The organism is Tenacibaculum sp. SDUM215027 (assembly GCF_050566205.1).
Taxonomy (GTDB): domain Bacteria; phylum Bacteroidota; class Bacteroidia; order Flavobacteriales; family Flavobacteriaceae; genus Polaribacter.
The window spans coordinates 1-57,671 of the sequence record NZ_JBNXUE010000006.1 but is presented as its reverse complement, the minus strand read 5'-3'; the positions used below and the strand labels follow the sequence as shown (position 1 = coordinate 57,671).

The 57,671-nt window shown below is 31.9% G+C and carries 47 protein-coding genes, 1 other RNA gene and 1 pseudogene (1 of these 49 running past the window's edge); 32 read left to right on the top strand and 17 right to left on the bottom strand.

Annotation, left to right across the window (positions count from 1 at the left end):
* The 3 genes from ACQYZ7_RS13570 to ACQYZ7_RS13560 all read left to right on the top strand — a co-directional run.
* Positions 1–288: the 3' end of a DNA topoisomerase IV subunit B gene (locus ACQYZ7_RS13570; RefSeq protein WP_430730266.1), read on the top strand. The gene continues 1,569 nt to the left of window position 1, outside the view; only the last 288 of its 1,857 coding nucleotides appear in the window; its start codon lies off the left edge, out of view; the stop codon is at positions 286–288.
* Between the two features lie 438 nt (positions 289–726).
* The gene (locus tag ACQYZ7_RS13565; protein ID WP_430730265.1) at positions 727–3,444 is read left to right on the top strand and encodes a DNA gyrase/topoisomerase IV subunit A; all 2,718 of its coding nucleotides are present in this window, start codon (positions 727–729) and stop codon (positions 3,442–3,444) included.
* Complete coding sequence (locus ACQYZ7_RS13560; protein WP_430730264.1) at positions 3,444–4,310, top strand: mechanosensitive ion channel family protein; 867 nt, start codon at positions 3,444–3,446, stop codon at positions 4,308–4,310. The genes ACQYZ7_RS13565 and ACQYZ7_RS13560 overlap by 1 nt, the downstream gene beginning before the upstream one ends.
* A gap of 11 nt (positions 4,311–4,321) precedes the next feature.
* Here the strand turns inward: ACQYZ7_RS13560 and ACQYZ7_RS13555 are convergent, their stop codons facing one another.
* From ACQYZ7_RS13555 to ACQYZ7_RS13545, 3 genes are all read right to left on the bottom strand, one after another.
* Positions 4,322–5,284, bottom strand: coding sequence for a hypothetical protein (locus ACQYZ7_RS13555; RefSeq protein ID WP_430730263.1), 963 nt, complete (start codon positions 5,282–5,284; stop codon positions 4,322–4,324).
* A 147-nt stretch (positions 5,285–5,431) separates the two neighbouring features.
* A complete protein-coding gene (locus tag ACQYZ7_RS13550; RefSeq protein WP_430730262.1) occupies positions 5,432–5,743 on the bottom strand; it encodes a DUF6787 family protein in 312 nt (103 codons plus the stop codon).
* Between the two features lie 84 nt (positions 5,744–5,827).
* Complete coding sequence (locus ACQYZ7_RS13545; RefSeq protein ID WP_430730261.1) at positions 5,828–6,478, bottom strand: DUF937 domain-containing protein; 651 nt, start codon at positions 6,476–6,478, stop codon at positions 5,828–5,830.
* Between the two features lie 131 nt (positions 6,479–6,609).
* On the opposite strand from ACQYZ7_RS13545, the gene ACQYZ7_RS13540 reads away from it, so the two are divergent.
* Positions 6,610–7,935, top strand: coding sequence for a dicarboxylate/amino acid:cation symporter (locus ACQYZ7_RS13540; RefSeq protein WP_430730260.1), 1,326 nt, complete (start codon positions 6,610–6,612; stop codon positions 7,933–7,935).
* Between the two features lie 6 nt (positions 7,936–7,941).
* Positions 7,942–8,778, top strand: a complete 837-nt coding sequence (locus ACQYZ7_RS13535) for a sulfurtransferase (RefSeq protein WP_430730259.1) — start codon at positions 7,942–7,944, stop codon at positions 8,776–8,778.
* A 36-nt stretch (positions 8,779–8,814) separates the two neighbouring features.
* Here the strand turns inward: ACQYZ7_RS13535 and ACQYZ7_RS13530 are convergent, their stop codons facing one another.
* From ACQYZ7_RS13530 to ACQYZ7_RS13520, 3 genes are read right to left on the bottom strand one after another with little or no spacing between them, the layout of a single operon-like run.
* On the bottom strand, positions 8,815–9,327 hold the full coding sequence (locus ACQYZ7_RS13530) for a hypothetical protein (RefSeq protein WP_430730258.1): 513 nt from the start codon (positions 9,325–9,327) through the stop codon (positions 8,815–8,817).
* Entirely contained in the window at positions 9,317–10,030 is a 714-nt protein-coding gene (locus tag ACQYZ7_RS13525; RefSeq protein ID WP_430730257.1) for a DUF3307 domain-containing protein, read from the bottom strand. Before ACQYZ7_RS13525 ends, ACQYZ7_RS13530 begins: the two co-directional genes overlap by 11 nt.
* A complete protein-coding gene (locus ACQYZ7_RS13520; protein WP_430730256.1) occupies positions 10,027–10,644 on the bottom strand; it encodes a SatD family protein in 618 nt (205 codons plus the stop codon). Before ACQYZ7_RS13520 ends, ACQYZ7_RS13525 begins: the two co-directional genes overlap by 4 nt.
* A 230-nt stretch (positions 10,645–10,874) precedes the next feature.
* On the opposite strand from ACQYZ7_RS13520, the gene ACQYZ7_RS13515 reads away from it, so the two are divergent.
* From ACQYZ7_RS13515 to ACQYZ7_RS13500, 4 genes are all read left to right on the top strand, one after another.
* Positions 10,875–13,205: an ATP-dependent helicase gene (locus ACQYZ7_RS13515; protein ID WP_430730255.1), complete on the top strand. Its 2,331-nt coding sequence runs from the start codon at positions 10,875–10,877 to the stop codon at positions 13,203–13,205.
* Positions 13,206–13,251: 46 nt separating this feature from the next.
* A complete protein-coding gene (locus ACQYZ7_RS13510) occupies positions 13,252–13,893 on the top strand; it encodes a DUF4290 domain-containing protein (protein ID WP_430730254.1) in 642 nt (213 codons plus the stop codon).
* Positions 13,894–15,207, top strand: coding sequence for a UDP-N-acetylglucosamine 1-carboxyvinyltransferase (gene murA, locus ACQYZ7_RS13505; protein ID WP_430730253.1), 1,314 nt, complete (start codon positions 13,894–13,896; stop codon positions 15,205–15,207).
* Positions 15,208–15,339: 132 nt separating this feature from the next.
* Complete coding sequence (locus ACQYZ7_RS13500; RefSeq protein ID WP_430730252.1) at positions 15,340–16,104, top strand: DUF6503 family protein; 765 nt, start codon at positions 15,340–15,342, stop codon at positions 16,102–16,104.
* Between the two features lie 60 nt (positions 16,105–16,164).
* Here the strand turns inward: ACQYZ7_RS13500 and ACQYZ7_RS13495 are convergent, their stop codons facing one another.
* A complete protein-coding gene (locus ACQYZ7_RS13495; RefSeq protein ID WP_430730251.1) occupies positions 16,165–16,356 on the bottom strand; it encodes a hypothetical protein in 192 nt (63 codons plus the stop codon).
* Between the two features lie 197 nt (positions 16,357–16,553).
* Between ACQYZ7_RS13495 and ACQYZ7_RS13490 the strand changes: the two genes are divergently transcribed.
* The 9 genes from ACQYZ7_RS13490 to ACQYZ7_RS13450 all read left to right on the top strand — a co-directional run bounded on the left by ACQYZ7_RS13490 (position 16,554) and on the right by ACQYZ7_RS13450 (position 27,455).
* Positions 16,554–17,129: a nucleotide exchange factor GrpE gene (locus ACQYZ7_RS13490; RefSeq protein ID WP_430730250.1), complete on the top strand. Its 576-nt coding sequence runs from the start codon at positions 16,554–16,556 to the stop codon at positions 17,127–17,129.
* Positions 17,130–17,201: 72 nt separating this feature from the next.
* On the top strand, positions 17,202–18,326 hold the full coding sequence (dnaJ, locus tag ACQYZ7_RS13485; RefSeq protein WP_430730249.1) for a molecular chaperone DnaJ: 1,125 nt from the start codon (positions 17,202–17,204) through the stop codon (positions 18,324–18,326).
* Between the two features lie 185 nt (positions 18,327–18,511).
* An RNA gene (gene rnpB, locus ACQYZ7_RS13480) (RNase P RNA component class A) lies at positions 18,512–18,823 on the top strand.
* A gap of 290 nt (positions 18,824–19,113) precedes the next feature.
* On the top strand, positions 19,114–21,894 hold the full coding sequence (locus tag ACQYZ7_RS13475; RefSeq protein WP_430730248.1) for a bifunctional aconitate hydratase 2/2-methylisocitrate dehydratase: 2,781 nt from the start codon (positions 19,114–19,116) through the stop codon (positions 21,892–21,894).
* Between the two features lie 191 nt (positions 21,895–22,085).
* Positions 22,086–24,356 carry an aconitate hydratase gene (locus ACQYZ7_RS13470; RefSeq protein WP_430730247.1) on the top strand — a complete coding sequence of 757 codons (2,271 nt, stop codon included), beginning with the start codon at positions 22,086–22,088 and terminating at the stop codon, positions 24,354–24,356.
* Positions 24,357–24,457: 101 nt separating this feature from the next.
* Complete coding sequence (locus ACQYZ7_RS13465) at positions 24,458–25,129, top strand: Crp/Fnr family transcriptional regulator (protein ID WP_430730246.1); 672 nt, start codon at positions 24,458–24,460, stop codon at positions 25,127–25,129.
* 74 nt (positions 25,130–25,203) lie between these two features.
* Positions 25,204–26,088, top strand: a complete 885-nt coding sequence (locus tag ACQYZ7_RS13460) for a hypothetical protein (RefSeq protein WP_430730245.1) — start codon at positions 25,204–25,206, stop codon at positions 26,086–26,088.
* A 73-nt stretch (positions 26,089–26,161) separates the two neighbouring features.
* Positions 26,162–26,860 carry a peptidoglycan DD-metalloendopeptidase family protein gene (locus tag ACQYZ7_RS13455; RefSeq protein WP_430730244.1) on the top strand — a complete coding sequence of 233 codons (699 nt, stop codon included), beginning with the start codon at positions 26,162–26,164 and terminating at the stop codon, positions 26,858–26,860.
* 121 nt (positions 26,861–26,981) lie between these two features.
* Positions 26,982–27,455: a DUF6495 family protein gene (locus ACQYZ7_RS13450; RefSeq protein WP_430730243.1), complete on the top strand. Its 474-nt coding sequence runs from the start codon at positions 26,982–26,984 to the stop codon at positions 27,453–27,455.
* Positions 27,456–27,473: 18 nt separating this feature from the next.
* On the opposite strand, the pseudogene ACQYZ7_RS13445 reads toward ACQYZ7_RS13450, so the two are convergent.
* Positions 27,474–28,159: pseudogene (locus tag ACQYZ7_RS13445) on the bottom strand (SIR2 family NAD-dependent protein deacylase).
* Positions 28,160–28,557: 398 nt separating this feature from the next.
* Here ACQYZ7_RS13445 and ACQYZ7_RS13440 point away from each other — a divergent pair.
* From ACQYZ7_RS13440 to ACQYZ7_RS13430, 3 genes are all read left to right on the top strand, one after another.
* Positions 28,558–31,968 carry a VIT domain-containing protein gene (locus ACQYZ7_RS13440; protein ID WP_430730242.1) on the top strand — a complete coding sequence of 1,137 codons (3,411 nt, stop codon included), beginning with the start codon at positions 28,558–28,560 and terminating at the stop codon, positions 31,966–31,968.
* A gap of 273 nt (positions 31,969–32,241) precedes the next feature.
* The gene (locus ACQYZ7_RS13435; protein WP_430730241.1) at positions 32,242–32,913 is read left to right on the top strand and encodes a TrmH family RNA methyltransferase; all 672 of its coding nucleotides are present in this window, start codon (positions 32,242–32,244) and stop codon (positions 32,911–32,913) included.
* Positions 32,914–33,233: 320 nt separating this feature from the next.
* Positions 33,234–33,662, top strand: coding sequence for a hypothetical protein (locus ACQYZ7_RS13430; protein ID WP_430730240.1), 429 nt, complete (start codon positions 33,234–33,236; stop codon positions 33,660–33,662).
* A 191-nt stretch (positions 33,663–33,853) separates the two neighbouring features.
* Here the strand turns inward: ACQYZ7_RS13430 and ACQYZ7_RS13425 are convergent, their stop codons facing one another.
* Positions 33,854–36,175 carry a DNA topoisomerase 3 gene (locus tag ACQYZ7_RS13425; RefSeq protein WP_430730239.1) on the bottom strand — a complete coding sequence of 774 codons (2,322 nt, stop codon included), beginning with the start codon at positions 36,173–36,175 and terminating at the stop codon, positions 33,854–33,856.
* Positions 36,176–36,355: 180 nt separating this feature from the next.
* On the opposite strand from ACQYZ7_RS13425, the gene ACQYZ7_RS13420 reads away from it, so the two are divergent.
* A complete protein-coding gene (locus tag ACQYZ7_RS13420) occupies positions 36,356–37,177 on the top strand; it encodes a copper resistance protein NlpE (RefSeq protein WP_430730238.1) in 822 nt (273 codons plus the stop codon).
* Between the two features lie 726 nt (positions 37,178–37,903).
* Here ACQYZ7_RS13420 and ACQYZ7_RS13415 read toward each other — a convergent pair.
* From ACQYZ7_RS13415 to ACQYZ7_RS13405, 3 genes are all read right to left on the bottom strand, one after another.
* Positions 37,904–38,842: a hypothetical protein gene (locus tag ACQYZ7_RS13415; protein WP_430730237.1), complete on the bottom strand. Its 939-nt coding sequence runs from the start codon at positions 38,840–38,842 to the stop codon at positions 37,904–37,906.
* Between the two features lie 181 nt (positions 38,843–39,023).
* Positions 39,024–39,458 (bottom strand): hypothetical protein, encoded by a 435-nt coding sequence (locus tag ACQYZ7_RS13410; protein ID WP_430730236.1) that lies wholly within the window; start codon positions 39,456–39,458, stop codon positions 39,024–39,026.
* A 262-nt stretch (positions 39,459–39,720) separates the two neighbouring features.
* Positions 39,721–40,563 carry a DUF2911 domain-containing protein gene (locus ACQYZ7_RS13405; RefSeq protein ID WP_430730235.1) on the bottom strand — a complete coding sequence of 281 codons (843 nt, stop codon included), beginning with the start codon at positions 40,561–40,563 and terminating at the stop codon, positions 39,721–39,723.
* Positions 40,564–40,684: 121 nt separating this feature from the next.
* On the opposite strand from ACQYZ7_RS13405, the gene ACQYZ7_RS13400 reads away from it, so the two are divergent.
* Genes ACQYZ7_RS13400 through ACQYZ7_RS13390 form a run of 3 tightly spaced genes read left to right on the top strand, consistent with a single transcriptional unit; the run spans position 40,685 to position 42,600 of the window.
* Positions 40,685–41,188 (top strand): DinB family protein, encoded by a 504-nt coding sequence (locus ACQYZ7_RS13400; protein ID WP_430730234.1) that lies wholly within the window; start codon positions 40,685–40,687, stop codon positions 41,186–41,188.
* Between the two features lies 1 nt (position 41,189).
* On the top strand, positions 41,190–41,855 hold the full coding sequence (locus ACQYZ7_RS13395; protein WP_430730233.1) for an MIP/aquaporin family protein: 666 nt from the start codon (positions 41,190–41,192) through the stop codon (positions 41,853–41,855).
* Positions 41,842–42,600, top strand: coding sequence for an NAD(P)-binding domain-containing protein (locus ACQYZ7_RS13390; protein ID WP_430730232.1), 759 nt, complete (start codon positions 41,842–41,844; stop codon positions 42,598–42,600). Before ACQYZ7_RS13395 ends, ACQYZ7_RS13390 begins: the two co-directional genes overlap by 14 nt.
* Here the strand turns inward: ACQYZ7_RS13390 and gldG are convergent.
* From gldG to ACQYZ7_RS13365, 5 genes are read right to left on the bottom strand one after another with little or no spacing between them, the layout of a single operon-like run.
* Entirely contained in the window at positions 42,597–44,237 is a 1,641-nt protein-coding gene (gene gldG, locus ACQYZ7_RS13385; protein ID WP_430730231.1) for a gliding motility-associated ABC transporter substrate-binding protein GldG, read from the bottom strand. The genes ACQYZ7_RS13390 and gldG overlap by 4 nt on opposite strands.
* A complete protein-coding gene (gene gldF, locus ACQYZ7_RS13380) occupies positions 44,230–44,949 on the bottom strand; it encodes a gliding motility-associated ABC transporter permease subunit GldF (protein WP_430730230.1) in 720 nt (239 codons plus the stop codon). The genes gldG and gldF overlap by 8 nt, the downstream gene beginning before the upstream one ends.
* 6 nt (positions 44,950–44,955) lie before the next feature.
* On the bottom strand, positions 44,956–45,483 hold the full coding sequence (locus tag ACQYZ7_RS13375) for a GNAT family N-acetyltransferase (protein ID WP_430730229.1): 528 nt from the start codon (positions 45,481–45,483) through the stop codon (positions 44,956–44,958).
* Positions 45,483–45,779, bottom strand: coding sequence for a putative quinol monooxygenase (locus ACQYZ7_RS13370; RefSeq protein ID WP_430730228.1), 297 nt, complete (start codon positions 45,777–45,779; stop codon positions 45,483–45,485). The genes ACQYZ7_RS13375 and ACQYZ7_RS13370 overlap by 1 nt, the downstream gene beginning before the upstream one ends.
* A gap of 4 nt (positions 45,780–45,783) precedes the next feature.
* Positions 45,784–46,644, bottom strand: a complete 861-nt coding sequence (locus ACQYZ7_RS13365; RefSeq protein WP_430730227.1) for an SAM hydrolase/SAM-dependent halogenase family protein — start codon at positions 46,642–46,644, stop codon at positions 45,784–45,786.
* 119 nt (positions 46,645–46,763) lie between these two features.
* On the opposite strand from ACQYZ7_RS13365, the gene ACQYZ7_RS13360 reads away from it, so the two are divergent.
* From ACQYZ7_RS13360 to ACQYZ7_RS13330, 7 genes are all read left to right on the top strand, one after another.
* Positions 46,764–47,717 (top strand): PhoH family protein, encoded by a 954-nt coding sequence (locus ACQYZ7_RS13360; protein ID WP_430730226.1) that lies wholly within the window; start codon positions 46,764–46,766, stop codon positions 47,715–47,717.
* A gap of 62 nt (positions 47,718–47,779) precedes the next feature.
* A complete protein-coding gene (locus ACQYZ7_RS13355) occupies positions 47,780–48,730 on the top strand; it encodes a phosphoribosylaminoimidazolesuccinocarboxamide synthase (protein WP_430730225.1) in 951 nt (316 codons plus the stop codon).
* 116 nt (positions 48,731–48,846) lie between these two features.
* On the top strand, positions 48,847–49,308 hold the full coding sequence (locus ACQYZ7_RS13350) for a (2Fe-2S)-binding protein (protein WP_430730224.1): 462 nt from the start codon (positions 48,847–48,849) through the stop codon (positions 49,306–49,308).
* 12 nt (positions 49,309–49,320) lie between these two features.
* On the top strand, positions 49,321–51,537 hold the full coding sequence (locus ACQYZ7_RS13345) for a molybdopterin cofactor-binding domain-containing protein (RefSeq protein ID WP_430730223.1): 2,217 nt from the start codon (positions 49,321–49,323) through the stop codon (positions 51,535–51,537).
* A gap of 291 nt (positions 51,538–51,828) precedes the next feature.
* A complete protein-coding gene (locus ACQYZ7_RS13340; RefSeq protein WP_430730222.1) occupies positions 51,829–55,281 on the top strand; it encodes a pyruvate carboxylase in 3,453 nt (1,150 codons plus the stop codon).
* A 74-nt stretch (positions 55,282–55,355) separates the two neighbouring features.
* Positions 55,356–56,609, top strand: coding sequence for an aminotransferase class I/II-fold pyridoxal phosphate-dependent enzyme (locus ACQYZ7_RS13335; RefSeq protein ID WP_430730221.1), 1,254 nt, complete (start codon positions 55,356–55,358; stop codon positions 56,607–56,609).
* 110 nt (positions 56,610–56,719) lie between these two features.
* Entirely contained in the window at positions 56,720–57,445 is a 726-nt protein-coding gene (locus ACQYZ7_RS13330; protein ID WP_430730220.1) for a DUF4294 domain-containing protein, read from the top strand.
* Positions 57,446–57,671 lie beyond the last annotated feature (226 nt).

The window sequence follows — 57,671 nt, the reverse complement described above, 5'->3', positions numbered from 1 at the left end:
AATAAAAAAGAAACGATTTATTGTTATTCAGAAGAAGAAAAGAAAGCAGCAATAGATAAACTAAGAGGAAAACCAGAAATAACTCGATTTAAAGGGTTAGGGGAGATTTCTCCTAATGAATTTGTCCATTTTATTGGAGACGATATTCGTTTAGATCCAATAATGTTAGACAAAGAAATGTCGATAGAACAAATGTTAGAGTTCTATATGGGTAAAAATACTCCAGACAGACAAAAGTTTATCATCAACAATCTAAAAGTTGAATTAGATATTGTAGAAGAAGCTTAAGATGAAAGAATTAAAGAAAGTAACTATAATAGTATCATTGATAATGATCCTCGCGTGTGTCTTAATGGTTTACTTTGGTAGTCCATCAAGTCAAAATTCATATATAGGAACATTATTAATGCTGATTATGGCTTTAGTATTAGGCTTATCTATCAAAACGACTAAAGAATAAAAAACATCAGATAAATAAATTAGCTTGTAACTAAGTACAAAAAAAATAATGGATAGAAATAGAAGAGCTAGAATATATTTATTAATAGCATTTTCAATTTTTTTAGTCAACGTATTTAACGTAGATTTTGACAATTTAAGTTGGGAGGCAAATAGGTCATCCTATATTAATATGTTAGCTGCATCCTTAGTTTGGATAGCTATTTTTTTACTAATCAAAAAGAAACAAACCAACTCTTAAACGAATAAACGTTTAAACATTCATACATGAGTGAAGAAAATAACAATTACGAACACGACGAAGAATTAAATAAGCCTCTTGAAAATACAGAAACCATAACCAAGGTTACGGGAATGTATAAAGAGTGGTTTTTAGATTATGCTTCATATGTAATTTTAGAACGTGCAGTACCATCAATGGAAGATGGGTTTAAACCCGTGCAACGTCGTATTATGCATTCAATGAAAGATTTAGATGATGGTCGCTATAATAAAGTAGCAAACATTGTTGGTCATACAATGCAGTACCACCCTCACGGAGATGCTTCAATTGCTGATGCTATGGTGCAAATGGGGCAAAAAGAACTGCTAATCGACATGCAAGGTAACTGGGGGAACATTTTAACAGGAGATCGTGCAGCAGCCTCTCGTTATATTGAAGCACGATTATCAAAATTCGCACTAGATGTTGTTTTCAATGCCAAAACCACTGAATGGCAAGCCTCGTATGATGGACGTAAAAAAGAACCTGTAAACTTACCTGTAAAGTTTCCTATGTTATTAGCGCAAGGAGCGGAAGGAATTGCAGTAGGACTTTCTACAAAAATATTACCGCATAACTTTAACGAGCTAATAGATGCATCTGTAAAATACTTAAAAGGAAGAAGTTTTACAATCATACCCGATTTTTTAACAGGAGGAATAGCAGATGTTACCAATTATAATGATGGTAAACGAGGAGGAAAAGTAAGAGTAAGAGCAAAAATTTCAGCACTCGATAAAAAAACATTAGTAATTACTGAGATCCCTTTTGGTACAACCACATCTTCTTTAATTGATAGTATTTTAAAAGCTAATGATAAAGGTAAAATTAAGATAAAACGTATTGAAGATAATACGGCAGCTAATGTTGAAATTTTAGTGCATTTACCAGCAAATGTATCACCCGATAAAACGATAGACGCATTGTATGCATTTACCAGTTGCGAAAACTCAATATCTCCGTTATGTTGTATTATTGAAGACAATAAGCCAGTGTTTATTGGAGTAACAGAAGTGTTAAAAAAGTCGACAGATTTTACAGTAGAGCTGCTAAAACGCGAATTAGAAATTCAATTACACGAGTTAGAAGAACAATGGCACTTTGCTTCTTTAGAGCGTATTTTTATTGAAAATAGAATTTACCGTGATATTGAAGAAGTAGAAACTTGGGAAGGAGTAATTAAAGCAATTGATGAAGGATTAAAACCTCATACCAAGCACTTAAAACGAGAAGTAACTGAAGAGGATATTGTTCGTTTAACAGAAATAAGAATTAAGAAAATATCTAAGTTCGATATTGATAAAGCGAAACAGTTTATTGAAGGTTTAGAGGAAAAAATAACTGAAGTTAAACATCATTTAGATAACCTAATTGATTTTGCTATAGATTATTTTAAAGAGTTAAAATCAAAATACGGAAAAGGAAAAGAGCGTAAAACTGAAATCCGAATTTTTGATGATATTGTAGCTACTAAAGTTGTAATGCGTAATTCTAAACTCTATGTAAATAGAGAAGAAGGGTTTATAGGTACATCATTAAAGAAAGACGAATATGTTACCGATTGTGCTGATATTGATGATGTTATTGTATTTAGAGATAATGGTTCAATGGTAGTGACGAAGGTAGACTCTAAAACCTTTGTAGGAAAAGGAATTATTCATGTTGCGATATTTAAGAAAAAAGATAAACGTACAGTTTACAACATGATATATAGAGATGGAGCAAAAGGATCTTCGTATATGAAGCGTTTTAATGTAACATCAGTAACTCGTGATAAGGAATACAACCTAGCAAATGAAGATACTAAATCAAAAGTACTTTATTTTACAGCCAATTCTAATGGTGAAGCTGAGGTAGTAACTATTTTACTCCGAGCAGTCGGAAGCGTTAAAAAATTGAAATGGGATATTGATTTTGCTGACTTAGCTATAAAAGGACGTGGAGTTCGCGGTAATTTAGTAACCAAATATTCAGTTAAAAAAGTAGAGTTTAAAGAGGCAGGAGTATCAACTTTAAAACCTAGGAAAATTTGGTTTGACGATACGGTACAACGTTTAAATGTTGACGGTAGAGGAGAGTTGTTAGGTGAGTTCAGAGCAGAAGATAAGATATTAATAGCTACACAATCAGGAAAGATAAAAGCAGTATCGCCAGATTTAGCGATGCATTTTGATAATGATATGATTGTGCTAGAAAAGTGGAAACCAAACAAGCCAATTTCAGCAATTTATTTCGACGGTACAAAAGAGCGTTATTTTGTAAAACGATTTTTAATTGAAACAACAGATAAAGAAGAGCTTTTTATATCAGAAGAAGAGAAATCAAAATTAGAAATCATAGCTACAGATTATCGTCCTATAGCTGAGGTGATTTTCTCAAAAAGAAGTTTAGACAAAATAGAGGTGAATTTTGAAGAGTTTATAGCAATTAAAGGAATTAAAGCTCAAGGAAATCAATTAACAACTGACAAAATAAAAACAGTAAACTTGTTAGAATCGTTACCTTATGAAGAACCAGAAGAAGAAAAGGTTGAAGATATTGAGGTAAACGATGAAGAAGAAATTAAAGAAGAAGAATCATTACCTTTGGATGTAGAAGATGCAAAACCTAAAGATAAAGAATTTGTGGAGTCTAAAGAAGATAAAGCAAAGAGAGCATTAGAAAAAGCACTTCAAAAGAAGAAAAAAGATAAAGATGACGAGAGTCAAACAGCATTATTTTAATGGATAAGCTTTTACCATATCGTTTTAATTTAGATACCTTTTTTGGTGCTTTAGGATACATTATAGTTGTATTTATAGTGTCTTGGGCTATTTCAAGATTGGCAAGAGCTATTATTTGGCAACTGATTAAAAGTAAAAAAGAAGATCGTTTTGGTAGAACAAGTATCCAGTTTTTACGCAATTCAGTATCATTTGTAATAGGCCTTTTAAGTGTTGTTTATGTAATTATGATGGTGCCTGCTTTTAGAAGTAAAGCAACGTTAATTTTTTCTGGAGCCGGTATTTTAGCAGCTATTATAGGTTTTGCTGCACAAGCAGCATTATCTAACTTAATAGCAGGAGCATTTATCGTAATATTTCGTCCATTTAGGGTAGGAGATTACATTAAATTAGATGAAGCACGTGTAGGAATTGTTGAAGATATAACGCTGAGACATACTGTAATAAATAACTTCGAAAATAAGCGACTCATTATACCAAACTCGGTAATTAGTACAGATTCTATTTTAAATCATACTATAGAAGACTCTCATGTGTTAAGTTTTAACAACTTTAAAATAGGGTTAAAGGCAGATATTGATTTAGCACGAAGAATTATACAAGAAGAAGCAGTTAAGTTACCAACTGTTATTGACTATCGTACGCCAGATCAGGTAATAGGTGATGTGCATCAAGTGGATGTTCGAGTTATTGATGTGTACACAGACCATATTCACATGCGTGCCTACGTATGGTTAAACGAACCTTTTCGAGAGTTTAAAACGAAATGTGCTTTAAAAGAAGCTGTACATAAGCGTTTTCTTAAAGAAGGTGTAGATTTACCAATACCAATCAATATTAATGAATTAATTAAAAGAGTAAACTAGTTTACCTTTTTTTAATATACTTCAAAAGTTTTAAATAAGTTTTTATCAGAAGGATTGGGAACTTCTGAGATTAATCCATAAATACCTTTTTCTAGTATAGCAGTAAAGTAAGCGGTATTACCAGTTGGCATATCATTCACTCCTCCTAAAAAAGTAACATCAGAAGGAGCAGGTTCAATTAACCCTTTTGGGTCAGCCCAATTCATCCAGTTTTCTAAGTTTTCGAGGTTAGTTTTACTTTGTAGTTTTACTAGGTTAATATCATGTCCTACAAAACTCTCATATACAACTTGATCTTTGAAGTGGACAGAAAAAGTACGTTTTCCTGCAAAAACCGAATCTTTTAAAACAATACCATCAACACTAGAAATAGTTATACTAGCATCTATTTTTGGTTCAGAGTTTCCTGAGTCTTTATCAGAAACAACAACATCTTTAACCATTCCCATAGATGTATGAAATACACCGTTGCTCATTTTTACATAACACTCTAACATGTAATTTCCTGGATTCAAATAAAGAGTTGTTTCTCCTGTTTTTTCTGGAGAAAGTAAACCGCTACCTCCCAAAAAAACAACTTCACTAAACCATTCAGGTAAATTAGCAAATTCAGCATATCCTTCTTTTGCTTTCCCTTCATTAATAAGCTTCATAGCTTCATCAAAAACAGGTGCAACATACTTTTTAGCATCTTCAGAATTTTTTCCTTCTGGGTATTTGTCAATAAGGAAAAAATGAGTTTGAGGAGACTTATTTATATAACGAAATGTATTCCAACCAGAGGGTATAGTATCAGACATTTGAAAATCCATACTTTCCGTAATAATTTCAATTACTTTTTTCTTTTTAATAACTTCTTTTTTGATTTCAGTATCACTATGAGTTTGCTTTTTCTCTTTTTTGCAAGATTGAAAGATTAAAACTGAACAACAAATAATTAAGAGAGCTAGAATCTCTTTTGGTAAAGTTTTCATATAGATAGTGTTTAGTTAGTAATTCTATTTTAAAACTAGAGAAGTAAAAGAGAGGAATTATTATTCATCTAATAATAATGCAAAAATAAACAATACTTTAGAGAAAGATAAAGGTAAATCACTGATTTTTAGATGTGTGGAAAGGGGTTAATTCGCTTTTTTAAACAAAAAGCTTAATCCTAAACGACTTAAGAATTTTTTTTCGAATTCCCAAAAGAATTTAAATTGACCAAAAAGCCATCCAACTAAAGGTAAAGTAGTTTGATAAATAGGAAAGATAAGAAAAACTCTTAAAGGGTAATATAACCACGGAGTCATAGTTTCAGGAGATAGCCCCAATAGGTTGGTAATAGGTCTAGCAACCCAAGCAGCAAAAGAACCGTTTATTGCGAAAACTATAAAAATGGCAGCTAAAGCCCAATTATTTTCTATGCCCCAACGTTGTTTTAGTTTCTCCATAAATACTAATATCGGGGCAAAAGTAGTCAAAAGAAAAAGGGCAAACAAATGTTTACCCTTTGATTATACTATAAATGGATAAAGTTATTTTTTTCCAAAAACACCACCTAGAAGCCCTCCTAAAAGCCCTCCTGATTTTTGTTGACTGCTACTAGCATTTCCTAAAATCATTCCAGCTACATCATCAACAATACTACCGTCGCCATCAGCATCCAATATTTGTTCTAAGAAACTTTGTTCTTTTTGAGTAGAGTTACCACCTAATAAACTTCCTAAAAGTCCGCTTAAATCATTTGAGTTATTTATATTTTTTTGACGAGATTGTTTACCTAATAGTCCCATTAAAATAGGTGCAGCAGTTTTTAAAATATTAGCAACAGCGCCAGTATCCATCCCAGCTTTTTGACCAATAACTTGTTCTACTCCTTGTTGCTTATTTCCTAAAACATGACCTAAAATCTTACCTCCATCTTGTAAAACATTAGAGTTAACTCCACCATTAAACAAGTCTCCTAAATTATCCAAAATCCCACCATCATGTTTATCTAATGCACTTTTTAAGCTTTCTGCACCTTGAGGTGTAGTAGCATTTCGTTGCATTGCTTTCATTAAAACAGGTAATGCCATTGTTAAAACACTACTAGTTTTATTAGTGTCTTGCCCCGTTGAGCCAGCAACACCAGATATAATTGCCTTTCCTGTGTCGCTATTTAATAAATCTAAAATTCCCGTCATTTTTTTATTTTAATAAGATTAGTACTTAGTTTCTAATAATGGGACACAAGATACAAACTGAAGGTCACTTTTTTTTAAATATTTCTTTATACCTTACGGCCAGTTAAAAAACCAATAGATTTATAGATTATATGAAGAAACTTGCACTACACTGGCAAATTTTAATAGGAATGATTTTAGGTATTTTATTTGGGTTAGGAATGACCTTTATAGATAATGGAGCATCATTTGTATCGGATTGGATAAAGCCTTTTGGAACAATTTTCGTGAAATTATTAAAATTAATAGCAGTACCATTAATTATTGCTTCTCTGGTAAAAGGGATATCTGATTTAAAAGACATTTCAAAATTTAAAAACATTGGTTTACGTACCATGTTAATATATGTAGGTACTACAGTAATAGCAATAACAGTAGGACTAGTATTGGTAAATGTTGTACAACCTGGAGAAGGAATATCTGAAGACACTATAGCTAAGTTAACAGCAGATTATGCAAATAGTGAAGGTGTACAAGCTAAAATAGCAGAGGCGAGTAAGCAAAGAGAAAGTGGACCACTTCAATTTTTAGAAGATATGGTTCCTGATAATGCAATGCAGGCAATGAGTAATAATAAAGCAATGTTACAGGTGATTTTCTTTACTATTTTCTTAGGAATATCAATGTTGTTGATAGGAGAGAAAAAGGCTAAACCATTAAAAAGCTTCTTTGATTCGTTAAATGAAGTTGTATTAAAAATGGTTGACCTAATAATGCTAACAGCTCCTTTTGCAGTATTTGCATTATTAGCAAATGTTGTAGTCACTTCTAATGACCCTGATTTATTGTTAGCTTTATTAAAATATGGATTAACAGTTATTGGAGGACTATTAATATTGATAGCTTTTTATATGTTTTTAATCAGTGTATTTACAAAAAAGAACCCTTTTTGGTTTTTACAACAGATAAGTCCAGCGCAACTATTAGCATTTTCAACAAGCTCAAGTGCGGCAACTTTACCTGTTACGATGGAGAGAGTAGAAGAGCATATTGGAGTAGATAAAGAAGTATCGAGTTTTGTATTGCCTGTTGGAGCTACTATTAATATGGATGGAACTAGTTTATATCAAGCTGTAGCAGCAGTATTTATATCACAAGCTTTAGGTTTCGATCTAACTTTTGTTGATCAACTAACAATTATTTTAACAGCGTTGTTGGCTTCAATAGGTTCAGCAGCTGTACCAGGAGCAGGGATGGTAATGTTAGTAATAGTATTGGAATCAGTTGGTTTTCCAGCAGATAAATTAGCAATAGGTTTAGCTTTAATTTTTGCAGTTGATAGACCGTTAGATATGTGTAGAACAGTAATTAATGTAACAGGTGATGCAACAGTTGCTACTTTAGTAGCTAAATCTGTAGGGAAATTAGGGAAGCCTCATCCACAAAATTGGAATGACCATTACAATGAAGTAAAATAAATTATAATGCTAAAAGTAGATTCACCTATAGTTTCTGTAGATTGGTTATACGATAACATAAATGCAGATAATTTAATAATTCTTGATGCAACTATTCAGAAAGTAGGAGCTAAAGCAGATAGTAAAAAGAAAAAAAAGCAGATTAAAAATGCTGTTTTTTTTGATTTAAAGAACACTTTTTTAGATACTGAAGGGAAATATCCAAATACAATTCCGTCAGAAAATCATTTTGAGAAAGAAGTACAGCAGTTAGGAATAAATAAAGATAGTTGTATAGTGGTATATGACGACTTAGGAGTGTATTCAGCTCCAAGAGCTTGGTGGTTGTTCAGAACATTTGGTTTCATAAATATTGCAGTTTTAAACGGAGGTTTTCTTGCTTGGGAAGAAGCTGGTTATACCATTGAGTCTAAAAAAGAAAGAGAATCAACTGTAGGAAATTTTGTAGCCAACCTTAATAAGGATAAAGTAAGTGAAACAGAGGAAGTATTAATAGCCTCTCATAATAAAAAAAATATTTTAGATGCTCGTTCTAAAGGAAGGTTCTATGCGACAGAACCTGAACCTAGGAAGGATTTAAGAGTGGGGCATATTCCTAATTCTAAAAGTTTACCTTATGTAGAATTACAAGTAGATGGGAAGATGAAATCAAAGGAAGAACTTCAAAAAATGTTTTCAGAAATAAACCCTAAAGAAGAAGAAATGATTTTTTCTTGTGGATCAGGGATCACAGCATGCATACTTGCTCTAGGTGCTGAAATATCTGAGAGAATAAACTACAGTGTATACGATGGTTCTTGGACAGAGTGGGCAAGTAGATTAGAGTTACCAGTTGAGAAATAAAAAGATAAAAAAAGCCTCTAATCAGAGGCTTTTTTATTATATCAGTTTTTTTACTTCTTGTTTTAAAAAGCCAATAGCGGTATTTGCAGGACTTTCTTGTTGTGAATAATCAATCAATACATTTTCTCGTAAATCTTTAGCAGTTTCAGATTCCTCTGCCGTAGAACGAAGTTTTGCAATAATAGCTAATTTAACAGCTGTAACAGCTTTCCAACTATCATCAGAAATATATAATTGTTGCACTAAATTATGTTCAAATTCCTGTTCTATATTAGCAATTAAAAGTTGTAGGTAATTATCAGTATCATCTCCAATTGGGTTAACTCTTAAAAGTAATTTTGAAGGATTGATACGCTCACAAAATAATAACATACGTTCATAAGCTTGTAGTTTTGTAGGTAAACTTTCACGTTTTTTTTCAACTAAAGCGTTGAATGTTTTTTCTTTATTATCTTGTTCAATAAAGCGGCCTAAAATTAGATAAGCTACACCGCCAGTTACTAATGCTGGTAGGGCATAAGCTAGCCCTTCAATAATTTTATCTTCCATAATGCGAATATACGAGTCCTGTTAAAATTGCCAATCCAAAACTTAATAAAGTTCCAATCAGTACATACTCGGTAAGCTTTCTGTCTTTTGATGCAGTTAAATCCCCAAACCTAAATATAGATTTTGCAGCGAGTAAAAAACCAACACCGGCCCATTGGTTAATTGCAATAAAAACAAAAATTAATAAGCGTTCTAAGAAACCAATATACTTACCTGCATTGGCTAACGATTGTTCTGTTGATTTATTACCTTTTTCAGGGTTCCATTTAGAAATTAATATGTTAATAATGATGGAAGATGTGTAGGTAACAAAAATTAAACAAGCAAAAAGTAATAAGTTTTGTTTACTTAAAAAGGTATTTATATTAATTTTATAAGGAGTGTATATATAGGTAGCAAGACCTAGAAAAAATAGATGTAAAGCTTGGTCTAAAAAGAAAAATAAACGTTTGTTTTTCTTCTTTTGAAGATATAGTTTTCCAAGATCAACCAGATAATGAGAAACAATTATAAGTAAAAAAACATTCCAATACTTAGAGTTGAATTGTAGAATTAGGAGTAATAAAATTGCGTGAAGACCTATATGGGCATAGAGTTTTGTGGATTTTATTTTCTTTTTCTCTTTGTTTTTTACCCAATTTTTAGGTTGAAACACAAAATCACCTAATAAATGGGCGACGAGTAGTTTTAAGAAGAGTATCATAAGTTGGTTCGTTTCTGATTCATAAGTTTTCTATAGCGTCTTTCTAGTTTGATGATTTCATCAAAACCAGAGCGTTTTCTTCGTTCGCTGGCACTGCTTTCTGAAATAGCTAGTTTTTTAGCAATTACTTTTTGGGTACACTCGGGGTTTTGTAAGGACATATTTACAAAAGCGGCTGAATTAGTTGTCCAGTTGTCCATTATTAATAAACTCAAACCCAAAGAAACCTCAAACTCTTCGTTAATATCTTTCCAAGGAGTTTTCAAGGCTAAATTCTGTTTTTTTAGTAAATGATCAAATGCATATCCAGAATTAATAAAAGCTTCACCATTGGCTTCGGTAATTTTTTCAGTATCAAAATTTTTATCACCAATACCAATAGCTAAACGAATGTCTAAATCTTTTATTTTCTTGACATTAGTTTTAAGTTCAATAGCAAAAAAGAGTGCTTCAGAAATATCTTCAATTTCAATTTGAAAACTGTCTCCGCGAAAAAGTTCCCATGTTTTAGGTGTTTCTCCAATAACGTTAAAAGACTTTTTCAATAAAGAAAGCCATGTTTCAGTAGGAACGCCTCTAGAATTAATAATATCACCAGTAATTACACTTGTCATGTATCTGAAATTTTAGTAAAAATAAGTTTTTAGGTTCAAAACACCAAATAATTCGGGTTTTAAAACGAATAACAAGTAATAAGGGTTTTAAGACGAATTTTGATTAATTCGGGTTGTGGGTAGAATTAATAGTAGCTAAAATTAGTGAATAAAAAAAGGCTAAGAATCTTTAAAAAACCTAAAAGATTGGTTAATTTTCCATTTTTAAAATTCTTTCAATTTAATTTCCATTGAGTACTTACTTAGAGCAACTTAACGAACCACAGAGAGCAGCTGTTTTACAAAAAGACGGCCCAATGATAATTATAGCAGGAGCAGGATCGGGTAAAACGAGAGTGCTGACCTATAAAATTGCCTATTTGATGGAGCAAGGAGTAGATGCATTTAACATTTTATCGTTAACATTTACCAACAAAGCTGCCCGTGAAATGAAAGACCGTATTGGTAAGGTAGTAGGATACAGTGAAGCTAAAAACCTTTGGATGGGAACCTTTCACTCAGTTTTTGCGCGTATTTTACGTTCTGAAGCTGACCGATTAGGGTATCCATCTAATTTTACAATTTACGATACACAAGACTCAGTTCGATTGATAACGGCGATTATCAAAGAAATGAACTTAGATAAAGATAGATACAAGCCAAAGCAAATTTTAAGTAGAATCTCTTCTTTTAAAAACAGTTTAATTACGGTTAGGGCTTATTTTAATAATTCTGATTTACAACAAGCCGACTTAGAAGCAAGTCGTCCGAGAGTAGGAGATATCTACAAAGAGTATGTTGATAGATGCTTTAAATCTGGAGCGATGGATTTTGATGATTTGTTGTTACGAACTAACGAGTTATTAGCGCGCTTTCCTGATGTATTAGCAAAATACCAAGATCGTTTTCGTTACATTTTGGTTGATGAGTACCAGGATACCAACCATTCACAATATTTGATTGTACGTGCGTTGGCAGATCGTTTTCAGAATATTTGTGTGGTAGGAGACGATTCACAAAGTATTTACGGATTCCGTGGAGCAAATATTCAGAATATTTTGAATTTCCAAAAGGATTATCCAGACGTAAAAACATTTAAGTTAGAGCAAAACTATCGTTCAACAAGTAACATAGTTCGAGCTGCGAATAGTGTAATTGATAAGAATAAAACTAAGCTAGATAAAGAAATTTGGACAGCAAATGATGCTGGAGATAATGTGAAAATAATGCGTACTATCTCTGATGGAGAAGAAGGACGTTTTGTAGCGCAATCTATTTGGGAAAACCAAATGAATCATCAGCTAACAAGTGACCAGTTTGCTATTTTGTATCGTACCAATGCGCAATCGAGAGCGATGGAAGATGCTTTACGTAAAAAAGATATTAAGTATAAAATTTACGGAGGAATATCTTTTTATCAGCGAAAAGAGATCAAGGATTTATTATCGTATTTACGAATTTTAATAAACCCGAATGATGAGGAAGCATTGAAGCGTATCATTAATTATCCGGCGAGAGGTATAGGAGCTACAACATTAGATAAACTAACCATTGCAGCGAATCATTATAAAAAATCAATGTTTGATATTTTAAAGAATATCAATACTATAGATATCAGTATTAATTCTGGAACCAAAACAAAGTTGCAGAACTTTGTAAACATGATTCAGCGTTTTCAAATTGAAACACAAACTAAAAACGCTTTTGAAATTGCTGATTTGGTGGTGAAACAAACACAATTAGTTAAAGATTTACAAAAAGACGGAACACCAGAAGGGGTTAATAAAGTTGAAAACGTTCAGGAACTTTTAAACGGGATAAAAGATTTTATTACCGATAAAATAGAAACAGGAGAAGATGCTTCATTAACTTCATTTTTAGAAGATGTAGCATTAGCGACCGATTTTGATTCTGATAAAGAAGATGAAGATCCTCGAGTTTCATTGATGACAATTCACTTATCAAAAGGACTAGAATTTCCTTATGTATATATTGTAGGATTAGAGGAAAGTTTATTTCCTTCAGCTATGAGTATGAATACTCGTAGTGAGTTAGAAGAAGAACGTCGTTTGTTTTATGTAGCGTTAACAAGAGCCGAAAAAGGAGCTTATTTAACCTATGCACAAACACGTTATCGTTGGGGTAAATTAACCGATGGAGAGCCTAGTAGATTTTTAGAAGAAATAGACGAACAGTTTATCGAATATTTGACTCCAAAAACACCAGAACCTTCGGTTAATAGATTTATTGATGCTAGTTTGTTTGAAGATGATACTCCGAAAAAAATACGTTTTCAAAAACCAATTCAGAAAAAAAGAAAAGAGTTTTTAGCAAAGAAGGAAAAACCAAATGTGGTTCCACCAAAAAGTAAAATGAAAAAGGTTTCAGAAATGAGCCCGAAAATGAACTTATTTGATGGAGAGATTACTGTGGGAAATATAGTAGAACATAATCGCTTTGGTACAGGGAAAGTGTTAGCTTTAGAAGGGAAAGGTCCTAATAAAAAAGCAGAAATAGAATTTAGTACTGTAGGTAAAAAGAAATTATTGTTACAATTTGCAAAATTGAAAGTAATCGGGTAGTTAATTCATAATAATTACCTATTTTGCATAGATAAAATATAGAGAAATGACGTTTGATTTAGAATACAATTCGAAAAGATCCAAGTTAATTATCCCAGAATATGGGAGGCATATACAAAAATTAGTGAATCATTGTATCGCTTTAGAAGATAAAGAAGAGCGAAATACAATGGCTAAAGCTATTATTGATGTAATGGGGAACTTACAACCTCATTTACGAGATGTGCCTGACTTTAAGCATAAATTGTGGGATCAGTTACATATAATGGCAGATTTTGAGTTAGATGTAGATTCTCCATATGAAACACCTTCAAAAGAAGAGTTACAAGAAGCTCCAGATAGATTACCATATCCGAAATCAGCATCAAAGTACCGTTTTTATGGGACTAATATTCAAACCATGATCGATGTAGCATTAACATGGGAAGATGGAGAAATGAAAGAAGCATTGGTGTTTACCATTGCAAACCATATGAAAAAATGCTATTTAAACTGGAATAAAGACACAGTGGACGATAATGTGATTTTTAATCATTTATATGAGTTGTCTGATGGGAGAATTGATATTCGAGACATCGAAGAAGATTTAGCAGATAGCAAAAGTTTATTAAGAAAGCGTAGCAGTCAAGGTCAGCACAAAAGTCATTCAAAAGGAAAAGGAAGCACTAATAAATATAGAAAAAAGTAAATGGCATCATTTAAAATTGAAGGAGGTCACAAGTTAAAAGGAACAATAACACCACAAGGAGCAAAAAATGAAGCATTGCAAGTTATATGTGCAGTGTTATTAACCTCAGAAAAAGTAATTATAAATAATGTTCCTGATATTATTGATGTTAATAAGCTGATTTTTATTTTAGGGGAATTAGGAGTTAAGATAGAAAAACTATCTAAAAATTCGTATAGCTTTCAGGCAGATGATATCAATTTAAAATATCTTGAATCACCAGAATTTAAAAGAGATGGTAGCTCATTAAGAGGATCTATTATGATTGTAGGTCCATTATTAGCTCGTTTTGGAAAAGGATATATTCCACGCCCAGGAGGAGATAAAATAGGACGTCGTCGTTTAGATACCCACTTTGAAGGATTTATCAACTTAGGAGCAAAATTCCGTTACAATCGTGAAGAATACTTCTATGGAGTAGAAACCGATACTGGTTTGGTTGGTGCAGAGATGTTGTTAGATGAAGCCTCTGTAACTGGTACTGCTAACATTATTATGGCAGCGGTATTAGCTAAAGGAACCACTAAAATATATAATGCAGCATGTGAACCATATATTCAGCAATTATCAAAAATGTTGAATTCTATGGGAGCAAAAATCTCTGGAGTAGGTTCTAATTTACTTACAATTGAAGGAGTAGAATCATTAGGAGGTTGTGAGCATACCATTTTACCAGATATGATTGAAATAGGTAGTTGGATTGGTATGGCTGCTATGACACGTTCTGAATTAACAATTAAAAATGTTAGTTGGAATGATCTAGGGCAGATTCCGAATGTATTTAGAAAGTTAGGAATTCAACTAGAAAGAAAAGGAGATGATATTTATATCCCAGAACAAGTAAGTTATGAAATTCAAAGTTATATTGATGGATCAGTATTAACAGTAGCTGACGCTCCTTGGCCAGGATTTACACCAGATTTATTAAGTATTGTTTTAGTAGTAGCTACACAAGCAAAAGGAACAGTATTAGTACACCAAAAAATGTTTGAAAGCCGCTTGTTCTTTGTCGATAAATTAATCGATATGGGAGCAAAAGTGATTTTATGTGATCCACATAGAGCTACAGTAATAGGACACGATTTTAAATCGCAATTGAAGGCTACTAAAATGACTTCACCAGATATTAGAGCAGGTATTTCATTGTTAATAGCAGCACTTTCAGCAAAAGGAACAAGTATTATTAATAATATTGAACAGATAGATAGAGGTTACGAAGATATTGAAGCACGTTTAAAATCTATAGGAGCTAAGATTGAAAGAATTGAAGATTAATATAATAGTAATTATATAAAGAACAAAAATCCTGAGTTAATTTGACTCGGGATTTTTTTTGAGGATTTTTTAAAAAAAATGTAATTAAAGAATGTCCTCATCGACTAAGCGACCTAACTTAAATCAATCATTATGATAAAAAAAATAGTACTTGCTATCTTATTATTTCAAGTAACAATTTTTACAGCCCAAGAAAAATCTCAAACTTTTACATCTTCAATAGAAGAGGCACATAAAAAAGAAGCTTTTATGAGTCAAAAGTATCTTAAATATACTATTGATATAACATTTGGAGGAAAACAACGTCTAAAAGGAGAAATAACTCAAGAAACTGGAGGAGGAAAAATAAAAATAGAAAAACAAGATGGGACGCTTATTATTTTTGATGGAAAAGAAGTGTATTCACTAGGAATAAAAGAAAAAGATATGGGGGACGCTCGTTTTGATATTTTTACATGGTCATATTTTTTAGGTTTACCATATAAATTAAACGACCAAGGAACTATTTGGTCTAATTTTGATAAAAACAAATGGGGTGCCAAAGAATTTGATACAGGGAAGTTAACTTTTAAGTCAGGAACAGGTGATGCACCAGACGATTGGTATATTGTATATAGAAATACAGAAACAAATATGTTAGATGGAGCAGCGTATATTGTTACTTTTGGTAAAGGAAAAGACAAAGCAGAAAAAGAACCTCACGCTATTAAGTACAATAAAGTTAAGTTAGTTAATTCTATTCCTATTGCTACTAATTGGACGTTTCATATGTGGTCATTAAAAAAAGGTTACGAAAAAGTAATAGGAGAAGTAAAACTATCTAATATTAAATTTATTAAAGAAGCAGAATTTATTGTGCCTCAAAAAGCAAAGGAAGTTAAGGCTTTACGAAACTAGTTAAGTAAAAATAAAAAAAGCTGTTATGAATTCATAACAGCTTTTTTTATTTCTTAACTTTTACATTTCTTCTTGACAAGTATATTCTTGCGTACAAGCAAAATATTGATGACAATAAATAGGTCCTGTTACGCTACCAGAGCAATCGCATCCACATTTATTAAGATCGATTGCAGCACCACCAGTTAGGTTTTTTTGTTGGTTTTTTGAAAGAATTGTAACTCCTGAAATGTTTAAAAAATTCTGTTTCATAATGAGGGACTTTTTGTGTTATAAATTAATTAATAAAATTTCTTAAATATATAATTTTGAGATCTTTGAACAAAATATAAAATGCTTTTTTTGTGCCTTAATATTATAAGTTGTTTTTACTTAGTAATATTTGCAGTGTCATTATGACATAAATTTTTTATTGGCAGTATTCTTGTTAATCAAAAGGTGTTAAATACATGAAACGATTTACAATGAGTAAAGATCAATATACAAAAGAAGACGAAATTAACGACGCTACTAAAAATGGCGATTTAGGAGAGAATCAAGAAGAAGCTCAAGAAAATAAAGAGGTAGAAGCTAAGGGAGAACCAACAACAGAAGAGTTAATTCAAGCTGAGAAGGATAAATATTTACGATTATTCGCAGAGTTTGAAAACTATAAAAAACGTACTTCAAAAGAACGTATTGAACTTTTTAAAACAGCAAGTCAGGAATTAATGACAGCTTTACTGCCAATAATGGATGATTTTGATAGAGCTTTGGCAGAAATTAAAAAATCAGAAGATTCTGAAGTGTTAACAGGAATAGAGCTTATTAATAATAAGTTTAAAAGTACTTTAACTCAAAAAGGATTAACAGAAATAGAAGTAAAGGCTGGAGATGATTTCGATGCAGAAGTTCATGATGCAATAACACAAATACCAGCACCTACAGATGATTTAAAAGGAAAAATTATTGATTGTGTAGAGAAAGGATATAAGTTAGGAGATAAAATTATTCGTCACCCTAAAGTAGTAATGGGGCAAGTGTAAAACAATTATCATTAATACAATTATTATTAGTAGTTACGATAACTGTTTACTGATAATTGAACATTGAAAGTTATGGCAAAACAAGATTATTACGAAATATTAGGAATATCAAAATCGGCATCACAAGCTGAGATCAAAAAGGCTTATCGTAAGATGGCAATTAAGCACCATCCAGATAAAAACCCAGATGATAAAGAAGCTGAAGAGAAATTTAAATTAGCAGCTGAAGCTTATGAGATATTAAGTGACGAAAATAAGAAAGCTCGTTATGATCAGTATGGTCATGCTGCTTTTGAAGGAGGTCATGGAGGCTTCGGAGGAGGCGGTATGAATATGGATGACATATTTAGCCAGTTTGGAGATATATTCGGAGGAGCTTTTGGAGGCGGCTTCGGTGGTTTTGGTGGTGGAGGTCACCGTCAAGCACGAGTAAAAGGTAGTAACTTACGTATTCGGGTAAAACTAACCTTAGAAGATATTGCCAAAGGAGTTGAAAAGAAGGTAAAAGTTCGCAGAAAAGTTCAAGCCGAAGGAGTAACCTATAAAACATGTTCAACATGTAATGGTAGCGGACAGCAAATGCGTGTAACCAATACTATTTTAGGTAGAATGCAAACAGCTACTACTTGTAGTACTTGTCATGGTGCAGGAGAGATGCTAGACAAAAAGCCAAGTGGAGCCGATGCACAAGGAATGGTCGTAAAAGAAGAAACTGTTTCTATTAATATTCCAGAAGGTGTAACTGAAGGGGTACAATTAAAAGTAGGTGGTAAAGGAAATGAAGCTCCGGGTAAAAACTCTATCCCAGGAGATTTATTAGTGCTGATTGAAGAAGTACCACACGAAAACTTAAAACGTGAAGGAAGTAATATTCACTACGATTTATACATTAATTTTTCAGAAGCAGTTTTAGGAATATCAAAAGAAGTAGAGACAGTTACAGGAAAAGTAAAGATTAAGATTGAACCAGGAACGCAATCAGGTAAAATTTTACGTTTAAAAGGAAAAGGATTACCTAGTATTGAACGTTACGGACATGGAGATTTCTTAATTCATATAAATGTGTGGACACCACAAGAATTAACCAAAGATCAACGTAAGTTTTTTGAGGAAATGCAAGAGGATGAGAACTTTAGCCCAAACCCGCAGAAATCAGACAAATCTTTCTTCGAGAAAGTAAAAGATATGTTTTCTTAAAAATTTCTTAAAAAAGATAATTTTTTTTAAATAAAATTTTTTTTAAACGAAAAACAGTTATATATTTGCAGTGTCTAGGAGACGTTCTAGACACTTTTTCTTTTTCATAGCAATTTTCCCACTCAATTCTTTTGAGTGGGTTTTTTTATGAGTAGAGGTGCGAACTTCTATTTAACAATAATATAATAGCAGACCTATCTTATCGACTTGCAATAAAATGTAAGTAGGAAAGTCTGGACACCGTAGAGTAGCATAGCGGATAACATCCGTCCAGTGTAAACTGAGGACAAGTGCAACAGAAAGAATGTACAGGTAATGCTGTAGTGAAACCAGGTAAACTCTATGCGGTGCAATGCCATGTACATTAGAGCTCGAGCGCTACTCGCGCGATTCTAAGGGGTAGGCAGATTGATTCTGAGAGTAATTTCAGAACTAGATAAATGATAAGAGCCTTATTTTATAAGGAACAGAATCCAGCTTATGGGTCTGCTTTTTTTCCTATTTAGAATCATTTTACCATTTTTTTATGATCTCTTAAAAATGGTAAATTGTCAATTTGATAATTATTAGATGATTTTTTACTTGTTTTTTTGAGATATTTTTAAAAAGAGGCTTTTAAAATTTAATTAATACGCTTTTTTGGCTGTTTTGTTGTTTATTTTTTAAATTAAGGTTAAAATGTTACTTTTGCTAAGCAAAAAATAACAGGATAAAGCTGTAAAAAAATGAGCTTTAATATATAGTAATTTTTACTATTTCCTTTAAATATTTAAAAACAAAACTTTTTATGAACACATACTCAGATTACCTAAAGGAGATTGAAGTAAGAAAAGGGCAAGGGCTTCACCCTAAGCCAATTGATGGAAGTGAATTGTTAACAGAAATCATCTCACAAATTAAAGATGTAAACAATCCTCACAGAGAAGGTTCTCTTAATTTCTTTATTTATAATGTTTTACCTGGTACAACAAGTGCTGCTGCTGTAAAAGCTAAATTTTTAAAAGAGATTATTCTTGGTGAATCTGTAGTAGAAGAAATAACTCCTGCTTTTGCTTTAGAACAATTAGGGCACATGAAGGGAGGAGCTTCTATAGAAGTTTTACTTGATTTAGCGTTAGGTAATGATGATGCTATTGCTGAAGAAGCTGCAAAAGTTTTAAAAACACAAGTGTTCTTATATGAAGCAGATACAGAGCGTTTAGAAGAAGCTTATAAAGCAGGTAATGAAATAGCAAAAGAGCTTATAGAAAGCTATGCACAAGCGGAGTTTTTTACAAAGCTTCCTGAAGTAGAGGAGGAAATAAAGGTAGTTACTTACATTGCTGGAATTGGAGACATTTCTACAGATTTATTATCACCAGGTGCTGATGCACACTCAAGATCAGATCGTGAATTACACGGACAGTCTATTTTTGAGCATAATAAAGATATGCAAAAAGAGCTTTTAGCACTTAAAGAACAACATTCAGACAAACGAGTGATGTTAGTAGCTGAAAAAGGGACGATGGGAGTTGGATCTTCAAGAATGTCAGGTGTAAATAACGTGGCTTTATGGACAGGTGTTGAATCAAGTCCGTACGTTCCATTTATCAACATTGCACCAGTAATTGCAGGTACTAACGGAATTTCTCCAATTTTTTTAACTACAGTTGGTGTAACAGGTGGTATCGGTATCGATCTAAAAAACTGGGTTAAGCAAAAAGATGCTGAAGGTAACACAGTTGTAGATGAAGATGGAGAGGCAGTTTTAAAGCAAGAATATTCTGTAGAAACAGGAACTGTTCTTACAATCAATACAAAAACTAAGAAATTATATAGCGGAGAAAAAGAATTAAAAGATATTTCAGCAGCATTAACTCCACAAAAAATGGAGTTTATAAAAGCTGGAGGATCTTATGCTGTTGTTTTTGGTAAGAAATTACAAACATTTGCAGCTAAAGTGTTAGGAATTGATGTACCTCAAGTATATGCTACTTCTAAAGAAATCTCTGTTGAAGGACAAGGGTTAACAGCTGTTGAAAAAATATTTAACAAAAATGCAGTAGGAGCAACTCCAGGAAAAACATTACACGCTGGGTCTGATGCTCGTGTAGAAGTTAATATTGTAGGTTCTCAAGACACTACAGGATTAATGACTTCTCAGGAGTTAGAAATGATGGCGGCTACAGTGATTTCACCAATAGTTGATGGTGCATACCAATCAGGTTGTCATACGGCTTCTGTATGGGATGATAAGTCAAAAGCAAATATTCCAAGATTAATGAAGTTTATGAATGACTTTGGATTAATTACAGGACGTGACCCTAAAGGACAATATCCTGCAATGACTGATGTAATTCACAAAGTATTAAATGATATTACAGTAAGTGATTGGGATATTATTATTGGTGGAGATTCACACACCCGTATGTCTAAAGGTGTGGCTTTTGGAGCAGATTCTGGTACTGTAGCATTAGCTTTAGCAACAGGTGAAGCAACAATGCCAATTCCACAATCTGTTAAAGTAACATTTAAAGGAGATATGAGAAGCTTCATGGATTTCCGTGATGTAGTACATGCGACGCAACAACAAATGTTAAAGCAGTTTGATGGAGAAAATGTGTTCCAAGGAAGAGTTATTGAGGTACATATTGGTACATTAACAGCTGATCAAGCCTTTACATTTACTGACTGGACTGCTGAAATGAAAGCGAAGGCTTCTATTTGTATTTCAGAAGATGAAACATTAATTGAATCGTTAGAAATAGCCAGAGATCGTATCCAGATCATGATTGACAAAGGAATGGATAATGAAGGGCAAGTACTGAAAGGTTTAATTGATAAGGCAAATACTAGAATCCAAGAAGTTAAAACAGGAATTAAATCAGCATTAAAACCTGACGCAGACGCTAAATATTATGCAGAGGTAGTTATCGATTTAGATGAAATTGCTGAGCCAATGATTGCTGACCCTGATGTAAATAACGAGGATGTTTCTAAACGTTATACGCACGATACTATTAGACCATTATCATTCTATGGAGGAACTAAAAAAGTAGATTTAGGTTTCGTAGGGTCCTGTATGGTTCATAAAGGAGATATGAAGATTTTAGCACAAATGTTGAAAAATATTGAAGAGCAACAAGGTAAAATAGAGTTCAATGCTCCTTTAGTAGTTGCACCACCAACATATAATATTGTTGATGAGTTAAAAGCAGAAGGAGATTGGGAAGTGTTACAAAAATACTCAGGATTTGAGTTTGATGATAACGCTCCAAAAGGTTTAGCACGTACTAAGTATGAAAATATGTTGTATTTAGAGCGCCCAGGATGTAACTTATGTATGGGGAACCAAGAAAAAGCTGAACCAGGAGATACAGTAATGGCTACATCAACACGTTTATTTCAAGGAAGAGTAGTAAAAGATTCTGGAGAGAAAAAAGGAGAGTCTTTATTATCATCTACACCTGTAGTGGTATTGTCTACCATTTTAGGAAGAACTCCTACTATGGAAGAATACGAAAAAGCTGTTGATGGCATCGTTTTAACGAAGTTTAAACCATCTCAAAAGCAATTAGTAATTTCATAGTTAAATAAAAATTACTTACTAGAATATAAAAGCCCGAGTTTTTAAACTCGGGCTTTATTGTTTTTACCATATTTTAAAATAAGAATATAACAATAGAAAAAATTTATTTAAACTCGTTATAATTATATAGCTACTCCATTCTTATACTATTTTTTTTTGGTAAATTCGTAGAGCAACAAAAAAATACATATATGGCTTTTGATATTAATATGATAAAAGAGGTATACAATAAAGTAGTTGAACGAGTAGATGCTGCTCGAAAAATTACGGGTAAACCTTTAACATTAGCAGAGAAAATTTTATACACACATCTTTGGGATGGAAACCCAACGAAAGCTTTCGAAAGAGGAAAGGATTATGTTGACTTCGCACCAGACCGCATTGCTTGTCAAGATGCAACAGCACAAATGGCATTGTTACAATTTATGCAAGCAGGAAAAGATAAAGTAGCGGTACCTACTACTGTGCATTGTGATCATTTAATTCAAGCTAAAGATGGGGCTGCTACTGATTTAAAACACGCAAACGATGTAAGTAGTGAAGTTTTTAACTTTCTAGAATCTGTATCTAATAAGTATGGTATTGGTTTCTGGAAACCCGGAGCAGGGATTATCCATCAAGTAGTATTAGAAAACTATGCTTTTCCAGGCGGAATGATGATTGGTACCGATTCTCACACAGTAAATGCTGGAGGGTTAGGAATGGTCGCTATTGGTGTTGGAGGGGCTGATGCAGTAGATGTAATGGCAGGTATGCCTTGGGAATTGAAGTTTCCAAAATTAATAGGTGTAAAATTAACAGGTAAATTATCTGGATGGACAGCACCAAAAGACGTGATTTTAAAAGTTGCTGAGATTCTTACAGTAAAAGGAGGAACAGGTGCAATTGTAGAATATTTTGGACCTGGTGCAACAGCAATGTCTTGTACTGGTAAAGGAACCATTTGTAATATGGGAGCTGAAATAGGAGCAACCACATCAACCTTTGGCTATGATGAATCTATGGAACGTTATTTACGTGCTACAGATAGAAGCGATGTTGCAGATGCGGCAAACGAAATTAAAGGGTATTTAACAGGAGATACAGAAGTATATGCAAATCCTGAACAATATTTTGATCAAGTTATTGAAATTAACTTATCAGAATTAGGACCTTTATTAAATGGACCTTTTACTCCAGATTTATCAACACCAGCAGGAAAAGAAATGGGAGAAAAGGCAACAGCTAATAATTGGCCATTACAAGTAGAATGGGGATTAATAGGTTCTTGTACAAATTCTTCTTACGAAGATTTATCACGTGCAGCTTCAATAGCACAACAAGCAATTGATAAAGGATTAAAAATGAAGTCTGAGTTAGGCATTAACCCAGGTTCAGAACAAGTTAGATATACTGCAGAAAGAGATGGTATTTTGGATCTTTTTGAAAAACTGGATGCTAAAATATTTACCAACGCTTGTGGACCATGTATCGGACAATGGGCTAGATATAGTGATCCTAAAAACGCACCAAAGAATAGTATCGTTCACTCTTTCAATCGTAACTTTGCTAAAAGAGCTGATGGTAACCCTAATACACATGCTTTTGTTGCTTCACCAGAATTAACTGCTGCTATTGCAATTTCAGGACGTTTAGACTTTAATCCGATGACAGATTCATTAATCAATGAAAATGGAGAAGAGGTAATGTTTGATGAGCCAACAGGATGGGAATTACCACCAAAAGGGTTTGAAGTTAAAGATAATGGATACCTAGCACCAGAGAAAGACGGAAGTCATGTAGAAATAGTCGTAAACCCTAATTCAGAGCGTATAGAGTTGTTGACTCCGTTCACTCCATTAGGAGATACAATTGAAGGGGCTAAATTATTAATCAAAGCACACGGAAAATGTACGACTGACCATATTTCTATGGCAGGACCTTGGTTACGTTACCGTGGACACTTAGATAATATTTCGAATAACTGTTTAATTGGAGCGGTAAATGCTTTTAACATGAAAACAAATTTCGTGAAAAACCAATTAACAGGAGAGTATGATGCAGTACCTAAAGTACAACGTGAATACAAAGCAAAAGGAATTAAAACGATAGTAGTGGGAGATCACAATTATGGTGAAGGTTCTTCTCGTGAGCATGCAGCAATGGAGCCACGTCATTTAGGAGTTGCCGCAGTATTAGTAAAGTCATTTGCACGTATCCACGAAACAAACTTGAAAAAGCAAGGAATGTTAGGGTTAACATTTAACAATGAAGCAGATTACGATTTAATTCAAGAAGATGATACATTTAACTTCTTAGATTTAAATCAATTTTCACCAGGTAAACCATTAACTATTGAAGTGATTCATGCTGATGGTTCAAAAGATACGATTGTTACAAACCATACGTATAACAAAGGGCAAATTGAATGGTTTAAAGAAGGATCAGCTTTAAATCTAATTAAAAAACAAAACGTTTCATAAGCAATACATTTTTTATAAAACTAAAAGCCCTGATAAAACATCAGGGCTTTTTTGTAATGTTATTTAAGAGGTTTCGACTTAAAAAAACAAAGGCTGAAACTATGAGTGCACTATGGTGTTTTGAAGAGGTTAACTTATTTAAAATTTTATGTCCCCATAAATATTCAGAATATAAGGGGGCGCATACTTTTAACTCTTACAAAAAGAGCGATTATATTTATTTTGAAGATGATGCGGCTAACAAGATTTATTTGATTGATAAAGGAAAGGTAAAAATTGGGTATTATACTGAGGATGGAGAAGAAATAATAAAAGCTATTCTGAGAAAAGGAGAAATATTTGGGGAAAAAGCTATTTTAGGTATTGAAAAACGAAATGAGTTTGCACAATCTATAGATAATACTACAGTAGTTTGCCCTGTATCTAAAGACACGATGTATACCTTAATGCAAGATAACGTATCTATCAGTTTTAAGATATACAAGTTTATAGGGTTGCGAATAAAGAAATTAGAAAGAAGACTTCAATTACTATTGTTTAAAGATACCAAAACTCGTTTATTAGAATTTTTTAAAGAACTTTGTGAAGACTATGGTTACAAATGCCCTGAAAATGGTGATCACGTAGTCAAGCATCCATACACTCAAAAAGATATTGCTACTTTAATAGGTACTTCCCGTCCAACCTTAAATACCATTATGAATGAGTTAAAACAGGATAATATTATTGATTTTAACAGAAAAGAATTAAGATTACGTAAAAATATAGCCTAAGTGTTAGCTAGCTGACATTTTAAAATAAAAATCAATAATAACTTCGTTTTTGTAAAATTCAAAATACAAAAACAATGAAAAAAATAGTTTTAAGTTTAGCGGTAATTAGCATGTTGGCTTTTACTGCTTGTAGTGATGATGATGACAATACTCCAAGAAATTCCAATTTAACATTAAATATTAACGGCTTAGAGAATTTAGGAGATGATTATGTGTATGAAGGTTGGGTAATTGTAAACGACTCTCCAGTTTCAACAGGTACTTTTAGTGTAAACGATTCAGGAATTTTATCTAAAACTACATTTTCTGTTGAAAGAAGTAGTTTAGAAGCAGCTTTAAAATTTGTGTTGAGCATAGAACCAGCCAATGATCCAGATCCTGCGCCAGCAAACACTAAAATTTTAGCAGGAGGTTTTTCAGGAAATTTAGCCAATATTTCTTCTATAGGAATTGTAGGAGATTTTTCAAATGCAGCAGGAAAATATATTTTAGCTACGCCAACGGATGGAATGAATAACAATGAAAGAAGTGGTATTTGGTTTTTAGATTTAGCCAGTGGAACTCCAGCTACAGGATTAACATTACCAACATTATCCGCAGGTTGGAAATATGAAGGATGGGTGGTTATGAATGGAATGCCAATTAGTACAGGAACCTTTACGGATGTAGCAATGGCAGATGATAATGCTGCAACAACAAATTTTAAAGGAGACATCAATAATGGACCTACTTTTCCCGGAGAAGACTTTATTGAGAATGCTCCCACAGGGTTAACATTTCCAACAGACCTAAGAGGAACAACCGCTGTTATTACAGTAGAACCAGATCCTGATAACAGTCCAAATCCATTTACATTGAAGCCTTTAGCTCATGGAGTTCCTGCAGATGCCGATGATCATGTAACATTTGATATGGGAGCGGGACCAGTTAGTGAAATTAGCGGTACAGTAACAAGGTAGAATCAGTTGCATAATTTACAAATGTAAGAGTAATCAATTATCTTTGGTTACTCTTTTTTTATAAATAATATGTATGACAGATTTTTTAAGCAACATATCTCAAAAGCCATTACATGTAGTTGATACTAGCATAGCTCTTAATGAATATATTCCAATTTCAATAGCTGCATCAAACAAAGAACTAACTTTTGATGTTTCTTCATCAAAGGAATGGAAAGAATATTTGAGTGTTTTTTTATCAAAACATCAAAAAACTGTAGCATTTGGAGGTTATTTAGAAGTAAGAGATATTTATAGTAGGAGCGAACATTTTAATAAATTATCTGAAGAAGATCAACGAAATATTCATTTAGGAATTGATTTATGGTGCGATACAGGTACTGATATTTTAGCCGCATTAGAGGGAGAAGTCCATAGTTTTAAAAACAATACCAATTATGGCGATTATGGGCCAACCATAATTTTAAAACATAAAATAAGAGGTAAAGAGTTTTTCTCTTTGTATGGGCATTTATCTTTAGAGTCGATAAATACTTTAAAAGTAGGAACAAAAGTCAGTCAAGGACAAAAAATAGGAGCTTTAGGAGATAGCTCTGTAAATGGAGACTATGCACCACATTTACATTTTCAGTTAATTATAGATATCGAAGATTACTATGGAGATTATCCTGGAGTATCTTCAAAAAAGACTTTAGATTTTTACAAACAAAATTGTCCTAACCCTAATTTATTACTAAAATTGCCAGATGAAACGAACATTAATAAATTTTAAAAATTTCTTTATAAAAGATTTTCTTTAAAATTCTTAATGAGAGAACGAGTGGAGCGAGTGGTTGCAAACGTTCTTAATTTTATAATTATAATAAATCAATTAATTAAAAAACTTAAAACGTTTGAAATATAGACAACTTACAAAAGAGCAGTTTGAAGGTTTGCATGAAGAATTTGCTCGCTTTTTGGCATCACAAAACATTGATAAAAAAGAATGGGATGAGCTAAAAAAAGAAAAACCACAGGTGGCAGAAGATGAAATGAATGTGTTTAGCGATGTAGTGTGGGACGATGTACTCACCAAAACAGAATATTTAGAACACTTTTCACCAAAAGTAGTTAACCTATTTAAGTGTGAAGAAAAAGAGATACATCGTATTGTGGTAACGATTGATAAAGAAGTAAACGTACTAGAACAAGAAGGGTTTGAGTGGCTATTAAAAAATCCAAACGATGAAGCCATTGAGTTCTTAAGAGGTTCAAAAGCTTATGAAGAAGAAAGAAATGTTGAAATTTTTGATTTAATTGAAAAAGGAAGCAACATTTCTAAAGGAGAATTGTACGAGTATTTTGATAAATTAACTTCAAATTCATAACAAATTGTCATGCTGAATTTATTGAAGCATTTTAATTAACATATCAGTACCTGTACTGGCAACGTCTTCAATGATGGTTAAGTTATTGAAGGCGTTTTTGTTTACAGCCGGTTTTGGATCAATAAAATAAATAGGCGTATTAGGTTGTGTATAGTTAACTAAACTAGCTGCGGGATATATACTTGCATAGACGTTCCGATGATGGCTAAAACATCAGCCTGTAAGGTAATTTCAGCAGCCTTTTCCAATAGAGGAACATCCTCGCCAAACCAAACAATATGTGGACGCAATTGTGCATTTTCTTCACACACATCGCCTATAAAAATATCTTTATTCCAATTGTAAACCAGGTATTTGTTTTTAGTACTACGAGCTTTTAATAGCTCACCGTGTAAGTGAATTACATTTTTGCTTCCAGCGCGTTCATGCAAATCATCTACATTCTGAGTAATGATCGTAATCTCAAAATTATTTTCTAATGAAACTAAGTTGTGATGCGCTTTGTTGGGAACAACCTCTAATAATTGTCTTCTACGTTGATTGTAAAAATCCAACACCAATTCAGGGTTTGCATGAAAACCTTGTGGAGAAGCCACTTCATAAATGTCATGACCTTCCCATAAACCGTCAGCATCTCTAAAAGTTTTTAAACCACTCTCGGCACTGATTCCTGCTCCTGTTAATACAACCAAACGTTTTTTCATAAAACTAAAATATAAAATTCTACTTACTGTATAATTGATGAAGGGCTATTAACTTATTTAGAAGGTTTTATTTACGAAGAAATATGAAAGATACATTTGAGAGAATGTTAAATAATGTTATTCGTCATTTTACGGTTTTATTAGAAATATATACTAATCAAATAACTGGAGTTTAATAGCGAGAAGTTATGGTATTTTAGAAGTATTAGATTTATTTTTATTATAGAATAGTTTTTATGTTTCTATAGAGAATAAAAATTAGGTAAATTTGTATTGCTATGAAACACTTTCCTTTTCTATCTGAACGACTTTACTCATTAAAAAGAGAGCTACACTCATTCCTAATTTTATTTTTCAAGATAAATGCTGAGTTTTATCTAAAATTTAAAACATTAACTATGAAAAAAATATTACTCATTAATGTCTTGTTGGCAAGTCTTGGTCTTTTTTCTCAAGGTACACCAAAAATTACTTTGAAAGATTCTAGTGAACTAAAACTATCAAGTCTAAAAGTAGAAGTAAATATTACAGGTGATTTTGCTACTACTACATATGATATGGAGTTTTATAACGATTTAGACAGAACACTAGAAGGGGATTTGATATTTCCTTTAGGAGAAGGACAATCTGTATATCAATTTGCGATGGACTTAAATGGAAAGTTAAGAGAAGCTGTAGTTGTAGAAAAAGAATTAGCTCGAGTTGCTTATGAAACTACTGTTAGGCAAAATATTGATCCTGCACTCTTAGAAAAAACATCAGGTAACAATTATAAAGCAAGGGTGTACCCAATTTTTCCTAAAAAAAATAAAAGAGTAGTTTTAAGGTATGAAGAAAAGCTTTCTATTGTTAACGATAAACTTGTATATGAACTTCCTTTAGGAATTAAGAAAGTTGTTGATAATTTTTCTTTAGATATTTTTACTTATGGAATATCTAAAACTCCTGTTGTAAAAAGCGAGTTCTTTAAAGATTTACATTTTATTAAGAAAGGAAGTGTAATGAGCGCTTCTTTAGTTAAAAAGAATATAGCTCCTCAAAAACCAATTAAAGTAGAGTTAAAAAAGCTTTCTAACTCTGAAAATGTTTTAAGCTATGGAGATTATTTTTATAGCTCGATTCCATTGAAAAACAAACCGAGAAATAAAGAAAAACCTAAAAAGATAAGTATTCTTTGGGATGTTTCTTTTTCAATGAGAAATAAAAATTTAAATAAAGAAATAGAGCTTTTGAATAAATACTTTAACTACATACAAAATGTAGAAGTTGAATTTATCTCTTTTAATAATACAACAAATAAAGATGAGAAATTCGTTATAACTAACGGTACATGGGATAACCTTAGAAAAGAGATACAATCTCAAACTTATGATGGGGGAACTAATTTAGAAATACTAAGTACCTTAAAATTAAATTCAGATGAAATACTTTTATTTTCTGATGGATTGACTAACTTAGGAACTATAGAAGGGTTTAAGAAGAAAACAGTTTATCCAATTAATTCATTAAGATCTGCTAATCATTTTTTATTAAATAAGATAGCCACTGATCAAGGAGCAGTATATATAAACTTAGGGAAACTTAATAGTGAAGAAGGATATAGACTATTAAAACAAGAAGTATTACAGTTTTTAGGTTTTAAGAGCGATGCTAATCTAGATGAAGTATATCCAAAAAGCAGAACAAATGTTACAAGTGATTTTGTAATTACAGGACGGTTTAAAGGAAGTCCCTCAGTTGAATTAGAGTTCGGATATCAAGGTAAGGTTACAAAAGTATTAACTCTTAATTTAGAGAACTCTCTAGCTTCAAATCAGGTTAAAAGACTTTGGGCAAAAGAGAAGTTGAAGTATTTGAATAATGAAAAAGAAGAGAATAAAAAGGAAATTATTTCTTTAGCTAAGCAATATCATTTAATTACAGATTACACTTCAATGTTAATTTTAGATAGAATTGAAGATTATGTGCGATATGGTATAGAGCCACCAAAAGAGTTAAGACCGCTATATAAAGAGTTGTTAAAAGAAAAAGAGGAAGATCAAATTTCATCTATAGAGAATATTGAAGGGAGAAAAGAAGACCTTTTTAATCAATATAAGGATATTACAGATTGGTACAACCTTTACCCTAGGAAGAACCAGAAGAAAAAAAGAATAACTCAAACTTCAAGAGTTAGAAATACTGATACTAGTCAAAGTACTACTACTACCAATGTAATGAATAATAACAGTAGAAATGAAAGTCATACTGATAGCCCAAGAGTAGATGTTGATTATTCTAAAAAGGTGGTAACTGGTACTGTAAGTGATTCTTCAGATGTTTTACCTGGAGTGAGTGTAATAGTAAAGGGAACTAATCGAGGAACTGAAACTGATTTTGATGGTAATTATGCTATTAATGTGGAGGAGAATGAAGTTTTAGTTTTTTCTTTTGTAGGATGTTCAACTAAAGAAGTTATTATTAGTAGTGGTAGTACTGTAAATATAGAACTCGAAGAAGATAATGTTCTTGATGAAGTAGTTGTTACTGGACTAGGTATAGCAAGAGACTCAAAATCAGTAAATAGTAATATTATTCAGTCTTTAGTAGGTAAATCTTTAGGAGTAAATATTTCTCAAGATAATGAGGAGTCAATCAAAGTTTCTATAAGAGGAAACAGTTCATTGAGTCAAAATGAGCCAATGTATATAGTTGATGGAATTCCAGTAAAAAAGAGTTTTATTGAAAAATTAAATTCCAAAGAAATTGATGCTGTGCAGGTAATTAAACCTTTTGACGCAATAAAACTTTATGGAGAAAAAGCAAGAAATGGGATTATAATTTTTACAACAAAAAAAGGAAAAGAAACTAATAAAAAAGAAATAGAGAAATTAAACTTGTTGATAGAGGAAAGAATAGAGTTAAAAGCATGGAATCCTAAAACTCCATATTTAGACATTCTTAAAAAAGAAGCTTCGGTTTTATCTGCATATAAAAAGTATTTAGAAATTAGAGATTATTATTCTAATAGTCCGATGTTTTACATAGATGTAGCTGATTTCTTTGACCAAAAAGGAGAAAAAGCATTAGCAATTAGAATTCTGACAAATTTAATAGAGATAGATCTAGATAATTATGAACTTATAAAAGCATTGGCATATAAGTTAGAGTATTTTAAGGAATATGACTTAGCAAAGGAAATTTATAAAAAAGTATTAGAGTTAAGACCTGAAGAGCCTCAATCATATAGAGATTTAGCATTAGCATATGAACTAGCTGGAAATTATCAAGATAGCTTTAATCTGCTTTATAAAATTTATAATGGAGAGTTTTTAGTTAAAGATGATAATGAAAGATTTGACGGTATAGAATCTGTTGTATTTGTAGAGCTTACAAGGATTGTATCGAAGTATGGAAATAAATTAAAGTTAAGTAAACATCAGAAAAAGTTTTTTAAACCAATTCAAGTAGATGTCCGTATAGTTGTTGATTGGAATCATAATGATACAGATATTGATTTATGGGTTATTGATCCAAATGGAGAAAAAGCATATTACAAAAATCAAAAAACAGCCATTGGAGGGAGAATGTCAACAGATATGACAGAAGGTTATGGACCGGAAGAGTTTATGTTAAAGAATGCTATTAGAGGGAAGTATAAAATTATGATTGATTATTATGCTGATAATGTTCAAAAAATATCTGGTCCAACTATTTTAAAAGTAAATATGTTTACAAATTATGGAAAGAAAAAAGAAAAGAGACGAACTATCATCGTAAAATTAGATAAACAAGAGGATTATATTGAAATAGGAAACTTGTCTTTTTAAAATAACTTCATTCTAAAATTTAACTTTACATATGTTAAACATGTATACTCTTAATTTCTAAATGTTAATTTAGTTGCTAACAATATTTTTGCAGCTCCTGTTAATACAACCAAACGTTTTTTCATATATAAAAATTGAAAAATTAATAATTTTAAGCCTAAGATATGAAGTATGTTATCAAAGAGCATTCTCCATTTTGTTGCAAGTTTAAGAAAATAAATACTAGGCTATCGCCCTGCGATTAAAAATAGGAAAATTTACTATGTTTGTTGTATGATTGACGAAGGATTATTAGCTTATTTAGAAGGATATATTACTGATAAAAGAAAAGAAACCTTTCATAAGGTTTTAAACGAACGAACACGTCATTTCACGGTGGTGTTAGAAGATATTTATCAGCCACACAATGCGAGTGCAGTGGTGAGAAGTTGCGATATTTTTGGAGTGCAAGATGTGTATGCAATTGAAAATAAGGTTACCAATAAAGTATCAAGACATGTAGCCAAAGGAAGCCAGAAATGGTTAGATATTCATCGTTATAAAGAAGATGGAGACAATACCAAAGCTTGTTTAGAAGACTTACGAACGAAAGGATATAAAATTATAGGCACAACGCCGCATACCGATTCTTGTATGTTATACGATTTTGATGTGACCAAAAAGTCAGCTTTTGTTTTTGGTGCTGAAAAAGATGGAATTTCGGATTATATAAAACAAGAAGCCGATGGATTTTTAAAAATCCCTATGGTTGGTTTTACCGAAAGCTTAAATATATCAGTAGCAGCAGCAATTACGCTACAAGATGTAACAACCCGTTTAAAAAGAACAAATTTAGATTGGCAGCTATCAGAAGAAGAAAAGAAGGTACTGTATTTTAAATGGATAAAAACCACCATTAAAAACCCCGAGAAATTAATAGAGCACTATTATAACGAGCTTATTTAGAAGTCAATGTATACCCCATATGGCAATCCGTATGTGTTTAAAGTAACAAAAAGAATATAACATTCATAGGTAAAGGATATCCGAAATTATACCTAATTTGATAATGGTTTTAAGGTATGTGTAATTTTTATGAATAAAAGTAATAAGTCACGGATGGTAAATTCGAGCCTCGAGTTGTATTAAAATTTGATTTGGTTGACAGGAAAGGAAGCGTTGAAATTAGTGATAAAGTACCTTTAATAAATTAATTTAATTGTATGGGAGTAAAAAAGTTAATAATAGTTGTTTTTAAGTTTTTTTTAGGGGTGAATTTATTTTTTATGTTTTTTGGAACATTTAAATTAATAAAACTAAATAGACTATATGTTCATAGAAATGAATTTAAAAAAGTTAGAGTATTGATTGATATGATGTATTTATCTTCTACAGCAAGAACAGATGGACCAGATTATGATACATATTGGGTAAAGTATAATAATCAATTACGAGACTCTTTTTTAGTAGAACATAAGTTAGGTGTTGTAGAGAAAATAATTAGAGAAAAAAATCAAAATAACGATTCCATACACATATGGCATCATCCTGTTTTAGAGGATAGTTATGCAATGCCAAATCATAAGAAATATGAAGATTCATTTGATAAAACAAACATAAGAAATCTGATAATATTATTCTTTATTGCAATAATCACCTTAATTCATTTGTTATTTAAATACTTTAAAAAAAGATGGATAAAAAAAGAGTTTTAATTTTAATTGTGTTATTAACCAGATAGTGCGGATTTACAATTGGTACGGACTTAAAGTAACAAAAATAAGAAACGTAACCATTGGATCTGTTCAAGCTTCTCGTCATTGTATTTGTAAAAAGATGGGGCTAGAAAGAGGGCAGGAGCTAGAACAAGCCATTATGGAATTGGTTGTAACTAATTTAATTAAAATTAGCTATTAGAACTTAATATTTCAAGTACTAACTCTTTGGTTAACGGTTGCCCGTTAGCCATTTTTTTTATGTTCTCGAAAGTAAACACAAAATTACAACCATTTTTATACTCAGAACATCCGTAAGCAGATTTTCCTTTTAAAATGTTTCCTTTGTTACACTTAGGGCATGTTAGGGTGTCAGAGTGAGGCTTCTCATTAGCATTTGAAATGACATTAGAATTTGTTTTTTTAGGTTCAAGTTTTAGGTTGAAATTATCATCAAAACGAACTAATCCTTCTACTTTTTTATCTTCTTGTTTGAATCCTTTTAAATTGGTAGTGCAGCCTTTATCAAGTAAACGGATTAATTGATTTTCGGATATCTTTTTATCCATAAATTCAAAGGCTAAGGTAAAATCACAACCATTTTTATAAGCAGAACAACCGTAAGCAGTACTTCCTTTTAAAAGTTGTCCTTTTTTACATTTCGGACATTCTTTACCAATGACAGTTTTCTTTTTTGAGGTTGTTTTCTTAGGTTTTTGTTTCGTTTTTTGAGCTTCGTAAGAAATTCGTTTGGTTTTAGAACTCGAACGCACTTCATATACCAAATCGTCGACCATTTTTTTCATCTGATTGATAAATGTAGCAGCATGGTATTCACCACGTTCAATTTCCTTCAAACGTTTTTCCCACAGACCAGTTAATTCAGCAGATTTTAATAATTCGTTATCAATTAGATCAATCAAGTCGATACCTGTTTGGGTAGGAATAATTAATTTTTTTTGACGCTCAATATATTTTCTTCTAAATAAAGTTTCAATAATACTAGCTCGTGTAGATGGTCGGCCAATACCATTTTCTTTCATTAATTCACGCATTTCATCATCATCTACTTGCTTTCCGGCAGTTTCCATAGCACGTAATAAACTAGCTTCAGTATAGTTTCGTGGTGGTTTGGTTTCTTTTTCTAAAAAAGAAGGTTCATGAGGACCTTTTTCTCCCTTTTCAAAAGTAGGAAGTACATCTTTCTCTTCTGTTTTTTTAGAGTCATTTCCATATTCAAAAACAGCTCGCCAACCTTTGGTAAGTATTTCTTTTCCTGAAGTTCTAAACGGCACCTTATCTGCTTCTCCTTTAACTTCAGTTTTCGAAATATCACTATCAGGGTAAAACACGGCAATAAATCGCTTTACAATAATATCATATACTTGTTGCTGATTGTATTGTAAGTTTATTTCTATTCCTGTAGGAATAATAGCATGGTGATCGGTAACTTTTTTATCGTTAAAAACCTTACTAGATTTACGTATTTTCTTTCCTAATAGAGGTTGAGTTAAAGAAGCATACTGCTTTAGTCCTTTTAAAATATTCGGAACTTTTGGATATACATCGTTCGGTAAAAAAGTAGTATCTACTCTGGGGTAGGTAACTACTTTCATTTCATATAATTTCTGAACAATTTTTAATGTTTCATCAGCAGAAAACCCGAATTTATTGTTGCAGTATACCTGTAAGCCTGTTAAATCAAACAGTTTCGGAGCATATTCCTTTCCTTTTTTCTTGGTAACTGAGGTAATTTCAAAATCACTTTCTTTTACTTTATCCGCAAAAGCTTGTCCATCTTCTTTTTTTAGAAAACGACCTTCTTCACAACTAAACAGTGTTTCACGATATTGAGTTTGTAATTCCCAATAAGGTTCAGGTTTAAAATTCTGAATCTCTTTGTAACGTTCAACCAACATGGCTAGGGTAGGAGTTTGCACTCTACCGATAGATAATACTTGTTTGTAACCACCAAACTTTACGGTATACAATCGGGTAGCATTTAAACCGAGTAACCAGTCGCCAATGGCACGAGAAAATCCCGCATAATATAAATTGTTGTAATCGTCGCTGTCTTTTAGGTTTTCAAAACCTTCTTTAATAGCTTCTTCGGTTAAGGAAGAAATCCATAATCGTTGGATTTTACCTTTGTAATTTGCTTGATTAATTACCCAACGCTGAATGAGTTCTCCTTCTTGCCCAGCATCCCCACAGTTGATAACCACATCGGCTTTATCAAATAAGGATTTTACAATTTTGAACTGTTTTTGAATTCCGCTATCACCCGTAACCTTTGTATCGAAACGTTCGGGAAGCATGGGTAAGTTATTCAAATCCCAACTTTTCCAGTGTGGTTTGTAGTCTTTGGGCTCTAAAAGTGTGCATAAATGACCAAACGTATAGGTAACTGCGTAACCATTCCCTTCGAAATATCCATCTCGTTTGGTATTGGCTCCTAAGATATTAGCAATCTCTCTAGCTACACTTGGTTTTTCGGCGATGCAAACTTTCATGAAAGTAATTTAGAAGGTCGAAATTACTAAATTATTTGTAAAAACTAAGACCTGTTTTAAAAAGAAAGGGAGTTAAATTCTATTGGTATAATATTTGTTAACTTGCGAATAAACGTCGTATTTATATTAAAAATAGAGTTAAGTATGGTGTTATGAATATTAAACTAAATTATGAAAAAAATGAGAATATTTAAATTTTTAGGAACGTTATTGCTTGTTACTTCTGTATTTGTAGGGTGTAACTTAAATAGTAAGAAATCAAAGGATACTAAAGGAGAAACTACTAAAACCAATAAAGCTGTAGCAGTAACTTATAAAGTTGCTTCAAGATATTTTATTAAAAATAATGTAGAAGAACTTCCGAGTAAAATAGATAGTAGAGAAGAGTTTGAGAAATATTTTGGAGCGGCAGCAGTTATGGGGAAAAACGGAATGCCAACTTCTATCGATTTTGAGAAAGAATATGTAATAGCAGTTACTGTTGATGCTAGTAATAAATCAACTGAGCTTCAGCCAGTATCACTTACGAAAGAAGGAGAGAAAATTAATTTTGACTTTTCAGTTATAGAAGGGAGTGAAACTAGTTATACTACGCGTCCTTCATTAGTAATAATTGTATCCAAAGAAATGGATGGTAATGTAACTACAAATCCAATTAAAGCAATGAGCGATGGTCATAATGCAAAAAACTCGTTAGATTGGGAAGGTGAATACGAAGGAACATTGCCGTGTGCAGACTGTGAAGGGATTAAGACAACTATTTTGCTAAAAAATAACGAAACTTATACAATGATAATAACATACTTAGGAGAGGAAGAAGGAAGAGAAATTACAGAAGGGAATTTTGAATGGGACACAGCTGGTACAGTAATTACACTAATAAATGATGATGAAGAGCCTTACAAGTTGAAAGTTGTTGAAGGAGCTATTCAGAAATTAGATATTAAAGGAAAGGAAATAACAGGCGAATTAGCTAAATTGTATTTTTTACAAAAAAAATAGATTGAGATTATATAAAATATAAGAAAAGCGCTCGTTATTGTCGAGCGTTTTTTGTGAGAAAAATATAAAAATAAGGATAATGATGGTAAAGTTATTTTAAATTGTTTACAAACTTTGACTTCCTAAACTTAAAGAAAAAGAATGTCAGAATACTTAAAAAAGGAATAAATATCGAACTGTATTCTTTTATGCTCTCCGAAAAATCACCTATATATATTATTGAAATTACAGTTATTATTGAAGGAAATAAGAAAAATGAAGTAAATGAATAAAAAGTATTTTCTCTTACTCTCTTATTTAAATTAAAAAAAATAGGAATAAGCCCTATTGTCATAAAAATAATAAGCCCAATCCCCATTCCATATACTATTCCTGACATATCGCAACGCATCCTGTTGTGATTCAACGGTCTCATTGATTGTATAATAAAAAGTAAAACAGTTGTTATTATACAACTAAAACTAAAAATTAAACTTAATATTTTTGATAAGTGTTTTACCATAATTAATTAAAGGTGAAAAGGTTTTGTAATATATAACAGGTTTAAAATCAGTGAACTTTTTGAAAATATCTATATCCTAGAAGGAGATTTTAGAAAGATTAATAGTTAGCATTTTTAAAACCGTTTTCTGGAAATTCTTCACTAGAATATTCTGTTGAGTTATAATACGTAGATAATTCATTTCCTCTTTCCTAATTTACATTCATATATGTTTTTCTGAATAATTATTTATCTTTTATAATATTTGTAGATAGTTCTTCAAAAGTTAATAAAAACCCTATTTCACAAGGAGTCATAGCGTGTGGATATAAAGGTGTGATTATAACTCCTTTTTTTGTTAGAACCCAAGAGTAATATTTCCACTGTTCTTTGTAAGCGAAATATTCACATTCAATATCTAAACCTGAATCGTATTTCTTTTTTAATAATTGATAGTGATCCAAGTTAGGGTAAATATCAGTTAACTTATTTAATACTATATTGTTTTTAAGGTCAAAATTGTAGCCTGATGTGTTATGGTTTGGGTGGGCTCCGCCACAATAAATAGAAGAGAATTCACTAAAACTGAGGTATAGGTCAGAGATCAATTCTATTTCTATGTTTACATCTGCCCAGCTACATTCTAACCCAATTATAGCATAATTTGTATGGATAGAGTCTAGTTTAGAGTTTATAAACTTACGTTGAGATTTTGTAAAACCATTACCTAATCTAAAAAGTACTTTTTTTGAGTGTTTTTCTGTAAACCAAACCAGTTTCTTTTTATTATAGGTTGATACACTATCTCTAATAAAAGTTATTTTTTCTAGTTTAAAGTCATCAATCTTTTTTTCTGTTTTTGTTAAGTTTACACTTAGTAGAGTATTACCGTTTTGCCAAGTTCCGAATAATTTATCACCTTTTATAGATAAGCGGAATAGCTCTTTTTTATCTTTTTCCTCACTATGTTTTTCAAAAAGTATTAACTCTGATTCGTTGTAATTACCATCTAAAGAAATGTTTTTTAATTGAGATTGATAAAAGTAAAATGCAGTAGCTCGATTATCTTTATAATCTATATCTAGTTCTAAAAATATTTGATACTCTCCAAGTGTTCCTCTATAAGTTTGGGACTGTGCGTTTAATGAATAAATAATTAAAAGGATTGAAAAAACTCTTCTCATTCTAATGTAATTTAGTTTTTAAATGTATCCAAAATTTTAATTGTATTAGTTAAGGCTTAAAGTAGGATTAATATTTATGATTTAGCAAAAAGTTCTTCTTCTAATATAGCTTAGAGGAGTAGTTCTTTTTTTTATACCTTTTAAGGTGTTGATTTTTAGGGTTTTTGTGTTAATAGATGCGTTAAGCATTATCTTTTATTTTTTTCAATTTAACCCCTCTTCCTCCATAAAAATATACTGCTAACAAGTTAAATTCTTGTTCCATTAATTCTATTTTTACTCCGTATCTCTTAGCAGATTCCTTTAATTTTTTGTTTAGTTTAGAGTTGAGATTCATTGCTATTATTGCAAGAATAATAAGACAGAAAACAAGTATTCCTATAATGGACAGTTCTATAACTTTTATAGTTTCATAGGTTTTGTAATTAAAGGATTTCCCTGCTAAAAAAACATTGTGTATTAAAAATAATATAGGAAAAATAACTAGCCCAATTTTAGCATATCCCTCAAAATTAGAAGATGTACAATACATTTTTAAATGTTCAGATAACAATTCATCAGGTATTTTTTGAATAATCTCTAGTTCTATTTCCTTTGTGTTTTCTGTATTTTGCATAGTTTGTTTTAGTTTTAGATAATTAGTGTTTTTATAGAATTTTACTTGTAAATAGTTACTAATTCACTATATGTAATAAAGTTTCTTTTACCCGATAAAACGAAGAGGATAAGGAAACCTATTAATTAAAGTTTATTAAAAAGATGTATCAAAAAAATTCATAGCATTTAAAATTTTTAAGAACCGCTAAAATACAACAATTATAAAAACATAAAACTCGCCAATTGGCGAGTTTTATATCTAAAAGTTTAGCAGAAAAAAATTACTTCATTTCAGCAATAAACTCTTTATTCATTTTTACATAGTCAGCATTTCCTACTTTTTCAGCACCTGCTAATGAAGCTTTGGCAGCTTTAATAGCACCTTTTTTATCACCAGCTTTAGCTAAGATTAACGATTGTTGACGTAAGTACCAAAAACGAGGTTGGTCTTTAGTCATGTCTACGGCTTTATTAATCCAATTTTTTGCTTTGTTAATGTCTTTTCCTTCTTGTAAATAATACACAGCAGAAGAAAAATAATCGTTAGCAGAAGGCCCGCTCATTACTTGTGCTATACTTTTTTCTACGGCTTTGTCAGTAGGAGTATTAAACTTTACACCTACGTAAGCATTTTCCCATAAAATCCCTAACACAGCAGAATCGTTTGTTAAATTGTCAACAGACATAGTAAACGTTTCAATTTTCATTGGCATAGCTTCAACTTTAGCAGTAGTAGATACAGCTACTTTAGAGTCATCCCATTTTTGAGGAGTTCCCCAGTTATTAGCATCAGAATAAAAAATTACTTCCCAAGAATCTTTTCCTGGTTTAGTATATAAAGCGTATGTTCCCTTTTTTAAGGTTTTTCCATCAACGGTTACATCATCGCTAAAAGTAACTGTAGTGTTTTTATTAGCACCTGTTCTCCATACTTTCCCGAAAGGAACTAAATTTCCAAAAATAGTTCTTCCTTTCATACTAGGACGAGAATATTCAACCGATACGTCAGTCAAACCTACAGTTTGTTCTAACTTAGCAGCTGGACTTGGGGCTGGGGTCTTTAATTGTGCACTGATATTTGTTGATATAGCAACAACAAACAAGCTTAAAAGTATTTTTTTCATGTTGATTGATTTGTTTTTAAATTAGTTTTGTTAAAATTACAAGGAATTCCTCGGATTAATGTTAACAAAAACTTAAAATACAGAAGTATTGTTTTAATAGATATTTGCAATCAAAGTAAGGATGAAAAAAAATAAAGTGTATAGAGATAATGGAGCAATTGGTGCTTTGTTAGATGAATATGAAAAATCAATAAGGGAGTTTAAAGAGTTAATTAAAGATGTTAACTCAAAAGAATTGATTCAAATAGTTGATAATGATACGGAAGATGAAGATTGTAAGTCAATTCAAACAATAATAACGCATGTAGTTAGGGCAGGATATGCCTATGTAATTGAAATAAGAAAATGGCTAGGAGAAAGTATAGTGTATAAAGAAAAAGAGAAGCTAAGTTCTATTTCAGAATATAATGATGCACTTGATAAAATGTTTGCTTATAAAGAACAACTCTTTTATGATTACCCCAATATAAAGCTAGAAGAACTAGAACCAGATAAAAAAATACATGTAAAGTGGGGACAGAGATATGATGTAGAACAATTGTTTGAACATGCTATTGTACACATACTAAGACATCGAAGACAAATAGAATTATTCAAAGAAACATTAGTAGATAGAAACTCATAAAATGAAAAGATATATATCTGAAAGTATAGGAACCTTTGCCTTAATTTTCTGCGGAACAGGGGCAATGACTGTAAATGAAGTAACTAATGGCGCAGATTTAACGCATACAGGAGTAGCAATTACTTGGGGGTTGATAGTTATGGCAATGATTTATGCCTTTGGAGAAATTTCTGGTGCACATTTTAACCCAGCGGTGACTATTGCTTTTGCCTATGCTAAAAAGTTCTCATGGAAAGAAGTACCTAAGTATATAATAGCTCAATTATTGGGAGCTTTATTAGCAAGCGTAATGCTTTGGGTGCTATTTCCTACAAGTGAGTTTTATGGAGCAACATTGCCGTCGGTAGTACCTTGGAGAGCTTTTATATTAGAACTATTATTAACCTTTTTTTTAATGTTAACTATTATTAATGTTTCTTCAGGAAGTAAAGAAGTAGGAGTAATGGCAGGAATAGCTATTGGAGGTGTAGTTTTATTAGAAGCTATGTTTGCAGGACCTATTACCAAAGCTTCTATGAATCCCGCTCGTTCTATAGCGCCAGCAATAGTTTCTGGTCATTTAGAGCATTTATGGCTGTATATACTTGCTCCGATTATAGGAGCTTTATTAGCCGTGGTTTCTTGTAAATTAGTAAAAGAAGATAATTGTTGTGATGAAAAATGTTAGTATTTTAGGTTGTGGATGGCTAGGAAAAGAATTGGCAGTAGACTTTATAAAGAAAGGTTATAAAGTAAAAGGGTCAACAACATCAAAAGAGAAACTAGAGGAATTAGAGTCAGTTGATATTATTCCTTATTTAGTTGATATTTCGGGGAGAAATATTCAACAAGAATTTTTAGACGCTGATGTATTGATAATTGCGATAACTTCTAAAGAAGTAGAAAACTTTAAATGGTTGATAGCTTCAATAGAAAAGTCAAACATAACTAAAATTATCTTTATTAGTTCTACCTCGGTGTATCCTAGTTTAAATAAGGAAATGACAGAAGAAGATGAAACTGTAGATTCTCCGCTAGTAGAAATAGAAAACCTATTTAGAAATAATAATAAGTTTCAAACAACGATCATTCGTTTTGCTGGGTTATTTGGAGGGGAAAGGCAACCAGGAAATTGGTTTGTTAATAGAAAAATACCACATCCAAAAGGCTATGTAAATATGATACATAGAGAAGATTGCATTGCTATCATAGAACAAATTATAGTGCAAAATGTTTTTGATGAAGTTTTTAACGCTTGCTCAAATCATCACCCAACAAGAGAGGAGTTTTATATTAATGCCAGAAAAAGTATTGGAAAATCAATTCCTGAATTTGACAACTCAAAACCATTAGTTTACAAAATAATTAATAGCGAAAAACTTCAAAAAAAATTGAATTATAAACTCATATATGACAATTTACTAAGTATTTAAGAGTACTTCTTTTTTCTCCAATAATTAAAGCCTAAACCAAACAGCGCTAACAATACTAATGGAATACCAATATTGATAAATTGCCAAAAACGTTTCTCTGCAAAAGCACGTTGTTTGTCTAATAAATTAATTTGAATCGATTTATTACGCAGTTGAATCAATCCAGAATCATCTAATAAATAATCAATTGCATTGATTAAAAACTCCTTGTTACCAAACTGTTCACCTGTCCATTTATCCAATGATAAATCGTGAGGCTTTCCTTTTAAAACTTGATTACTGCCCACATCGCCATCAGCAATTACAATCATTTTATTATTAGTGCTCTCAGCTTTAAAATCAGAAGTCTCAAAAGGTTTTATTCTGTTTTTATATGCAGAAGGAATAGCTCCTTCTAATAACACGGCTAATAATTGTGGTCCTGAAGAAAATTCACTTTCTTTAGGTTCTTTCGCAATACTTTGTAACTCAATAAAATTAGGAGTTCCTGTTTTTTTGGTAAGTACAGAAGTTACTAATAATGGAATCTTTTTTAAGTTTCCTTTCAAAGTATCTATTTGAGTGGTAAAACGAAAACGAACTGGCGCTACATTTTTAGTAATCGGGTGGTTAGGATTTCCATTAACTAATGGATGATAAAACCAGTTTAAGTGTTGAAACTGTGTTTGGTTTCCTACATTTCCTGTGGCTAGTGGAATTTTAGCAGAGTATAAGTCTTGAATTAATTTGTTATTTACACGAACTTGATAGCCAAACAATAAATCAGTTAAATTTAAATCACGAGGAAATGCTAACATTTTTCCTTCATTGTACAAACTATCAGTATCAGCATAGTTATTATCTAGCATCCATAAACTTTTACCACCGTTTGATATAAACTGATCAACGGTAAATTTTTCTTCCTCAGTAAAACGTTCAGTAGGTTTTGCTATAATTGCTAAATCATAGTTGCGTAAATCTTTCAAGGTTTTTTGCGGATTATTAGCAACACTATCTAATGTAAACTTAGCTAAACGATATTTTTTACCAATTTCACTTAACAAACTATATTGATAAATATCTTGCAACTCACCATTACCAGCTAATACCGCTATTTTTTGTCTTTCTTTTAAAGTAACATTATGTAGTGCATTAGCAAAAGAATACTCTAATTTTTCAACAGCATTTTGTAGCTGAGCTTCTTGAGTCTTAGCAATTGAGTTAGGGAGTAAAGAAATTAATTCTACTTTTTTACCATAAGTAATTTCTGCCCAAGGAAAAATAATAGCTTCAGATAACTTTCCATCTTCCTCTACAGTTAACTGGCTAGGCATCATTCCTCTTTTTACCAAACGTTCACGAATATTATCAGGATTGATAAATCGGAAACGAATATTAGAGTTTTTAGCTTGTAATTCTTCTAAAAACTGACGTGTTTCTATTTGTAAACGCTTAAATTCCGCAGGAAAATCACCTTCTAAGAATACATGAATTGTTAGTGGGGCATCAATTTTATCAATAAGACTTTCACTTACTTTCGATAAGGTATATCGTTTATCTTGTGTTAAATCAAAACGTTTGTATATAGAGTTAGCCACATAGTTAAGAACTAACAGCCCAATAAGAGCCAATGCGATGTGTTGTAATTTCTTATTCATTTTTTAACTGTTGTTTAGTGATGAATAAAAAGAAGAACGTAACACTAATAAAGTAAATAAGGTCACGTGTATCTACTACACCGCGGCTAATACTTTTAAAGTGTTCGTTAATACCGAATTGTTGTAAGGTATATCCTGAGTTTCCTAAAGAAGATCCGACAGCATCAAACCCGTAGAATAAAGCAAAAGTGATAAATACACTTACAATAAATGCTACAATTTGATTTTTTGACAACGTAGAGGTAAACAATCCCACAGCAGTATAAGTTGAAGCTAAAAATAATAAACCTAAATACGAACCAATAGTGCTACCTACATCTAAATTTCCAATGGGACTTCCTAATTGATATACAGTATAAGCATAGGTTAACGTAGGCAATAACGCTATTATAACTAGTAAAAGTGCAGCAAAAAATTTACCTAAAACAATTTGCCAGTCGGTAAGTGGTTTAGTTTTTAAAATTTCAATGGTTCCACTGTTAAATTCATCTGCAAAACTTTTCATGGTAATTGCAGGAATTAGGAATAAAAATAACCACGGAGCTAAATAAAAGAAGCTGTTTAAATCAGCAAAACCAGCATTTAAAATGTTGAAGTTATCTTTAAATACCCATAAAAATAATCCGTTTACGAGTAAAAATACCCCAATAACCAAATAGGCTATGGGAGAAGCAAAAAATGAATTGAATTCTTTTTTTAGTAGTGGAAACATATAATACTATTGTTCGTTTTTAAGAAGTCCAAAAATAACATTATTCTCGAAGTCGCTATCTTTTTTATTGAGACGTAATTGAAAGTTAAACTTTTTTAACAAATTAATTGAGTCTTTATTGTGTTTATGAGTATAAGCTTCTATTTCATTTAAGTTAAGAGAATTGAAACCGAATAGAATAACTTTTTCTAAAGCTTCACTCATAAAACCTTTTCCGTGAGTATCAGGATGTAATTCATAGCCTATTTCAGTATAAGAAAAATTATCATTAAAATGACGTAAGCCAATCGAACCTATTATTTCTTTGTTATATTCTATTACCCAGTAGATACCTTCATTTTTAAGTACTAACTTATCAATTAGTTTTATAAAACCTTCTACTTCGGAAATATCTTCAGGAACTTTTCTATCAATAAATTTATTAACTACAGAGTTAGACCTAATTTTAAAAATAGCTTCTTTATCACTATCAATAAGTTTTCTTAAAACAAGACGTTGTGTGTGTAAAATAGGAAAAGGACTGAATAAATTCATTAAGGTAACGATTCAACTTTATCTACACTCCAAGCTAATGGTTTATCATTAAATAAGACTTTGGTTTGTGCCCAAACACCTTTAAATAAATCAGAATTTCTGTAATTTTCTAAATCTAGCTCAGTATCCCAATAACTATAAGTAAAAAAAATATCTGGATTTGTTTTGTCTCTGTACAATTCTAATAAACGACAACCAGGTGAATTTCGTATAAATTCTTTTTTAGTATTGAAGTTGTTTAAAAACTCTTCAATTTTTTCTGGCTGAAAGCTCATTTTTACAATTCGTACAAACATATATTTAATTTAGAGGTGTAAATTCTGGTTTAATAGGGTTCTCAAATTCAACAGTAATGGTATCACGATATTCTAAACCAAGTAGGGTAGAAGCTCCACCAACAGTTTCTAAATTACTTCGATAAATAGCAATTTCTAAAAAACCAGCAGAATTAAAAATAGCTAACTTTTCACCATCGTATTGTCTTTTATCGGTAACCGAATAATTCACAATTTCATTATATCTATTATAAATTTTAGAAAAAGTATAACGTCTTGCAGTTACTTTATAATCACGACCTTTACCTATAGTATTAAATTGCTTTTTACTAATATTGGTAATAACATTTCCGTAGTTATCAATATAAATAACTCCACCAGAAATAATGGTCTGTTGTTCGTTTATCTTTGGTTTAATTTCAACAATCTTTTTATAAGTTTCAATCTCCCTACCAATAACACTCAAGCTACCACCACGAGCAATATGAGAAGCTACTTGTACAAAAACATCTAACACAGGAAAACTACTCTCAATACGATCATGAATATTAATTTCAACAATTTTAGTTGGATTAATTTCAGAAGCAATCATAGAAATTAATCCATTGTCAGGACAAATAAAATAATGATTGTCCAATTCTAAAGCAATATGCTTATTATCCACACTTAATTCTGAGTCTACACCAATTACATGTATCGTTTTATCAGGAAAACTTTTGTAAGCATTTTTTAAAATATAAGCAGTTTCTGTAATATTAAAAGGAGAAATTTCATGCGTAATATCAACAATTTTTGCATCAGGTAACTCAGAATAAATAGCTCCTTTTACAGCACCTACAAAGTGGTCTTTCGTTCCAAAATCAGTAGTTAATGTAATAAGAGACATTAATTTAAGTGTTTGTTAATTAATTTGTGAAAAATTATGCTGAAATTTTAAACAAAACTACGTAATTCAAGAAAAATAATCATTATTTTTAGTGTGAATAATATTAAAACTTTTATCATTTGAACGAACGCGTAATTGAATTAACAGAAATCAACCCAAACGATTTTTTTGGAGCTCAAAACAGCACTATTACTCAGTTAAAAACATTCTTTCCTAAAATAAAAATAGTAGCTAGGGGAAATAAACTTAAGATTTTTGGTGAACCTGAATTGTTAAATGAATTTGAAAAGCGGTTAGAGATGCTTATCAAATATTTTAATAGGTATAATAAGTTAGATGAAAATAGTATTGAACGTATATTAACATCAACTGGTAAGGAGGAAGAGATTCGCAAATCAGGAAACGCAAAAGATGTTTTGGTTCATGGTGTTAGTGGAAAGCTAATTAAGGCGCAAACTGCGAATCAGCGCAAAATGGTAGAGTTAATGCAAAAGAATGATATGCTATTTGCTGTAGGTCCTGCAGGTACTGGTAAAACATATACAGCAGTAGCTTTAGCTGTAAAAGCATTAAAAGAAAAAGAAGTTAGACGAATCATTTTAACAAGACCTGCAGTAGAATCAGGCGAAAATTTAGGATTTCTTCCAGGAGATTTAAAAGAAAAGTTAGATCCGTACATGCAACCATTATATGACGCATTGCGTGACATGATACCTCATGAAAAATTAGAATCACATTTAGAAAAAGGAGTCATACAAATAGCACCCCTAGCGTTTATGCGTGGTCGTACTTTAGATAATGCTTTTGTGATTTTAGATGAAGCGCAAAACACAACGCATTCACAAATGAAGATGTTTTTAACACGTATGGGAATGCATGCTAAGTTTATCATAACTGGAGACCCAGGGCAGATAGATTTACCAAGAAGACAAGTGTCAGGGTTAAAAGAATCGTTATTAGCATTAAAAGATATTGACGGAATTTCACAAGTGTATTTAGACGATAAAGATGTAATTCGTCATCGATTGGTTAAGAAAATTATTACAGCTTATAAAAGTATTGAAACGGAGTAGTTTTTAGTTGTCAGTATTTAGTGATTAGTTTACTTTTGTGCGACACAACACAACAACATACAATGAATACAATTAACGAAACAAACTTCCAGTTTTCAGGACAAAAAGAAGTTTATAAAGGAAAAGTAAGAGAAGTTTACAATATCAATGACGATTTATTGGTAATGATTGCTTCGGATAGACTTTCTGCTTTCGATGTAGTTTTACCCCGCCAAATACCTTTTAAAGGACAAATTTTAAATCAAATTGCTACCAAAATGATGAATGATACTTCTGATATCGTTCCGAATTGGTTGCTAGCTAACCCAGATGAAAATGTAGCAGTAGGTCATTTATGTGAACCTTTTAAAGTAGAAATGGTAATCCGTGGGTATTTATCAGGGCACGCAGCTCGTGAATATGCAGCAGGAAAAAGAACACTTTGTGGGGTAGCCATGCCAGAAGGAATGAAAGAAAATGATAAGTTCCCTGAGCCAATCATTACACCTTCAACTAAAGCAGATAATGGAGAGCACGATGAAGACATTTCTCGTGAAGATATTTTAGCCAATCAAATTGTTTCTGAAGAAGATTACTTAGTCTTAGAAGATTATACTAGGAAGTTATTTCAAAGAGGAACTGAACTAGCAGCAAAAAGAGGACTGATTTTAGTAGATACTAAATACGAATTCGGAAAAACCAAAGACGGTAAAATTGTTTTGATTGATGAAATCCATACACCAGATTCTTCTCGTTATTTCTATGCTGAAGGATATGCAGAGCGCCAAGAAAAAGGAGAGAATCAAAAGCAATTATCAAAAGAGTTTGTACGCCAATGGTTAATTGAAAATGGTTTTCAAGGAAAAGAGGGGCAAGAAATCCCAGAAATGTCTGATGAAAAAGTTATTGAAATCTCAAATAGATATATTGAGCTATACGAGCAAATAACAGGAGAGAACTTTATAAAGGCAAATACCGAAAACGTACTCGAGAGAATAGAGAAAAACGTAAGTACGTTTTTAGAAAATGAATAATAAAAAGAGAGGCTAGAGCCTCTCTTTTTATTTAAAATAATCTTAAAAGAACTTCATTAACAAACAGGCATTTATATTTTTTGTAACTTACACGAGACAAACAAAAATTAGCCAAAATGCCAAATTATACATTAAAAATTAACGAAAAATCGGTGTCCTTTAAGGCAGATGCTGATACACCATTGTTGTGGGTTTTACGAGATGAACTCAATATGGTAGGAACTAAATTCGGTTGTGGAATAGCACAATGCGGAGCCTGTACTGTTCATGTAGATGGAACAGCAATGAGAAGTTGTCAATTACAAGTTTCTATGTTGGATGGTGAAGAAATAACAACTATTGAAGGGTTATCAACCGAAGGAGATCATCCATTACAAGAAGCTTGGAAAGAAGTAGATGTTCCGCAATGTGGATATTGTCAAGCAGGTCAAATTATGACAGCTGCTTCCTTTTTAAAAGAAAACCCAAGTCCTTCTAAAGAAGAGATAAGAGAAGCAATGCAAGGTAATATTTGTCGTTGTGCTGCATATAATAGAATAGAAAAAGCGGTTTCATTGGCTGCAGATAAAATGTCTTAAAATTTTTCAATCATGAGTACACAAGAAAAAAACTTTACGTTTAGTAGAAGAAACTTTTTAAGAACTTCTGCATTAGCCAGTGGTGGTATTATGATTGGGTTTAATTTATTTACTGCTTGTAAACCTAATGTAACACCATCTGTAGATGTAGAAAACCTAAACTTCAATGATTTTAACGCATTCATAAAAATATCCGATGAAGGCTATGTAACTATTTACTCTCCAAATCCAGAGATAGGTCAAGGAGTAAAAACTTCAATGCCGATGATTATTGCAGAAGAACTAGATGTTGAATGGGAAAAAGTACATGTTGCACAAGCACCTTTAGATACCAAAAACTATAAACGACAGTTAGCAGGAGGTAGTCAATCAATTCGTCATGGCTGGACGGCACTTAGAGAAACAGGGGCAACTACAAAACAAATGTTAATTAATGCGGCAGCAGTAAAATGGGGAGTAGATGCAACTACTTGTTCAGCTTCAAAAGGAATTATTACAAATGCAAAAGGTGAAATGTTAGGTTATGGTGAAGTAGTAAAAGAAGCCGCTAGCTTAGAGATACCAGAAAACGTTACTTTAAAAAAGCCTTCTGAGTTCTCTATTATAGGTAAGAATGCTAAGAATGTCGATTTAGAAAAAATTGTAACAGGAGAACCTTTATTCGGTTTAGACTATAAAGAAGAAGGTATGTTGTACGCATCTGTAGTAAGACCTCCTTCTTTTGGGCAAGAATTAGATTCTTTTGATGCAACAGAAGCAAAGAAAATAACAGGAGTAATAGATGTTATAACAATAGGAGAGAAGGCAAGAAGTTTTATTGAGTCAGGAAAAACTAATTGGACGTTTAAGTTAACAAAAACAGATAAAGTAGTTGTATTGGCTGAAAATACTTGGGCAGCAATCAAAGGAGCAAGAGCAATTAAAACTGTATGGAAAGATAGCTCTGAGTTAGAAGATACCAAATTGCATGATGAAAAGTTAACAAAATTGTTAGAAGCAAATAATTTAGATGTTAGAAGAGAAGATGGAGATGTGAAAAAAGCTTTTACAGAAGCCGATAAAGTTATTGAACGTACCTACCATTCACCATTTTTGCCTCATAATTGTATGGAGCCAATGAACTTTTTTGCAAATGTAACATCAGAAAAGATACATTTAATTGGTCCTGTTCAAACTCCAGAATATGCAGCAATGGTTGCAGCAGAAATGTTAGGACGTAACTTGGAGGAAGTTCATGTAGAAATGACTCGAATGGGAGGAGGTTTCGGAAGAAGATTATATGGAGACTTTGTATATGAAGCGTTGGAAATATCTGATAAAATACAAAAACCAGTAAAAATGGTTTCAACGAGAGAAGACGATGTAACTAGTGGAACATATAGGCCAGCAATCAAATATAGAATCGCAGCATCAATAAAAGATGGAAAAATATCTGGATATCATTTAAAAGAAGCAGCTATTAATGATAATATGTACGGATTAATCCCGAATTTCTTTCCAGCAGGCTGTATTCCAAACTATAAAGTATCTACAGCAAATTATAAAAGTAATATAAGTACAGGAGCATGGAGAGCACCTTACACAAACTTCTTAGCCTATGCAGAGCAAAGTTTTTTTGATGAATTGGCGCAAGAATTAGAGATAGATACGGTGCAATTACGTTTAGAATTGTTAGAAAATGTAAAAGCTACTGAAGATAAAAGAATAGAGTACTCAGGTAAACGAATGCAAGACACTATAAAGTTAGCTGCAGAAAAAGGAGGCTGGGGAAAAGCCAAAGAAGGAGTTTTTCAAGGTTTTTCAGCTTATTACAGTCATAATACCCATGTAGCTGAAGTTGCAGAGGTAGAGCTAAAAGAAGGAGTTCCTGTGGTAACAAAAGTAGTTGTAGCAGCAGATTGCGGTATTGTGGTAAACCCAACAGGAGCTATAAATCAAATTGAAGGAGGAGTTATTGATGGTATCGGACATGCAATGTATGGAAACCTAACCTTTGAAGATGGTGCGCCGTCAAGTAGAAATTTTAATAATTATAGACTTATAAGAATGAACGAAACTCCTAAAGTTGAAGTTCATTTTGTAGAAAATGAACTATCGCCTACAGGTTTAGGAGAACCTGGTTTACCACCAGCAGGTGGGGCAGTTGCCAATGCAATACACAAGGCTTTAGGTAAAAGATTATATAAACAACCTTTTATAGAAGAATTAAAATCAAATATTTTATCTTAAAAAGAGAAACAAATTAGAAAAAAGATGCTTGAATAAGCATCTTTTTTGTTTTTGGTATAGATACTGTCTTTATAAATAAAGTTCCCTTAAAATATTTTGTAGAAATGATAATTTTTCAATAGAAAAATGATAAAAAGGTTTTTTATTATACTTATTTTGATAATCTGTTAAATTAATGGTTTTTTATAACTAAAAACCCCATTTAGTTTATAAAAATGTAAAATGTAAGCTAAATTTGGAAGGAGATTAATTAGATAGTAACAAAAACACATTAACAACAAACGCAACACAATGAAAATACAAAAAGTACTGGTAGCAAATAGAGGAGAAATAGCTATTAGAGTATTTAGAGCCTGTGTAGAAATAGGAATTAAAACAGTGGGGATATATACTTATGAAGATAGATACTCTTTACATAGGTATAAAGCAGATGAATGTTATCAAATAGGAGAAGATAATGAGCCACTTAAACCTTATTTAGATATTGATGCCATTATTAAAGTAGCTCTTAATAATAATGTAGATGCTATTCACCCAGGGTATGGTTTTCTTTCTGAGAATGCTGAGTTTGCTAAAAAATGTGAAGAAAATGGTATTATTTTCATTGGACCTAAAGTATCAGTGCTAAAAGCACTGGGAGATAAAATTACAGCAAAAGAAGTAGCGGTTGCTAACAATGTACCTATCATACAAAGTAGTCAAAATAATTTAGATACTGTTAAAGTAGCGCTGTCTGAAGCCTCAAGAATAGGATATCCTGTAATGTTAAAAGCAGCTTCTGGAGGAGGAGGTAGAGGAATGCGAGTTATTCGAAAAGAAGAAGAGTTAATCAAAGCTTTTCCAGAAGCAAAAAGAGAATCTTTAAATGCTTTTGGAGATGATACTGTTTTTTTAGAAAAATATGTTGAAAACCCTAAGCATATTGAAATCCAAATAGTAGCAGATGCACATGGTAACATTGTTCATTTATATGAAAGAGATTGTTCGGTACAACGAAGATATCAAAAGGTAGTAGAAATAGCACCTTCTTTAGGCTTGCCAGAAGAAATAAAGAATAAGTTATACACCTATGCAATTAATATTTGTAAGGCAGTAAATTATAACAACATAGGAACTGTTGAGTTTTTAGTAGACGATGATGATGCTATATACTTTATCGAAGTAAACCCGCGAATTCAAGTAGAACATACAGTTACTGAAATGGTAACGAATATAGACTTAGTAAAAACGCAACTTTTTATTGCAGGAGGATATAAGTTAGAAGACAAACAAATAAAAATACCAAGTCAAGAATCAGTTACTGTTACTGGGCATGCATTACAGTGTAGAGTAACTACGGAAGACCCTGCAAATGATTTTAAACCAGATTACGGAACAGTAACTACTTACAGAAGTGCTTCTGGGTTTGGTATTCGATTAGATGCAGGAAGTATATATCAAGGAGTAAAAATTTCACCTTTTTTCGATTCTATGTTGGTGAAAGTTTCAGCAAGAAGTAGAACCTTTGATGGAGCTTGTAGAAAAATGCTAAGAGCATTAGCTGAATTTAGAGTACGTGGAGTAAAAACGAATATAGCTTTTCTAGAAAACATACTTCGTCATCAAACATTTAGAGACGGAAAGGTGACCGTAAACTTCATAAAGAATGAGCCAAAATTATTTGAATTTAAAGAACCTAAAAATAGAGCGAATAAATTAATCAACTTTTTAGGAGAAGTAGTTGTAAATGGAAATCCAGATGTAAAAAAAATAAATTCAAACCATCAATTTACACAACCTAAAGTACCAAAATTCCCAGTTTTAGAAAATTATACTAAAGGAACAAAAGATAAATTAACTGAATTAGGTCCAGAAAAATTTGCAGCATGGTTAAAAAATGAAAAGAAAGTACATTTTACTGATACTACCATGCGAGATGCCCACCAAAGTTTGTTGGCAACACGTATGCGTACAGTAGATATGTTAAAAGTAGCTGAAGGATATGCAAAAAACCATCCTGAAATTTTTAGTATGGAAGTTTGGGGGGGAGCAACCTTTGATGTGTGTCTTCGCTTTTTACAAGAAAATCCTTGGGAACGTTTAGCATTATTACGCAAAGCAATGCCAAATGTGTTATTACAAATGCTAATAAGAGGTTCTAATGGAGTTGGATATACTGCATATCCTGATAATTTAATTGAAAAATTTGTAGAAAAATCTTGGGAAACAGGAGTAGATGTTTTTAGAATTTTTGATTCTTTAAACTGGATGCAATCTCTTGAGCCTTGTATAAAACATGTACGAAATAAAACCAATGGTTTGGCAGAAGCATCTATATGTTATACAGGAGATATCTTAAACCCAAACAAAACAAAATACGATTTAAAATACTACCTACAATTAGCAAAAGATATCGAAAATGCAGGAGCACATATTTTAGGAGTAAAAGATATGGCAGGGTTATTAAAGCCACAAGCAGCTTATGAATTAATATCTTCCCTTAAATCAGAAATTAACATACCAATTCATTTACACACACACGACACATCTTCGGTTCAATCGGCTACTTACCTCAAAGCAATCGAAGCAGGAGTAGATGTTGTAGACGTAGCTTTAGGCGGATTGTCAGGATTAACATCACAACCAAACTTTAACTCAATGGTTGAAATGTTACGTTTTAATGAAAGAGAAAACAAAATTAACACAGAAAAGTTAGCCGAATATTCGAACTATTGGGAAGCAGTTAGAAGCTATTACTACCCATTTGAATCAGGATTAAAGTCTGGAACAGGAGAAGTATATGAGCATGAAATTCCCGGAGGTCAATATTCAAACTTAAAAGGGCAAGCGATAGCACTAGGTTTAGAAAATAAATTTACTGAAGTAACTAAAATGTACGGAGAGGTAAACCAACTATTTGGAGATATAGTGAAGGTAACCCCAAGCTCAAAGGTGGTTGGAGATATGGCTCAGTATATGATAAGTAATAACCTAAGAGTAAAAGATGTGATGGAAAAAGGAGAAACAATCTCTTTTCCTCAGTCTGTAATTAGTTTTTTCAGAGGAGATTTAGGACAGCCAGTAGGAGGTTTTCCTGAAAAACTTCAAAAAATTATATTAAAAAATGAAAAACCATATACAGACAGGCCAAATGCACATTTAGCCCCAATTAACTTCGAAAAAGAATTTGAAGAGTTTAAAAAACAATTTAAAAAAGGAATGGGGCGTCCATTAGAAATTACTGATTTCTTGTCATATAAATTATATCCTAAAGTTTTTACCGATGCTTATAACAATCACTTAAAACATGGAAACCTAATGAATATCCCTACTAAAAACTTCTTGTTTGGAATGGAAGTAGGTGAGGAAATAATGGTGGATATTGAAGAAGGAAAACGAGTGTTAATTTCTCTAATGCAAAAAAGTGAACCTGATGAAGACGGAAATGTAAACGTCTTCTTTAAGATTAACGGGCAAATGAGAAATGTTTTAATAAAAGACAATTCTATAAAAGTAGATAAAGTAGAAAATATAAAAGCAGAAGCAGATAACGAAAAAGAAATAGGAGCACCCTTACAAGGACTATTATCATCAGTATTAGTGAAGAATGGAGAAAAAGTTAAAGAAAATCAGCCTTTATTTATTATAGAAGCGATGAAAATGGAAACGACCGTTACAGCTGTAAGTTCTGGAGCAATAAAAAAAGTACAATTAGAAGCAGGTGTACTAGTGGATACTAGCGATTTAGTAATAAAACTGAAGTAAGAGAAGAGCAAGTAGTTTTGATTTACTCCTAAAAAAGCACTATTTTCGCAACCTACTAAAAATCAAAAATAATAATGGTTAAAGATTTATTTGAGAGAATTAAAGGAGATAAAGGACCTTTAGGAAAATGGGCAGATAAGGCAGAAGGGTACTATGTATTTCCTAAATTAGAAGGGCCAATTTCTAACCGTATGTCTTTCAATGGAAAAAAAGTAATAACTTGGAGTATAAATGATTATCTAGGATTAGCAAATCATCCAGAAGTATTAAAAGTTGATGGAGAATCTGCAGCAACTGATGGTATGGCGTATCCTATGGGAGCTCGTATGATGTCAGGACACACAAAATACCACGAGCAACTAGAACGTGAGTGTGCTGATTTTGTAGGTAAAGAAGCTTCATACTTGGTAAACTTCGGATATCAAGGTATGGTATCAGCTATCGATGCTCTAGTAAGTAAAGACGATATCATTGTGTATGATATGGATACACACGCATGTATTATTGATGGAGTTCGCTTACATGCAGGTAAACGTTTTGTTTATCGTCACAACGATATAGAAAGTTGCGAAAAAAATTTACAAAGAGCAACTAAAATGGCAGAGAAAACTGGAGGAGGAATCTTGTTAGTGTCTGAAGGAGTTTTCGGTATGCGTGGAGAACAAGGACGTTTAGCAGAAATAGTAGCTTTAAAAGAAAAATACAATTTTCGATTATTAGTAGACGATGCACACGGATTTGGAACATTAGGAGAAGGAGGGAGAGGAACAGGATTTGAGCAAGGAGTGCAAGATGGTATTGATGTATATTTTGCAACATTCGCTAAATCTATGGCTGGTATTGGAGCATTCTTTGCAGGAGATAAAGATGTGGTTCAGTTTTTACAGTACAATATGCGTTCGCAAATGTTTGCTAAATCATTGCCTATGCCAATGGTAAAAGGAGCATTAAAACGTTTAGATATGATTCGTACCATGCCTGAATTAAAAGAAAATCTTTGGAAAATAACTAATGCATTACAATCAGGTTTACGCGAAGCAGGGTTTGATTTAGGAACAACACAAACATGTATTACGCCAGTATACTTAAAAGGAGAAATTCCAGAAGCAATGGCAATGGTAAACGATTTACGAGAAAACCATGGAGTGTTCTGTTCAATTGTTGTGTATCCAGTAATACCAAAAGGATTAATAATATTAAGGTTAATTCCAACAGCACGCCATACGATTGAAGATGTAAACGAGACAATTGTAGCATTTTCAGCAATCCGTGAAAAATTAGAGAACGGGACTTACAAACAAGTAGCAGCCTCGATAATGGCAGAATAACAAGTAATTGTTTAAAAAATAAATAAAAACTCATGAAATACTTCATGAGTTTTTTTGTTTTAAAAAGAGAAATGATACATTTGGAATCCTTTTTGCTTATCAAAAATCAAATGAAAAAACTACTATACTTATATTTATTACTATTTGGCACAATATTAAATGCGCAAATTAAAGATACATTACCAAACTTTAATGATGAATATATATTGATAAGAGAAGGAGATAGTTTAATGATAGAGCTAAATGAAGTAACAGTACTTCCAAAACATAAGTTCAAAGAGAAAAAAGATATATTATATTATTACTGGCTTCGTAAAAAAGTATTCAAAGCATATCCTTATGCAATTTTAGCAGCAAAAAGAGTAGACAGTGTAAATTCAAGATTAGCCAGAGTTAAATCAAAAAATAAAAAAAGAAAATACATAAAAAGAATCCAGAAATATCTTGAAGAAGAATTAACAGCGCCTTTAAAGAAGTTAACAAGAACAGAAGGGAGGATTCTATTAAAGTTAATTCATCGTCAAACAGGAAAAACAGCTTTTGATAACGTAAAAGAACTAAGAAGTGGTTGGAAAGCCTTTTGGTACAATACGACTGCAAACTTATTTAAGCTGTCATTAAAGTCAGAGTACAAACCAGAGACAGAAAACGAGGATTATTTGGTAGAGGATATATTGCAGCGCGCATATATTGATGAGAAGTTAGAATACCAAGAACCTAAATTGTTAAAGAATTACTTAGTTATAGTCTCAAAAAGTAGAGGATATGTTGACGTATCAGAGTATAAAGAGATGTTTTCGAAGATGCGCAAGAAGCGAAAACGTAAGAAAAAGTAATTAATTTAGGTTTTAGAGGGTCTAATTATAGTCTATATATATGGTAGATGTATAATAAAATTTTTCTATTGATAATGGATTTCACAGGTAAAAGAGTTAAAAAGAAGGAGAAGAAGGAGGGAGGTATAAGAAACTTTCATGTCTAAATAGTTAGATAATAGTGAGTTAAAAAAGGTGTAAAAAAAAAGGCAAAAAAAGTAGTTGTTGAGTGGGAAAAGGTATCTAT

Bases quoted from the DNA above. Each gene is read 5' to 3' on its own strand.
- ACQYZ7_RS13565 (WP_430730265.1), top strand. From the start codon at position 727: ATGAGTGAAGAAAATAACAATTACGAACACGACGAAGAATTAAATAAG.
- ACQYZ7_RS13560 (WP_430730264.1), top strand. From the start codon at position 3,444: ATGGATAAGCTTTTACCATATCGTTTTAATTTAGATACCTTTTTTGGT.
- ACQYZ7_RS13555 (WP_430730263.1), bottom strand. From the start codon at position 5,284: ATGAAAACTTTACCAAAAGAGATTCTAGCTCTCTTAATTATTTGTTGT.
- ACQYZ7_RS13550 (WP_430730262.1), bottom strand. From the start codon at position 5,743: ATGGAGAAACTAAAACAACGTTGGGGCATAGAAAATAATTGGGCTTTA.
- ACQYZ7_RS13545 (WP_430730261.1), bottom strand. From the start codon at position 6,478: ATGACGGGAATTTTAGATTTATTAAATAGCGACACAGGAAAGGCAATT.
- ACQYZ7_RS13540 (WP_430730260.1), top strand. From the start codon at position 6,610: ATGAAGAAACTTGCACTACACTGGCAAATTTTAATAGGAATGATTTTA.
- ACQYZ7_RS13535 (WP_430730259.1), top strand. From the start codon at position 7,942: ATGCTAAAAGTAGATTCACCTATAGTTTCTGTAGATTGGTTATACGAT.
- ACQYZ7_RS13530 (WP_430730258.1), bottom strand. From the start codon at position 9,327: ATGGAAGATAAAATTATTGAAGGGCTAGCTTATGCCCTACCAGCATTA.
- ACQYZ7_RS13525 (WP_430730257.1), bottom strand. From the start codon at position 10,030: ATGATACTCTTCTTAAAACTACTCGTCGCCCATTTATTAGGTGATTTT.
- ACQYZ7_RS13520 (WP_430730256.1), bottom strand. From the start codon at position 10,644: ATGACAAGTGTAATTACTGGTGATATTATTAATTCTAGAGGCGTTCCT.
- ACQYZ7_RS13510 (WP_430730254.1), top strand. From the start codon at position 13,252: ATGACGTTTGATTTAGAATACAATTCGAAAAGATCCAAGTTAATTATC.
- murA (WP_430730253.1), top strand. From the start codon at position 13,894: ATGGCATCATTTAAAATTGAAGGAGGTCACAAGTTAAAAGGAACAATA.
- ACQYZ7_RS13500 (WP_430730252.1), top strand. From the start codon at position 15,340: ATGATAAAAAAAATAGTACTTGCTATCTTATTATTTCAAGTAACAATT.
- ACQYZ7_RS13495 (WP_430730251.1), bottom strand. From the start codon at position 16,356: ATGAAACAGAATTTTTTAAACATTTCAGGAGTTACAATTCTTTCAAAA.
- ACQYZ7_RS13490 (WP_430730250.1), top strand. From the start codon at position 16,554: ATGAAACGATTTACAATGAGTAAAGATCAATATACAAAAGAAGACGAA.
- dnaJ (WP_430730249.1), top strand. From the start codon at position 17,202: ATGGCAAAACAAGATTATTACGAAATATTAGGAATATCAAAATCGGCA.
- ACQYZ7_RS13475 (WP_430730248.1), top strand. From the start codon at position 19,114: ATGAACACATACTCAGATTACCTAAAGGAGATTGAAGTAAGAAAAGGG.
- ACQYZ7_RS13470 (WP_430730247.1), top strand. From the start codon at position 22,086: ATGGCTTTTGATATTAATATGATAAAAGAGGTATACAATAAAGTAGTT.
- ACQYZ7_RS13465 (WP_430730246.1), top strand. From the start codon at position 24,458: ATGAGTGCACTATGGTGTTTTGAAGAGGTTAACTTATTTAAAATTTTA.
- ACQYZ7_RS13460 (WP_430730245.1), top strand. From the start codon at position 25,204: ATGAAAAAAATAGTTTTAAGTTTAGCGGTAATTAGCATGTTGGCTTTT.
- ACQYZ7_RS13455 (WP_430730244.1), top strand. From the start codon at position 26,162: ATGACAGATTTTTTAAGCAACATATCTCAAAAGCCATTACATGTAGTT.
- ACQYZ7_RS13440 (WP_430730242.1), top strand. From the start codon at position 28,558: ATGAAAAAAATATTACTCATTAATGTCTTGTTGGCAAGTCTTGGTCTT.
- ACQYZ7_RS13435 (WP_430730241.1), top strand. From the start codon at position 32,242: ATGATTGACGAAGGATTATTAGCTTATTTAGAAGGATATATTACTGAT.
- ACQYZ7_RS13430 (WP_430730240.1), top strand. From the start codon at position 33,234: ATGTTTTTTGGAACATTTAAATTAATAAAACTAAATAGACTATATGTT.
- ACQYZ7_RS13425 (WP_430730239.1), bottom strand. From the start codon at position 36,175: ATGAAAGTTTGCATCGCCGAAAAACCAAGTGTAGCTAGAGAGATTGCT.
- ACQYZ7_RS13420 (WP_430730238.1), top strand. From the start codon at position 36,356: ATGAGAATATTTAAATTTTTAGGAACGTTATTGCTTGTTACTTCTGTA.
- ACQYZ7_RS13415 (WP_430730237.1), bottom strand. From the start codon at position 38,842: ATGAGAAGAGTTTTTTCAATCCTTTTAATTATTTATTCATTAAACGCA.
- ACQYZ7_RS13410 (WP_430730236.1), bottom strand. From the start codon at position 39,458: ATGCAAAATACAGAAAACACAAAGGAAATAGAACTAGAGATTATTCAA.
- ACQYZ7_RS13405 (WP_430730235.1), bottom strand. From the start codon at position 40,563: ATGAAAAAAATACTTTTAAGCTTGTTTGTTGTTGCTATATCAACAAAT.
- ACQYZ7_RS13400 (WP_430730234.1), top strand. From the start codon at position 40,685: ATGAAAAAAAATAAAGTGTATAGAGATAATGGAGCAATTGGTGCTTTG.
- ACQYZ7_RS13395 (WP_430730233.1), top strand. From the start codon at position 41,190: ATGAAAAGATATATATCTGAAAGTATAGGAACCTTTGCCTTAATTTTC.
- ACQYZ7_RS13390 (WP_430730232.1), top strand. From the start codon at position 41,842: ATGAAAAATGTTAGTATTTTAGGTTGTGGATGGCTAGGAAAAGAATTG.
- gldG (WP_430730231.1), bottom strand. From the start codon at position 44,237: ATGAATAAGAAATTACAACACATCGCATTGGCTCTTATTGGGCTGTTA.
- gldF (WP_430730230.1), bottom strand. From the start codon at position 44,949: ATGTTTCCACTACTAAAAAAAGAATTCAATTCATTTTTTGCTTCTCCC.
- ACQYZ7_RS13375 (WP_430730229.1), bottom strand. From the start codon at position 45,483: ATGAATTTATTCAGTCCTTTTCCTATTTTACACACACAACGTCTTGTT.
- ACQYZ7_RS13370 (WP_430730228.1), bottom strand. From the start codon at position 45,779: ATGTTTGTACGAATTGTAAAAATGAGCTTTCAGCCAGAAAAAATTGAA.
- ACQYZ7_RS13365 (WP_430730227.1), bottom strand. From the start codon at position 46,644: ATGTCTCTTATTACATTAACTACTGATTTTGGAACGAAAGACCACTTT.
- ACQYZ7_RS13355 (WP_430730225.1), top strand. From the start codon at position 47,780: ATGAATACAATTAACGAAACAAACTTCCAGTTTTCAGGACAAAAAGAA.
- ACQYZ7_RS13350 (WP_430730224.1), top strand. From the start codon at position 48,847: ATGCCAAATTATACATTAAAAATTAACGAAAAATCGGTGTCCTTTAAG.
- ACQYZ7_RS13345 (WP_430730223.1), top strand. From the start codon at position 49,321: ATGAGTACACAAGAAAAAAACTTTACGTTTAGTAGAAGAAACTTTTTA.
- ACQYZ7_RS13340 (WP_430730222.1), top strand. From the start codon at position 51,829: ATGAAAATACAAAAAGTACTGGTAGCAAATAGAGGAGAAATAGCTATT.
- ACQYZ7_RS13335 (WP_430730221.1), top strand. From the start codon at position 55,356: ATGGTTAAAGATTTATTTGAGAGAATTAAAGGAGATAAAGGACCTTTA.
- ACQYZ7_RS13330 (WP_430730220.1), top strand. From the start codon at position 56,720: ATGAAAAAACTACTATACTTATATTTATTACTATTTGGCACAATATTA.